This window comes from Phyllobacterium sp. RCAM01083, from assembly GCF_055685835.1.
On the sequence record NZ_JBVFZN010000005.1, the window covers coordinates 3,165,119 to 3,220,633 of the forward strand.

The following is a 55,515-nucleotide window of genomic DNA, read 5'->3' on the forward strand; positions in this document are numbered from 1 at the left end:
GAACAGGATTGTTTCAACAGGTCAGGATCACCGATGTTCACCCGCCGTCATTTCCTTGCTGCGACCACTGTTCTTTTCAGTCTCGGAGCGTTTGCTTCCGCTCAGGCGGAGGATCTGAAGATCACCATCGGTTATCAGACTGTGGTCGAACCATCCAAGGTCCCGCAGGCCGATGGTGCCTATGAAAAAGCTGCATCCGCTAAAATCGACTGGCGGAAGTTTGATTCCGGTGCGGATGTCATAGCCGCTGTTGCTTCCGGCTCAGTTGACATCGGTTATGTCGGATCCAGTCCGCTGGCGGCTGCCGCCAGCCGCGAGTTGCCGATCCAGACCATTCTCGTTGTTGGTCTCATCGGCGAATCGGAAGCGCTGGTCGCCCGCAATGGCTCCAATGTCAGCAAGATTGCCGATCTGGCCGGCAAGAAAGTGGCTGTACCCTTCGTTTCAACGACACATTACAGTCTGCTTGCCGCATTGAAGCATGAAGGCGTCGATTCAAAGTCGGTCAATGTCCTCAACCTGCGTCCGCCGGAAATCGCCGCGGCATGGGAGCGCGGTGATATTGATGCGGCCTATGTGTGGGATCCGGCGCTTGGCCAGATCAGGACCAGCGGCAAAATCATCGTGGATTCATCCAAAGTTGCCGAATGGGGTGCGCCGACATTCGATGCCTGGATCGTCCGTACAGAATTTGCCGAAAGACACCCGGATGCCGTGCGTGATTTCGTCAAGGTGACCGGGGGGGCCTATGCCGACTATCTGGCGAAGCCGGAAGCATGGTCAGTGACATCGCCGCAGGCCGAGAAGATCAGCCGTCTGACGGGGGCAAAAGCTGACGACGTGCCGCTTCTGTTGAAGGGCTATGTTTTCCCGACCCTGACGGAACAGGCATCCTCCAGGTTCCTTGGCGGCGATACGGTGAAGGCCATTGCCGCTACGTCTGAATTCCTGAAAGAGCAGGGGAAGATTGACGCTGTCCTTCCCGATTACTCCAAATATGCAACGGCAAAATTCGTGGAGGCGGCGCTCGCATCGAACTGAGTTCAAAACCTCGTAACGCGGGGGTGTTCATGTGTTCTTTCCGGTCTTCGGGGTTCCCTCTCCCCTAGAGACCGGGAAGGCCGTGAACGCCGCCGTTCAACCGGTAGACCCCATGGCACATCTCTTTCTCGATCATGTCTCCGTGCACTATGACGGTCAGGCGCAGCCTGCTGTCACGCAGGCAAGCATTTCCGTCCAATCAGGCGATTTCGTCGTCCTGGTTGGACGGTCGGGTTGCGGCAAGACCACCTTGCTCAATGTTGCGGCCGGATTGGTGCCGCCGACCAGAGGAATGGTGACCGTGGATGGGAGGACCATCACGGCGCCCGGTGCCGATCGCGCCGTTGTCTTCCAGAATGACGCGCTGTTTCCCTGGTTGAGCGTGCGGGACAATGTCAGCTTCGCCCTGAAACTGCGCGGTCTGCCTCAACAGGAGAGGGATGCCGCTGCAACGCGTCTGCTCGAACGGGTCAAGCTCGATGGTATCGGCGGCAAGGCGATCTGGGAATTGTCAGGGGGGATGCGCCAGCGGGTCGGCCTTGCCCGCGCGCTGGCGGCAGAACCGGATTTTCTGCTAATGGACGAGCCGCTGGGTGCGCTTGATGCGTTGACGCGAGAACGCATGCAGACTTTACTTCTCGATATCTGGGCCGCCAACTCGGTCGGCGTTCTGATGGTGACCCACGGTATTGACGAGGCGCTGCTGCTGGCAACGCGGATCGTGGTGCTTGCCCCTGGTCCCGGCCGGGTTGTCAGGGAGATTGAGGCTGGTTTCGGCTGCCGCTATGTCGGCGGCGAACCTGTCCGGTCTATCAAGGCAGACCGGGCATTCAATCAAGCGCGTGCCGAGCTCGAAGATTCCATTTTCGAAGGAGAGGCGGCATGACGCTCTCCATTGAAATCGGCCGGGATATTCCTGTTGAAAGCGCCACGGAGCGACCTGACGGCAAAAGGGCAAAGCCTTCGGCGAAAAGGACGGCCCGCATTGCCAGCGCGGCAACCATTGCCGGCCTGGTGCTTGTCTGGATTGTCGCGGCGTATTTCAAACTGGTTTCTCCGGTTTTTCTGCCTGCGCCCTCGGCGGTGCTGTGGAAGTTCTATTCCGTCGCAACCAATGGCTTTGTCGACGCCACGCTGTGGCAGCACCTGCTTGCAAGCCTGCTGCGGGTGTTCGCGGCCCTGCTGCTTGCACTGATAGTCGCTGTTCCCGCCGGCATCGCCATCGGTGTCAGCGCCATCGGGCGCGGTATTTTCGATCCCATTATCGAATTCATCAGACCCATTCCGCCACTGGCCTATCTGCCGCTGGTCATCATCTGGTTCGGTATAGGTGAGCCGTCAAAAATTCTGGTGATTGCCATTGCCATGCTGGCACCGATTGCCATTTCCACCGCCGCCGGTGTCAAAGGCGCTTCGCTTGACCGGGTCAATGCGGCGCGCGCCCTCGGTGCCACGCGGTCGCAGGTCGTCCGCCACGTGATCTTGCCAAGCGCACTGCCCTCCATCCTGACCGGATTGCGCATTGCGCTTGGGGCGGGATGGTCGACGCTGGTTGCAGCGGAACTGGTGGCTGCCACGCGCGGTCTCGGCTTCATGATCCAGTCTGCCGCACAATTCCTGGTAACGGATGTTGTCATCATGGGCATTTTCGTTATCGCCATCGTCGCTTTCATTCTGGAAATCGGGATCAGGCGGCTGGAACGTTTGATGGTGCCCTGGGCTGGCCGGGAATAGATAACTCCCGCCGGCGGAAAGGTGTTGCGGGAAACCGCTTGGCCTTTGCTTCGGCTTGCGCGAGGCCGAGAAAACCAATCCGCATGCGGCTGATTATACGAAATATATTTTCTCTATAGAAATAGTCGAGTTAATTAGCATTGGGGCCATTCCTGATCACGGGAGGGCCCTTGGTATAATCCTGACGACGCTCTCCCAAACCAAAGAATTGCGAGAGCCCATGCCCAACCTGACGCGCAGACTATTCGGTGCCCTTGTCCTTGCAGCAACGGCCATCGCGGCAACAGCATCCCATGCCGCCGAACCGCTGCAGGAGTACAAGATCGGCTTCCAGAAGACGAGCCTGCCGGTCATTGCCCAGCAACAGAAGGTGATTGAAAAAGTTCTGGAGCCCAAAGGTATCAAGGTCAAATGGGTCGAGTTTACCGCTGGCCCGCCCTTGGTCGAGGCGCTGAATGTTGGCAGCATCAATGTCGGATGGGTCGGCGATGCCCCGCCGATCTTCGGGCAGTCCGCGGGCTCGGCCATTGTCTATGTCGCTGCCCTGCCATCCAATGGCAAAGGCGAAGCGATCTTCGTCAAGCCGGCTTCCCCGATCCAGTCCCTGGCCGATCTGAAAGGCAAGAAGGTCGGCGTCGGCAAGGGAACCAGCGCGCACAATCTGCTGGTGGCTGCGCTTGAGAAAGCACACATCAGCTATGACGAGATTACCCCGGTTTATTTGAGCCCTGCGGATGCAGCAGCGGCCTTTGCCAGTGACAAGATCGATGCCTGGGCAGTCTGGGATCCGTTCTTTGCCATTGCCGAGACGCGCTATCAGCCGCGCATCCTCGCACGCTCCAGCGACGTGCTCGACGTTAGCACCTATTTTCTGGCCAACCGCGACTTTGCAGCGGCGCATCCCGATGTCGTGACCACAACCGTTGCCGCCCTGAAGGAAGCTGCTGCATGGGCCGAGGCGAACAAGGACAAGGTGGCAGCGGCACTGCATGAGGTCACCGGCGTTCCGCTCGAAGCCCAAACCATCGCCGCAAACCGGTCGGTGTTCGGCATCTTCCCGATCACGCCTGAGATCATCGCGCATCAGCAGGAAACAGCCGACCGCTTCTTCAAGCTGAAGCTGATCCCCAAAGCCATCAAGATTTCCGATGCCGTCTGGGCGGCCCCCGGTAACTGAACGGAACAACAGGGGATGCGGAAACCGCCCCGTACCATGGAAAGAACTGGAACCACGCCATGACGCAGCCAGCAAATACCACACCAGCCCCGCTTGATTTCTTCTGGTTCATTCCCACCCATGGGGACGGGACCTATCTCGGTTCGGAAACGCAGCAACGGCCACCCGAATTTGCCTATTTCAAGGAGATCGCCCAGGCCGTGGACCGGCTGGGTTTCCCCGGCGTGCTGCTGCCGACGGGGCAAAGTTGCGAGGATTCATGGATTACCGCGACGGGTCTTGCCGCCCATACGGAGCGGTTGAAATTCCTGGTCGCGTTGCGTCCCGGTATTGTTTCGCCTGTTTTTGCCGCCCGGCAGACCGCGGCGCTTGACCGGCTGAGCAATGGCCGGCTGTTGCTCAACGTGGTTGTCGGCGGCAATCCGACAGAACTCGCGGGTGATGGTGTCTTCCTGCCGCATGATCAGCGCTACGAACAGGCGGCAGAATTTCTGAAAATCTGGCAGGGCCTGGTGACCGGGGAGACCGTCGATTTTGAAGGCAGGCATTACCGCGTTCAGGGCGGGCGGCTCGATCTGCTGCCGGTGCAGACGCCGCCTCCGCTTTACTTCGGCGGCTCGTCCGACGCCGGTCAGGATCTCGCTGCCGAGCAGGTGGACATGTATCTCACCTGGGGTGAGCCCGTGGCGCAGGTCGCAGAAAAGATCGAGCGGGCGCGCAGGAAGGCAGCGCTCAAGGGCCGCACGCTGAGGTTCGGCATAAGGCTGCATTTCATCGTGCGCGAAACCGAGGACGAGGCCTGGGCGGCGGCGGACAGGCTGATCAGCCGCGTCACTGATGCGCAGATCGAGATCGCGCAACAGCGCTTCCTTAAGGAAATGGATTCCGTCGGCCAGCGCCGCATGGCGGAGCTGCACGGCGGACGTCGTGACAGACTGCTTGTCGGCCCCAATCTGTGGGCGGGCGTGGGATTGGTTCGCGGCGGGGCTGGCACCGCCCTTGTCGGCAGTCCCGAAAGCATTGCCGCACGCATCCGCGAATATCAGGACGTGGGTATCGATACGGTGATCGGCTCCGGTTATCCGCATCTTGAAGAAGCCTACCGCGTTGCCGAATTGCTGTTTCCGCAGTTGGGACTGGGCGGACGGAAGAATACGCTCCGCCAGGAGATCGCCAACGAGTTTGCTGTTGGTTTCCACGGCGCCAAACGGCTGCAGGCGGCCTCATGAGCAGGGCGCTTCAGTCCATTGGCCGCAGCGCCGTAGGCTGGCTTCTTCCGGCCCTTCTGCTTGTCGGGTGGGAAATTGCATCGCGTGCCGGTGTCATCTCGGCCAATGTCCTGCCGGCGCCTTCAGCCGTGGGCGCCGCCTTCTGGAAGCTGCTTCTGTCAGGTGAACTGCTGGAAAATATCCGCATATCGACGCTGCGCGCCTTGAGTGGCTTCGTTGTGGGCGGCGCCATCGGTTTCGGTCTTGGTCTTGCCAATGGCCTCTCCGCGCTCAGCCGCGGGCTCACCGATACCACCATCCAGATGATCCGCAATATTCCGCATCTGGCCGTCATTCCGCTGGTGATTTTGTGGTTCGGCATCGACGAGGAAGCAAAACTGTTTCTGGTCGCGCTTGGCGTTTTCTTTCCGATCTATATCAACACGCTCCTTGGCATTCAGGGCGTCGACCCGCAACTGGTTGAAATGGGCCGCATTTACGGCATGTCCCGTTCGCAGCTGTTCATGCGGGTTATCCTGCCGGGCGCCCTGCCGTCGATTTTCGTCGGGCTGCGCTATGCGCTGGGGATCATGTGGCTGACACTGATCGTGGCCGAGACGATATCCGCATCCTCCGGCCTCGGCTATATGGCCATGCAGGCGCGGGAATTTCTGCTGATCGATGTGGTTGTCCTGTCGATCCTGATCTATGCGCTCCTCGGAAAACTCGCCGATGCCCTGGCGCGTTCCCTCGAGCGGCTTTCCCTGCAATGGCACCCGGCCTTTCAAAACGCGTGAGGAACGACGATGACCGCAGCAACCATCACCGCCCGCCAATCCTTTGTTGAAACCACGGCCCGCGCCACCGTAACGGCACGCAAGATCGCCTTCTCGTTCCGTAACGTTACCAAACGCTTCGGTGACAAGACCGTGCTGCAGGGCATCGATCTTGACGTGCATGACGGCCAGTTCGTTGCCGTTATCGGCAAAAGCGGCTGCGGAAAGAGCACATTGCTGCGGTTGCTGGCCGGGCTCGACAAGCCGACATCCGGCGCGCTGGTTCATGCCGATGAAACGAAGGATCAGAAGCGCACGCGCATCATGTTCCAGGAGCCGCGGCTGCTGCCGTGGGCGCGGGTTGGTGCCAATGTGGATGTCGGGTTGACGGGCATTGCCCGCGGCTCGGAGGTTCGGCAGAAAAGCCTCGATATTCTTGCGGAAGTGGGACTTGCCGATCGCAGCGAAGAATGGCCCTCTGTGCTGTCGGGCGGTCAGCGCCAGCGCGTGGCCCTGGCACGTGCATTGGTTGGCCACCCCCGCATTCTGGCTCTGGACGAGCCGCTCGGTGCGCTGGATGCCCTGACCCGCATTGAAATGCAGCAATTGCTTGAACGCATCTGGCTCAGCAAGAAATTCACGGCGGTGCTGGTGACGCACGATGTGGCGGAAGCCGTTGCGCTGGCGGATCGTGTCGTCGTCATCGATAGCGGCCGGATCGCCCTTGATCTGGCCATTCCGGTGGAGCGGCCGCGGCGGCATGCCTCGCCGGAACTCGCTTTTTTCGAGCGTCAGATTCTGGACCAGCTTTACATGCAAAGAACATCTTGAAGTTGAATGCATCGGGATAGACAATCGGATTGCATGCGGAGACCGGAACGATGAGCGCCCTACCCAAAACGGACACCTTGCCAACACTCGATTTCGGGCGTTATCGCGATCCCGAGGAACGGGAAGCCTTCTTCGAGGACTTGCGCCATGCAGCACGAACCTATGGCTTTTTCTATCTGAGCGGCCATGGCGTCGCCGAACAGCTGCAAAGGGATATCGTTGCTGTTTCCAAGCGGTTCTTTGCCTTGCCGGAGAAGGACAAGATTGCCGTGGAAATGGTCAATTCCCCGCATTTTCGCGGATATACCCGTGCCGGCTGGGAACGGACCAAAGGACAGGCGGACTGGCGCGAACAGTTTGACGTGGGCGCGGAGCGGGCCGTTATCCGGCAGGATCCGACAACACCTTCGTGGTCGCGGCTGCAAGGCCCCAATCAATGGCCGGATAGCCTGCCCGGTCTTAAATCCATCGTGCTGGAATGGCAGAGCGAACTGACGCGGGTTGCTATCGAATTGCTGCAGGCCTTTGCAACGGCACTTGGGCAGGAAAAGGATGTTTTCGGGCCGATCTACGAAAAGGCGCCCAACCAGCACCTGAAAATCATCCGCTATCCCGGCCGCGATGCAACCGGCAGCGATCAAGGTGTTGGCGCGCACAAGGACAGCGGGTTTCTGACCCTGCTGCTGCAGGATGTGCAGGGCGGCCTGCAGGTGGAAAAGGATGGCGGCTGGATTGATGCCACACCGGTTCCCGGGACGTTCGTCATCAATATCGGTGAAATCCTGGAACTGGCATCGAATGGCTATCTCAAGGCGACCGTGCACCGCGTCGTCTCACCGCCGTCGGGCAAGGACAGGCTGTCGGTGGCGTTCTTCTTCGGCGCTGATCTCAACGCCAATGTGCCATTGCTGACACTGCCGGACGATCTGGCGCGGGAGGCGGGCGGTGCCGATACGGACCCGGACAATCCGCTGTTCCGGGAAGTCGGGCGCAATTATCTCAAGGGACGCCTGCGCTCGCATCCCGATGTCGCGCAGCGCCATCACGCCGATCTGCTGTAGTCCCGCAGTACAGGCGGGAAGGACAGGATTTCCCAGCCTTCGCCAAATCAAAACGCCCGCCGGTTCAGCACCGGCGGGCGTTCCGTTTTGAAAGCTATCTGCCTTGATCAGGCGATCTTCTGACCGGTCTTGGCCCAGTCGGCGAGGAAGGTCTCGAGACCCTTGTCGGTTAGCGGATGCTTGACCAGCGCCTTCAGCGTTGCCGGCGGGATGGTGGCAACGTCGGCACCGATCAGTGCGGCTTCCTTGACATGGTTGATCGTGCGGATCGAAGCCGCCAGGATTTCCGTCTTGTAGTCGTAGTTGTCATAGATCGTGCGGATTTCGGCGATCAGGTCCATGCCGTTGATGCCGATGTCATCAATGCGGCCGATGAACGGCGAGATGAATGTTGCACCGGCCTTTGCGGCAAGCAGCGCCTGGGTGGCGGAGAAGCACAGCGTGACGTTGACCATATGGCCATCGGAGGTGAGCGCCTTGCAAGCCTTCAAACCATCGAGTGTCAGCGGAACCTTGATGCAGATATTGTTGGCGATCTTGGACAGAACCGCCGCTTCCTTCATCATCTGCTCATATTCGACAGCGGCAACCTCTGCGGAAACCGGGCCATCGACGATGCTGCAGATTTCTTTGGTGACGTCGAGGATACTGCGACCGGATTTGAGGATCAGCGACGGGTTGGTGGTCACGCCGTCGAGCAATCCGAGATCATTCAGTTCGCGGATATCCTTCACATCGGCAGTATCGACAAAAAATTTCATTGGAGCAGTCCTCCTTAAATGGGGCTAAAGGGATGGTGTCCCGGAAAAGTGGCTTTTCTTTAACTGAAAGCCGCGCCAAGGTCACGAGGTTATGAAGCAAGATTCGCCTTCCGCGCAAAAAATTGTTCCGGTGCTCGTGCCTTTGCCGGCGGCGAAACCTTACAGCTATTCCGTGCCTGATGGAATGGATGTGAAAGCCGGCTCAATTGTTCGCGTTCCCCTTGGTCCGCGCGAGGTTGCAGGCATTGTAACGGAGGGCGCGACCGATTCGGTCGATGCGAAAAAGCTCCGGCCGATCTCGGAGCTTTTCGATTGTCCTCCGGTCGATGATGGCATGATGCGCTTCATGCGCTGGGCCGCCGATTATACGATCTCGCCGCCGGGCATGGTGGCCCGGATGATCCTGCGCGTGCCTGCGGCCTTCGATCCCGAGCCGCCGGTGCCGGGGTTGCGTTTTTCCGGCCAACAGCCTGAACGGATGACCGGTGCACGCTCGCGTGTGCTTGAACTGGCCGGGGATGGTCTTGCCTGGACGCGCACTGGCCTTGCCCACGCGGCCGGGGTTTCCGCAACGGTAATCGACGGGCTTTCGGCGCAGGGCGTGTTTGAGGATGTCATGATCCCGGCGCGTCCCGTCGTTGCGCCGCCCGATCCGGATTATGCGCCCGCCGAACTCTCCGGTGATCAGGCCGATGCCGCAAGGCAGCTGGTGGACGCGGTTTCGGCGCGCGGGTTCTCCGTGTCCCTGCTGGATGGCGTGACGGGTTCCGGCAAGACGGAAGTTTACTTCGAAGCGGTGGCAAAAGCGATCGAGCAGGGAAAGCAGGTGCTGATTCTTTTGCCCGAAATCGCCCTGACACAGCAGTTTCTCGAGCGTTTCCACAATCGATTCGGCTCAAAGCCGGCGGAATGGCATTCCGATCTCGCCCCGAAGACGCGTGAGCGGGTCTGGCGCCAGGTGATGGAAGGACAGGTGCGAGTTGTCGCGGGCGCGCGCTCGGCGCTGTTCCTGCCCTTCCAGGATCTGGGTCTTATTATTGTCGATGAAGAACATGATCCTGCCTACAAACAGGAGGACCGCGTTTTCTACAATGCCCGCGACATGGCGGTGGTTCGCGGCCATATCGGCAGCTTTCCCGTCATCCTGGCTTCCGCCACACCATCCGTCGAGAGCCAGGTCAATGCGCTGCAGGGGCGCTATACCCGCATCCGCCTGACCGGGCGTTACGCCGAAGCGGCAATGCCGGACCTGAAAGCCATCGACATGCGCCGCTCGCCGCCGCGTCCCGGTGGCTTCCTGTCCCCTGCGCTGGTCGAGGCAATGAACCAGACGTTGCAGCGCAAGGAACAGTCGCTGCTGTTTCTCAACCGCCGTGGCTATGCGCCCCTGACCCTGTGCCGGGTGTGCGGTCATCGTTTTCAATGCCCCTGCTGTTCCAGCTGGCTGGTCGAGCATCGGTTTCGCGGCCAGCTTGTCTGCCATCAATGCGGCCATCACGAAGCGCGGCCGGAAGCCTGTCCCTCCTGCGGCACGCTGGATCACCTCGTTGCCTGCGGGCCGGGTGTCGAACGGATTGCCGAGGAGGCGGAAACAACCTTTCCTGATGCGCGGATCATTGTCCTGTCGTCGGATCTGATGGGCGTGAAGCGGCTGCGCCTCGAACTGGATGCCATTGCACGCGGCGAGGCGGATATTGTCATCGGTACGCAGCTCGTCGCCAAAGGGCACAACTTTCCCAATATGACGCTGGTGGGTGTTGTCGATGCGGATCTGGGCCTTGCCAATGGCGACCCGCGGGCGGCGGAGCGGACATTCCAGCTTTTGAGCCAGGTGACGGGCCGTGCCGGGCGTACCGGCAAGAAAAGCCTGGGATTGCTGCAAACCTACCAGCCGGATCATCCGGTCATGCGTGCCATTGTCTCCGGCGATGCGGAGGCATTCTATGCGCGCGAAATCGAGGAGCGGGAACGGTCCGGCCTGCCGCCCTATGGCAGGCTTGGCGCGCTTATCATTTCAGCGGGAACGCGGGCGGAAGCGGAAAACCATGCACGCGCGCTACGCCGTGCGGCACCGCACTCGCCCGAGATCAGTGTTCTGGGGCCTGCCGAAGCGCCGCTTGCCCTTATCCGCGGGCGGCATCGTTTCCGGCTGCTGATTCACGGAACGCGCAAGGCTGATATCCAGAACTTCATTCGCGCCATTCTGAGTGCCGGACCAAAAGAGCGTGGATCAGTGCGCGTGCAGATTGATATCGACCCGCAAAGCTTTCTATAAGCAAACAGCGGAAATGGTTAACGCAGCGGGGACGCGGAAATGATGGAATTGTATTGGCCAGCCAGTCAGGGCGAATGGATCGCCTGGAGTTCTGCCGCCGTTACGGTTGTCTTCGGCCTGATCCTGTTCTTTGCGCCGCGCATTGCATTCAGGATTCTGCGCTTGCAACCTGTTCCGGCGCATCCCGAAGCGCTGTCCGAGGCGCGTGCGACAATGGCCGGCTTTTATCTGGGGCTTGGACTTTGCGCCCTTGTCTTTGCACAGCCTTTCCTCTGGATCGCGCTCGGTGTCTCCTGGGGATTCACGGTTTTCGGCCGGCTGATCTCGATGATGTCGGACCGCGGCAACACGCTTTACAACTGGATTTCCGTTCTGATCGAACTGGCGCTGGCAGCCGGCCCATTGCTGTTCGCCTTCGGCTTTATCGCCTAGATATAGTTGAGTAGGTCATTCATAAAATTGCTGCTGCGGCAATTCTGACGCCAGTTTTCGCGGATTCGCGTGTTGCGACTCCTGCTTCTCTATGCTAGACGGCATTCAAATCTCGTCGGGGGCAGTTTCAGGGTTGTTTCCAAGGCGATAAAAAATCAATAATGCCAAAGATTTGACCGAAAATTCCTTTTGGTTTCCCGATTTTTGGCTTCAACGCAGAGAGCTTGTCGTTCGTGGCAGAAACTTCGTCGCTCATATCCGGTGTTGCCCAGCGTTATGCGGGTTCGCTGTTCGACCTCGCGCTGGAAGCAAAATCAGTCGCTGATGTGGAAAAGAATCTGGGCCAGTTTGAGGCGCTCGTCAATGGCAGCGCCGATTTGAGGCGTCTCATTCAGAGCCCTGTTTTCTCCGCGGAAGATCAGGTCAAGGCCATCTCGGCGATTCTCGCCAAAGCCAAGATCGGCGGCCTCGTTGCCAACTTCCTGCGCGTCGTGGCGACGAACCGCCGGCTGTTTGCGGTGCCTTCCATGATCCAGGCTTTCCGCAACATCGCTGCGGAGAATCGCGGCGAGGTTTCGGCCGATGTTACTTCTGCGCATGCCCTGACGGCAGCGCAGCAAACTGAATTGAAGGCCACGCTGAAAAGCGTCGCCGGCAAGGACGTGACAATCAATGTCACTGTTGATCCGTCGATCCTTGGTGGTCTCATCGTCAAGTTGGGGTCCCGCCAGATCGACACTTCACTTCGCACAAAACTTTCTTCGCTTAAGCTTGCACTGAAAGAGGTCGGCTGATGGACATCCGCGCCGCGGAAATTTCCGCAATCCTGAAAGAGCAAATCAAGAATTTCGGCAAGGAGGCAGAAGTCTCCGAAGTCGGTCAGGTTCTGTCCGTCGGTGACGGTATTGCTCGTGTATACGGTCTGGACAATGTTCAGGCTGGTGAAATGGTCGAGTTCCCGGACGGTACCCGTGGCATGGCCCTGAACCTTGAAAGCGACAACGTTGGTGTTGTTATTTTCGGTTCGGACCGTGACATCAAGGAAGGTGACATCGTCAAGCGCACAGGCGCTATCGTTGACGTTCCCGTCGGCAAGGAATTGCTTGGCCGCGTCGTTGACGCTCTGGGTAATCCGATTGACGGCAAAGGCCCGATCAAAGCGAAGCAGCGTTCGCGCGTTGACGTCAAGGCGCCCGGCATCATCCCGCGCAAGTCGGTGCATGAGCCGATGTCGACAGGCCTCAAGGCCATCGATGCCCTGATCCCAGTCGGCCGCGGCCAGCGCGAGCTGGTCATTGGCGATCGTCAGACCGGCAAGACAGCGATCATTCTCGATACGTTCCTCAACCAGAAGCCGGCGCACGATGCCGGTAACGAGAGCGAGCGTCTGTATTGCGTTTATGTGGCTATCGGCCAGAAGCGTTCCACCGTTGCCCAGTTCGTCAAGATCCTTGAAGAACGCGGCGCGCTCGAATACTCGATCGTTGTGGCTGCAACCGCTTCCGACCCGGCGCCCATGCAGTATCTCGCACCGTTTGCCGGCTGCGCGATGGGCGAATACTTCCGCGACAATGGCATGCATGCACTGATCGGCTATGACGATCTGTCGAAGCAGGCCGTGGCTTACCGCCAGATGTCGCTGCTGCTGCGCCGCCCGCCAGGCCGTGAAGCCTATCCTGGTGACGTTTTCTACCTGCATTCCCGCCTTCTCGAGCGTTCGGCGAAGCTGAACGACGAAAACGGTGCCGGTTCGCTGACTGCTTTGCCGGTTATCGAAACGCAGGCAAACGACGTTTCCGCCTATATTCCGACCAACGTGATCTCGATCACCGACGGTCAGATCTTCCTGGAAACGAACCTGTTCTATCAGGGTATCCGTCCTGCCGTTAACGTCGGTCTGTCGGTGTCCCGCGTCGGTTCCGCCGCGCAGATCAAGGCGATGAAGCAGGTTGCCGGTTCGATCAAGGGCGAGCTGTCGCAGTATCGTGAAATGGCTGCCTTCGCGCAGTTCGGTTCCGATCTCGATGCGTCGACCCAGCGTCTCCTCAACCGTGGTGCACGCCTTACTGAACTTCTGAAGCAGCCGCAGTTCTCGCCGCTGAAGACCGAAGAGCAGGTTGCGGTGATTTTCGCCGGTGTGAACGGCTATCTCGACAAGCTGGCCGTCAATCAGGTCAGCAAGTTCGAGCAGGGCCTGCTCACATGGCTGCGCACCGAGAACAAGGATGTTCTCGATGCAATCGCCAAGGAAAAGCAGCTGAGCGACGACATCAAGGGCAAGCTGAAGGCTGCAGTTGACGCCTTCGCCAAGTCTTTCGCGTAACCACTGACGGGATGAACGGATGCCTTCGTTAAAGGATCTGAGAAACCGGATCGCCTCGGTCAAGGCGACGCAGAAAATCACCAAGGCGATGCAGATGGTCGCCGCGGCGAAGCTGCGTCGTGCGCAGGAAGCTGCGGAAGCCGCGCGTCCCTACTCACAGCGCATGGCTGCAGTGCTGGCCAATATCGCCGCCAATGTGGACGGCGATGATGCGCCCGTGCTGATGAGCGGAACCGGCAAGGACGATGTGCATCTGCTCATCGTCTGCACGTCGGAGCGCGGTCTCTGCGGTGGTTTCAATTCGCAGATCGCCCGTCTGGCCCGCGAACATGCACGCCGCCTCCTGGCGGACGGCAAGACGGTCAAGATCATCACTGTCGGCAAGAAGGGTGCGGATATCCTGCGCCGCGATCTTGGCAAGCATATCATCGATCACGTTGATCTGCGCGATGTGAAGCAGCTTGGCTTTGTCAATGCCGATGCGATCGGTCACAAGATCATTGCGCTTTACAATGAAGGCGTGTTTGACATTGCCACGCTGTTCTATTCGGAATTCAAGTCGGTGATTTCGCAGATACCGACTGCCCAGCAGCTGATCCCCGCAAGCGCTGTCGGCGATGCCGAACCGGAAACGGCAGGCGATGCGGTTTATGAATATGAGCCGGATCCGGCATCCATTCTTGGTGATCTGATCCCACGCAATATTTCCGTCCAGGTTTTCCGCGCTCTCCTTGAAAACGCGGCATCGGAACAGGGTGCGCGCATGTCCGCCATGGACAACGCAACCCGCAATGCCGGTGACATGATCAACAAGCTGACAATGTCGTACAACCGCCAGCGTCAGGCTCAGATCACCAAAGAACTGATCGAAATCATTTCGGGCGCGGAAGCGCTCTAATCGCGAAGGTAAGGATCGATGGCAAAAGCAGCGACCCCGAAAACACCCGCAGCCGCCAAAGCAGCTGCACCCAAGGCAGCGGCTGCAAAGACCGCTGCTCCGAAGGCTGAGGCAGCGGCTGCTCCTGCAGCAAAGACGGCCAAGGCATCGGCAACGCCAAAGACGACCGTGAAGGCAACCGGCACTGCCGGCCGCATCAGCCAGGTCATCGGCGCCGTTGTGGACGTTCATTTCGAAGGCGAACTGCCAAAGATCCTGAACGCGCTGGAAACCGACAACCTCGGCAATCGCCTTGTTCTGGAAGTTGCCCAGCATCTCGGTGAGAACACTGTTCGCACGATCGCCATGGACTCGACCGAAGGTCTGGTTCGCGGTCAGCCCGTGTACGATACCGGTTCGGCCATCATGGTCCCGGTCGGCGAAGCAACGCTCGGCCGTATCATGAATGTTATCGGCGAGCCGGTTGACGAAGCAGGCCCGATCAAGACGAAGCTGACCCGCGCTATCCACCAGCCAGCTCCGGAATATGTCGAGCAGTCGACGGAAGCCCAGATCCTGGTAACCGGCATCAAGGTTATCGATCTGCTGGCGCCTTATGCGCGCGGCGGCAAGATCGGCCTCTTCGGCGGTGCCGGTGTTGGCAAGACGGTTCTGATCATGGAACTGATCAACAACGTGGCCAAGGCGCACGGCGGCTATTCGGTATTTGCCGGTGTGGGTGAACGTACCCGCGAAGGCAACGACCTTTACCACGAAATGATCGAGTCCGGCGTGAACAAGGCCGGCGGCGGTGAAGGCTCCAAGGCCGCACTGGTTTACGGTCAGATGAACGAGCCGCCAGGGGCTCGTGCCCGCGTTGCGCTCTCCGGTCTGACGGTTGCGGAACATTTCCGCGATGAAGGCCAGGACGTTCTGTTCTTCGTGGACAATATTTTCCGCTTCACGCAGGCTGGTTCGGAATTGTCGGCTTTGCTCGGCCGTATCCCGTCCGCCGTGGGTTATCAGCCAACGCTGGCAACCGACATGGGCCAGATGCAGGAACGCATCACCACGACGCACAAGGGTTCGATCACATCCGTGCAGGCCATTTACGTGCCCGCCGACGATTTGACCGATCCGGCTCCAGCGACATCCTTCGCGCATCTGGATGCGACGACGAACCTCAACCGTGCGATCTCTGAAAAGGGTATTTATCCGGCTGTGGATCCGCTCGACTCGACATCGCGCATGCTCGATCCGCTGATCGTCGGTGAAGAACACTACCAGATTGCGCGTCAGGTTCAGTCAATCCTGCAGCGTTACAAGTCCCTGCAGGACATCATCGCCATTCTCGGCATGGACGAACTGTCGGAAGAAGACAAGATCACGGTCGCCCGCGCCCGCAAGATCGAACGCTTCCTGTCGCAGCCGTTCTTCGTTGCTGAAATCTTCACCGGCTCGCCGGGCAAGCTGGTTGATCTGGCTGACACCATCAAGGGCTTCAAGGGCCTTTGCAACGGTGACTACGATCACCTGCCGGAAGCAGCATTCTACATGGTCGGCTCGATTGACGAGGCGATCGAAAAGGCACAGCGTCTGGCAGCGGAAGCTGCCTGATCTGGAACATAATGGCGGGCTCCGGCCCGCCCTTTCTTGTCAAGGCCATCCCTTCTATCAGGTCAATGACCGCAGGAATTGAGTGAATATCATGGCAGAAGCCTTCCATTTCGAACTCGTATCGCCAGAACGTCTGCTGCTCTCGGAACAGGTCACCGAAGTTGTGGTTCCGGGCACGGAAGGTTACATGACCGTGATGGCCCATCACGCGCCACTGATGGCCACCGTCAAGCCGGGCGTTGTCACCGTGAAGACGCCGGATGGTAAGCCGGACAGCTATGTCGTGTTCGGCGGCTTCGTCGATGTGACGCCGGATGGCTGCACGCTCCTCGCGGAATCGGCGGTACACGTCACCGATATAAAGGCTGATGAACTTCAGAACCGTATCAAGGACGCCCGCGAAGACTTCGAAGACGCGACGACGCGCGAGCAGAAGGCCAAGGCGGAAGATCTTCTTGGCCAGCTGACCACACTGCAGGAAGCCATCAAGGCCGCCTGACCGGTTTCAAATCACTGATACTGACGAAAGCGGGCTTTTGGCCCGCTTTTTTTGTTACATAGCACTTCCCTTCTTGCGTGGTTCGACAAGCTCACCATGAGGGAATTGAGTGGATGGCAATGCCAACCTTGGACGTTGCAGAGTTGTAGCTCCCTGCAATTCTCAATCTCCCTCATGGTGAGCTTGTCGAACCACGCACAAAGAGAGTTGCAGGCAAAAACGACAGGTCAACCTGCCAGATGCTTGAACGCAGCGACAACCTGCTCATAGACGGTGCGCTTGAACGGCACGATGAGGTCCGGCAGCTCGGTCATGGGTTTCCATTCCCACGCATCGAATTCAGCGGTGTGGCCGCCGGGAGGCGGGTTGATCGCGATCTCGCTTTCATCGCCGGTAAATTCGTAGGCGAACCACTTCTGCGTCTGGCCGCGATACTTTCCCTTCAGGGCGATTCCGACAAGCGCGGGCGGCAGGTCATAGTTGATCCAGTTCGGCGCCTCGGCCAGCAGGGAAACGGTTTTCATGCCCGTTTCCTCGTAGAGTTCGCGGCGGGCCGCAATTTCCGCATCCTCGCCTTTGTCGATGCCACCCTGAGGCATCTGCCATAGCTGGGTCGACCCGTCCATTTCATCATTGGGTATGACAATGCGATGGCCCGCCCAGACGAGCTTATCGGCATTGAGCACCATAATGCCGACGCAGGGCCGGTAGGGGAGCGTCTCGGGGTCGACATGTTTCTTGCTCATGCGAATACTCCGCTGGATGATGGGATAGTGATGGGTGCCTAGCCCTTTTCAGGATCGCGGACAAGGGCGGAAACCGGTACGATCTCGATGCCGCGGGTCTTGGCTTCGTTGGTCCAGGCGGCCACGGCATCGACGGTCACGCTGAAGGCCGAACCGGTTCCGATCGCCGTGCCTTTGGCCCGGGCGATACGCTCCAGCTCATCCAGTTTCTTGAGGATGTTGCCGCGGTCCTGCGTGCCATCAATCAGCACATCGGCGGCAGCAAAGGGCGTTCCCTGCTGACTGGCGATGGTGTCGGCCTGGCTGCGCGCGGAGCTGCCGTCATCGAGATAGAGCAGCCCGCGTTTCGCGATATCCTGCATGACAGGCGTCATGGCCTTGGCATCAGCGGTAAACCGGGCCCCCATGTAGTTTATGATGCCGGTGTAATTAGTGATGCGGCCCATCGCCTTGTGCAGATTGTCCAGTGTCTCGGCTGCGGGCGCATCGACCGTCAAGGTGTTGCGTCCGGGATTGACCCGCGGGTAGTCAAAAGGCTCAAGCGGCACCTGCATCAACAATTCATGGCCATTCTGGCGGGCCGTCTGCATCCACCGGATGAGGCTGTTGCCTTCAGGCGCAAAAGCCAGCGTCACCTCTGCCGGGAGCGTCGCGATTGCCTGCTGTGTGCCGGTCTGGGACATGCCGAGCCCGCCAATGACGAGGGCGATCCGCGCGCCGCGGGCGCCCGACCATGACCGCGCATAGACATCGAGCGGCCGTCGTCCGTCCGGACCGATGACCGGCAGGGAGCCGAGCGCAGTCGTCTCCAGCAGATCCCGGTCGGGGATATGGGCGGTCAGCGGATTCTGGGTTGCTCTGGCGGGATCGCCGACAACGATGATTTTCGGGCCGCCGGGACTGGTGGTGACATTTCCCTGGGTGACGACGCCTGCCGGGGCCTTGTCGGCTGCTGGTATCGTCTTGGCCGGCGCTGGCGGAGTTACCGCTGCCTGTTCGGGCTTTTCCATTTCCGGCGGCGGATTGCGAAATCCGTGGTTGCTGGTGAACGAGATCAGCAGTGCGGCACCTCCCACCCCCAGCACGGCGATGGCCGGCAAGAGCCAGCGAGCGCCAGCCTTCGGTTTGTCCTTGGGCCGTTTGCTGTTTTGTCCCAGCGGCCTGTTGATGTCGGAATTCACGCGCTTTGGCCGATGAGGAGGATGAAACGGAAGGAATGATCGGTGGGAAATGAAGTGGGGACCAGGTGTGTAAGAGCCAGCCTGATCCCCTTGGTCATATCAGTTCGGTACGCCCTTGGACGGGTCTGCCGGGAATGCCGCATTGGCCTGTTCGCCGCGCAGCAGCTTCAGGGCTTCGATCAGCTGCAGGTCATCCTTCGGATCCGGCGGGACATAGGCAATCGAGCCCGACCCTTCCGCATCCTCCTGAACGCCCTTGATGTGGCCCTTCAGGCTGGATTCGCTCATCGGCTCGGCCCGGCCCTTCAGATCGTCCGGCAGTGGCTGTTCGACCGAGATATCCGGCACGATGCCCTTGCCCTGGATCGATTTGCCGGCCGGTGTGTAATACAGCGCCGTCGTCAGGCGCAGCGCGCCATTCTCGCCCAGCGGGATGATCGTCTGCACCGAGCCCTTGCCGAAGGACCGCGTGCCCAGCACCGTCGCCCGGCGATGATCCTGCAGCGCACCGGCGACAATCTCCGATGCGCTGGCAGAACCGCCATTGATCATGACGATCATCGGCTTGCCGTTGATCAGATCGCCCGGACGGGCATCGAAGCGGGTGATGTCCTGCGGGTCGCGGCCACGGGTCGAGACGATTTCACCCTTGTCGAGGAAGGCATCGGAGACGGCAACCGCCTGGTCGAGCAGGCCGCCCGGATTGAGGCGAAGATCCAGCACGAAGCCCTTGAGCTTGTCGGCGGGAACCTTGCTCTGGATATCCTTGATCGCCTTCTGCAGGTCTTCAAAGGTCTGTTCGGTGAAGGAAATCACCCTGACATAACCGACATCGTTCTCGACGCGGTACTTGACGGCTTTCACCTTGACCACGTCACGCACGATGGTCAGCTTGATCGGCTTGTCGGCGCCCTGACGGATCAGCGTCAGCTCGATGGGCGTGTTGACATCGCCGCGCATCTTGTCGACCGCGTCGTTCAGCGACAGGCCGCGGACATCGGTTCCGTCGATCTGCGAGATATAATCGCCAGCAAGAACACCCGCCTTGGAGGCAGGCGTGTCTTCGATGGGGGCAATGACTTTCACAAGCTCATTTTCCATGGTGACTTCAATGCCAAGGCCGCCAAACTCGCCCTTGGTCTGCACACGCATATCCTGGGCCTGGTCGGCGTTCATGTAGGACGAATGCGGATCGAGCGACGTCAGCATGCCATTGATGGCGCTTTCGATCAGCTTCTTGTCATCCGGCGGCGTGACATACTGGTTGCGCACGCGCTCAAAAATATCGCCGAAAATCGACAACTGCTTGTATGTGTCAGTGCCCGCAGCTTCTGCAACGGTTGTGGGCAGTGCACCCTGCACAACCACCATTGCCGTTGCACCCAACAGGGCTCCGGCCATGAGAAGCGTTAACCTACGTATCATTTGTGGTCCTTCCAGCGAGCCTATCCGCCCACCAGGGAGCGGGATTAACAGGTTTTGTATCTTTTCGGAACTCAATGTAAAGCATTGGCGCTCCATTTCCCAACGGAACGGTGCCGGTACTCGCAACAAGTTGCTCGTTCATCACACCAACCGGCTCTCCCGCCAAAACAAACTGATTCTGCGAAACATTGATTCTCTTCATTCCTGCCAACACGACATGATAGCCATTGCCGGCATCCAGGATCAAGAGTTGGCCATAGGAACGAAAGGCGCCGGCATACAGCACCACGGCGTCCGTGGGCGCGGTAATTGTTGCGCCTGCCGGGGTTTCCAGCGTGTCGCCCTGCACGACACCGCCCAATCCGTCCTCGTCGCCAAAATGCCGAACCAGTTTTCCGGCACCCGGCATGGGAAGATGTCCCTTCAGCGAGGCAAAATTCACCTTGGCTGACAGGCGTTCCTGGTTGGAGGCGAAATTGTCGGCCCGCTCCTTGCTGGCTGCAAGCTTCTGTTCTTCCTGCTGGTTCGCCGCGCTGGCTGCCTTGCGCGCCTCTTCCATGTCCTGTTCCATCGAGGCGATCAATTCGCGCAGGGATGTCGCCCGCCGGGCCAGTTCTTCCGCCCGCTGCTGTTCGGCCTTGCGCGTTTCCTCGGATGTCGTCTGCAGTTTCTGCTTTTCGGCCAAAAGCAGGTCGAGGCGCTTCTTTTCCTCCGCCTGTCCGGACAGGGAAGCGGTCAGACGGGTCTGCTCATCGGAAATCGATGTCCTGATCCGCGAGAGCTCCTTGAGATCGGCAATCAGCACTTCCGTCTGTTCGCGCATTTCCGGAACGACAGCGCCCAGCAGGACGGCGCTGCGGACCGACGCAAGGGCATCGTCAGGGCGAACGAGGATGGCGGGGGGCGGATTGAGCCCCATGCGCTGCAAGGCGGCAAGGACCTCAGCGAGCGCCGCGCGCCGGCCCTTGAGAGAGAGCTTTATTCCGTCTTCCCGTTCATGCAGATCGGTCAGCTTGTCGCCGATAGCGGCTATATCTTCAGTCAGTTTTTTCTCGGTCTTGGCCGACTGGATCAACGCGGCCGTCAGGGTGGTCTGATCCTTCTTCAGATCGGCAATTTCCTTGTCGAGGGAAGCCACGCGATCAGCAGACAAACTGATCTGGCCGGTGAGTTCGTCCAGTTGTTTGACGGTTTCAGCGCGCTTTGCGTCGACCTGTTCCTGCGCGTGCACCGGCGAAACGCAGGCAAACAGCAGGACAAAGAGGCCAGCGCCCATGCGGGAACTCTTCCTTGAACCAATGATTGCATCTGTAACCCGAAAATGCATATGCGGACCGAAATGAATTAAGATTAGAGCCCGACAATAGGAAGACTTCGATTAATGAACTATTAACCATAGAGCATCCACGCGGGATATTAGCGTGATGCTAGCATTTTAGTGCTGATCGGGATGGCGGAATTACGACGTCAGCTTCACTCTTGCGTGAAACCGCGGCGGGATCAGCCGGTATAAGGGGAAGCGGTTTCCGTTCGACGCGAACATTTGTTTTGCTTTCTTCTTTTGAGTGCTATGGGAACGGGCAGAGAACGTATCGAACATCCTGACGCATTGCGCCGATGCAATGATCTTTCGAAGCTGACCGGCATGGCCGGATTTTGATCGTAGTGCGGAAGGTTCACCTTGGTTTCTGGATTTTTCAAATGACCGATCTGTCAGTCGTAATTCCTGCCTATAATGAATCCGGAAACATCGGCGCCCTTGTCACCGAGATCAATCAGGCTCTTTCAGGTGTGGTCAGCTATGAGATATTGATCATCGATGACGGCTCGAATGATGGCTCAGCGGAAGAAGCGTTGAATGCGGGTCACCACGTTCGCGTGCTGCGCCATAAAAACCGTACGGGTAAATCCAGGGCTCTTGTCAGCGGTTTTCAGGCCGCAAGGGGGCAATGGATCGCGACGCTGGACGGTGACGGGCAGAACAATCCGCTGGATCTGGCGCGCCTCTGGCCGCGTATTGCGCAATCCCAGCCTGCGCTGTTTGCCGGGGTCAGAAAACGCCGCAATGACGGGGTCGTGAAGTTGCTGACATCGAAATCCGCCAATTTCATCCGCAAGCGCCTTCTCAGGGACAATTGCCGGGATGCAGGGTGCGGATTCAAAGTTCTACCGGCGTCCGTGGCAAGAGGGCTGCCCTACTTCGACAACATGCACCGTTTTCTTCCCGCCCTCTCGATCCGGGCCGGTCTGACCGTCGTCGAAGTCGATGTGGAGGACCGTCCCCGGCTGGCCGGCGTCTCCAAATACGGATTCTTTGATCGCGCTGCGGTTGCGTTTCTCGACACAGTGGGTGTCTTCTGGCTTATCCGCCGATACTCTGATCCGGCAGGGGTAAGTGAGATGAATAACGCTGAAAGCTGAACGTCCTGATCTGGCCGTTGAAGTTTCTCAATGGGCTGTCAACGCGGGTCATGGGTCCGGCCGCGGCCGCATCGGCGGGCAGGAGTTCGAGCGTTTCTTTATCCGGTGCATCGCCGCCCTCCCAAACAAGCACGATATCGTCGGCCTTGCCGCCTGCCGGCGGCCAATGGAGCTGCACGGCGATGTTGGCGGCGTCATCCTGCCGCTTCGCTGCTATCCGCGCCGGCGTAGAATTTTGCACATGTATGGCATTGGCAACCGCATCAAATGGTATCGACAGGCGATCGTCACCGAACAGCAGCACAATGGCGAAGGCAACGGGCGCCAATGCGTAGAAGCCGCCGGATATGATCAGCAGGTTTCGCGCGCCATGCTTTTGCGGAAAGTACAGCGCCAGCAAAATGGCAGTCGGTGCCAGAATGGGTGCCATATAGCGCTCTGCGACGGAATGGTAGTCGGCAAAAAAGACGATCAAGCCAAAGGCCGTCAAACCGAGCACGACGGTACGGAACAGGACTTTCCTGACGTCGGCGTCTCCGTCCGGAGCGGGTTTTGGATCGTCCTGCCAGCGGCCAATCAAAAAGATCACAAGAGCCGGGCCTGACCAGAGGAAGGTCGAGATGAAGAGACTGAGAAGCCCGTCCACCCCAAACCCAGGAAGATCAAAAGGCTGGAGCATCGGGATCAGGTGGTTGAGCTTGACCATTCGACCGGCCGTCGCAGCCAGGGGTGCATTCAAGGAGGCTAAGGCCACAGGGCTCATGGCAAGCAGGAAAATGCCAAGGGATATCAATGCGGGTCTGCAGAAAATCTGACGGCGAATGGTCCTGTTGAGCGCGCAGGCGATCAGAAAGCTGAATAGGAACATGAAGAAGTTGTATTTTGCCAGCCCGCCAATGGCGGCCCATAGACCAAGCCAGACATAGGCGCTGTATCCTCGTCCCGATCGGATCAGAGCCAGAGCATGGATCGTGCCGATGGATGCGACGATCACCAGAAGCGTATGCGCCGTTGTCTGGATCGACATCCAGACAATCTGCGGCAGAAGGGCGGATGCCGCCAGGGCCAAAACCCCGGCGCGGTCGCCGCCCAACCGGCGTGCGGTATCGAATGAAAGCCAGTGATAGAGGCCAAGCAGGCAAAGACGGACCAGAACCGTCGCAACGACCCAGTTCCAACCGGTAAGATCGAGGGCCAGTCGCACCAGCCAATTGTAAAGCGGCGGGTGCGAATTGCCGTAAATCCAGGAAAAATCAACCGATCCGACAAACTGGGCTTCATCGATGTCGAGGAATGACGACAGTGCCAGCCTGAGTGCGATCAGGCCCGCTGTGTAGCATAGTATTGCAAGGGGGATTCGCCGGGCGAGGTAGGTCCAGTTGATCATCGGGCCGTCCAGTTTCAACGCTGCATGGAATCGAGAGGTGAATGCAGCCTGACCGTCAATTTCATATGTGCCGTATCCCACTACAACCAAGTGCCGGGCGCTGCAATGCCACAAATTTCCAATGAGAAACCGTGCCAATGAATAAGGCCGCCGGCTTGATGCCGGCGGCCTTTCACTTATTCAAATTGTTGTGACTACGCCCTGCGCAGCAGGCCCGCGATCAGGGAAATGACCAGAAGCGCCAGGAAGACAAAGAAAATAATCTTGGCTATCCCGACAGAAGCCCCGGCTATTCCGCCAAAGCCAAGTGCGCCGGCCACGAGGGCAATAATAAGAAACACAACCGCATAATATAACATTATCAACTCCCTATCCTGTTGCATGCACAACGATCTCGGGGGTGCCTTTGTTCCATGCGGCAGCAGATACGAATGCTTCGCCGGCTTCTATGCCTTTGCCTTGCTGCTCTCTTTGAAGAACAGCGCCTGTGTAATCAGGGCTTTGACCATGTCAGGGTTGAAGGGCTTGGTGACAAGGAAGGTCGGTTCCGGCCGTTCGCCGGTCAGGAGCCGCTCAGGAAACGCCGTGATGAAGATCACGGGAACCGCGTCCTGGCTCAGGATGTTGTTGACTGCATCGATGCCGGAACTGCCGTCGGCGAGCTGAATGTCGGCAAGAATCATGCTCGGATGTGTTTCCGCGTAGAGTTTCACGGCCTCGTCGCGGGTACGGGCGATACCGACAACTCGATGACCCAGACTTTCCACCATATGTTCGATGTCCATGGCGATCAGCGGTTCGTCCTCGATGATCATGATATCGGTGGCGATCTGCCTGGAGATGCCGACGGAAGCCTCGTCGAGGAGAGCATAAAGCTCCTGCTCGTCTATATCGAGAATATCGAGGGTTTCAGCCTGGCTGAAGCCTTCAAGGCTGATGAGAAGGAAAGCCTGACGCGCGCGCGGGGCGATGGCCGTCAGGTTTGCCGCCGCGTGCTTTTCCCAGCCGAATTCCGACTGCAGTTCGAGAGGGCGGACATTGACGGAATTGAAGTGCTTGATCAGCAGCTTGTAGAGGCTGACCCGGTCAGAGGTGGCTTCAGGAAAAAGGGAGACATCGCTGATAAGGATTTCGAGCGTCGCCGCTACATAAGCATCGCCTGATGATTGCGACCCGGTAATGGCGCGGGCGAAGCGGCGAAGATAGGGCAGATGTGGAGCGATCCGAGTGGACAATGACATTATGGTGATTTCCCGTTCCCGTTTGGGCATTGAAGACTAGTACGAACCAAAACACATTGGCGAAAAAAAAGTTCCCTGGCATGGAACTTTTCCTTCTCCAGGGGATTATCGACATTAATGTGCCTGCCAAAAGCTTTTGCGACGAACGACCAGCAAAGATAGTAGAATGAACGCCAACAAAAGTATCTCAGACGGCTCCGAAAAGGGTCGTGTCCGCCGCCGCGACGTCAGAAACGCGGAATCAGAAATCGGTTTGAAGCTGCGTGCGCTTTATGCCTCCGTACAGGAGGAGGAAATACCGGCACGTTTCCTCGACCTTCTGGAAAAGCTCGACGAAGCTGAACGCAACCATGCTCAGTCGTCAAAATAACAGGCGGTCGAATGGTACATGAATCCCCTGATTTCAAGAGAAATCTGATTGCGTCCCTGCCCAAGCTGCGCGCATTCGCAGTATCGCTGATCGGTAATCCCGACCGCGCGGATGATCTTGTCCAGGACACGATCATGAAAGCGTGGGCCAAGCAGGATTCATTCGAAGCCGGCACCAATATAAAGGCCTGGCTGTTTACGATCCTGCGCAATGAATTTTATAGCCAGATGCGCAAGCGCGGGCGCGAAGTGCAGGACTCGGATGGCGTTTTCACCGAACAGCTTTCGGTGCATCCCTCGCAATACGGCGCGCTTGATCTGCAGGATTTCCGAAAGGCTCTGGAAAAGCTGCCCGACGATCAACGCGAGGCCATCATCCTTGTCGGCGCGTCCGGCTTTTCCTACGAAGAGGCGGCGGATATCTGTGGATGCGCGGTTGGGACAATCAAGAGCCGCGTCAGCCGTGCAAGAACACGGTTGCAGGAACTTCTCGATGTTCAGGGAGAGGTTGATTACGGTCCTGACTCCATTGCCACGCAGGTAACGTCAAACAAGTTCGCCTGACGCGCCGTCTTCTTTCGCCGGCAGTGTTCCCGCAACCATTCTGGCAAAAGCGGTGGCGGCGGCTTGCAGGATCTGGGTCTTGCCATAGGGCTTCAAAACCACGGGAACATCGGCAAAACCGGCAATGCCGCTCCTTTGCTGATCATAGGCGGTGGCAAAGACAACGGGAACGCCCCGTTGCAGCATGAGGCTTGCGGCGTCCAGAGAGGAGGTGCCCCGTGCCTTGACTTCGAGAATGGCGATGTCGCATGGCGGCTGGCTTTCAATCCAGAATAGAAGCTCGGCAACGGTCGAGACGACATGAACGGATTTCGCGCCACATTCCTCCGCAATGCGCTCCAACTCGAGTGCGATCAGATATTCGTCCTCCAGAACCAGAAGTCGCTTGCCGGTCAATTCCATATCAACTGCTCCTAAAAGCAGTGCTTATGCGCTGAACGGAATAGGGTGTCATTTAACTATGACATGTCGAACGCGAAGAATTATCGGTCATTTCAACGGCAGCATGTTAGCGTGCTCAACAACTCTCGATTGAGAAATCAAATGAAAACAGCAACAGCTTCAGCGGTACGGCAATTCCCCTGCGAAAAATGCCCCTTGCAGGATTTCCCGCATTTCCAACCGCACGACAAGGACGAACTGGAGTTCCTGTCGGGCTTCAAGACGGGCGAGCTTGTTGCCGATGCCGGGACGACATTTCTGGTCGAAGGTGCCAACAGCGCACACCTTTTCACGGTTCTGTCCGGCTGGGCGTTTCGCTACAAAACCCTGGAAGACGGCCGCCGGCAAATCCTCAACTACGTGCTGCCCGGCGATCTCATCGGGTTGCAGGGATCCCTGATGAAGGAGATGCAGCACTCCATCGAAGCCATGTCACCGGTGATTCTGTGCGTTTTCCAGCGTGACAAACTCCCCAACCTTTTCCGCACCTTTCCAAGCCTTGCCTACGATATTACCTGGCTGGCGTCCCGCGAAGAGCAGATGCTGGATGAAATCCTGCTCAGTGTCGGGCGTCGCACCGCATTGGAGCGCGCGGCCTATCTGTTTGCCTTCATTTTTCAGCGTGCCAAGTCGGTCGGCATGGTCAAGAACAACAAGCTGTTTGTGCCGCTGAGACAACAGCACGTTGCCGATACGCTCGGATTGTCCATCGTGCACACGAACAAGACGCTCAAGAAACTTGCGGCGCGAGGTGCATTGCGCTGGGTTGACCGGGGCTGTGAAGTCCTCGATGAAGCGATCCTTCTGGATATATCGGGATGGCAAGGTTTGCCGAAGGTGCCAAGACCCTTTATCTAGTTCGTGTATATGTCGGGCCGAGCATACGAGGCCTGTTTTGGCAGGAGCAGTGCAGTTGGTGCAGTGGCGCAGAGTTTTGGCAGGTTTTTCGGAAAGACCCCGGCGCGGGTTGGCCATCATCATCTCGCTTGCCCTGATCATCACCGCTGCGACCTCGACCATCATCCTGACCCGCGGCTTCAACAACCAGATGGACGACGTCATTGCCACCTACCGGGTCCGGGAGCAGGCGGATGGCGCACTCGCCCTCCTGAACGAAGCGCATACCAGTCAACGCGGTTATCTCCTGACCCAAAACCCCGCCTTCCTCGATCTCTACCGTGCGGCTGCATCCCACCTTGCCGAATCGCTGAATACGCTGAACGAGATGACAAGAGGCAATCCCCGGCAACAGGCCATTGTCAGCCAGATTCAGGATCTGGCGAAGCAGAAGCAGCAAAAAGTCGAAGCGGCCATATCGATGTCTCTTGCGGGGAACAACAGCGAAGCTCTGGCTTCACTCGGTTCCGATTTCGGCATCGGCCAAATGGATGACGTCAGGAAAACCATCAACAGTTTCCTGGGTGAAGAAGATCGTCGGCTAATTGCCCGCAACATAGCCATGGACAAATTGCGCTTCTGGCTGACCATTGCCTCGATCCTCGCCCTCGCAGGTGCACTGATACTCGCCTATATCCTTGCCAGCCGCACCAAGCGCTATGTGCGCAAGCTGACCGAAGGTCAATCGACGCTGCTTTCTGAAAAATCGCAACTGGAAGAAATGGTTCAATTGCGCACCGCCGAGCTCGAAAAGGCCATGCTGATTGCCAAGCGGGAGCGCGCGCGTGTGGAAACGCTCCTGCAGGATTCCGACCATCGCATCGGTAATTCGCTGGCGACCGTGTCATCGCTTCTTGGCATCCAGATGCATGGCGTTTCGTCAGACGAAATCCGGGTGGCCCTCGGCGCGGCGCGTGATCGAATCCAGACGATTTCTTCGGCACACCGCCGGCTCCGGCTGGGAAAGGATCATGAGACCGTTCGGGCCGATGAATATTTGCCGGAGATTATGGCCGACATCAAGGACGCGCATTTTCACGACAGGGATATCCGGATCGAAGCCCATTTCGAACCGATTGATCTGAGCTCCCGGGATGCCACAACCCTCGGCATCATTATCGGTGAGCTGACGATGAACGCGATCAAACACGCATTTCCGCATAATCGCGCGGGGTTGATCGAAATCGGCCTGCGGCGCGATGCCCAAGGCATTATAGCCCTCACCATTGCTGACGATGGTATCGGCATCCAGAAAAAACTCCACAAGCGGGCGTCAGGTTTGGGCTCCGTGATCGTCGCACAGCTCTGCCAGCAATTTGGCGGTGCTGTGACCTATGGCGCCAAAGATGGTGGCGGCACGATCGTGACGGTCACGTTCCCCACCCTTCGCAGTGCATCTGCGCCGGAAAACGCGAAGGCGGAAGACGAATGAGTGGCAGTCAGAGCGTTGCCGCCCCGGTTTCCGGCATGTCGGCTTTCAGCTGTTCCAGCGCAAGTTCGATGTCGCGCAAGGTCCGGGTGGAGCCGTCCTCATTGTCCATTCCGCCTTCCGTCGCTGCCCGCTGCAATCCCCTGGCTTCGCTGAGCAGTTCCCGCAGCTTTTCGATTTTCACGGTCCGGTCCAGACTATTGTCCGATAGAATGTCCTTCGCTTCGCGCATAGATTTCTCCTTTGCATTCTTCACGCAACAGAAACGACGGGCGCTATTAAATGTTCCGGGCGGGGAACAAAGGAGTATGCGTTGCGTTGATAATCGAAGCTGTTTCAACGTTAAGAGTAAGGACGGCTCGATGAGGGGCGTCATGTGACTATGAAGTCAGACCAAATTTCAGAAAACATGTCAGGATTTCTGTCAGAACCCGCTCGTCTGGACGCTGTTTCCGTGCTGAGCAGCCTTGAATTTCAACCTGAAAGCGAGCTGCACGGACTGGCCTCTCTGGCTTTGTCATTCTCGAATGCGGATGTTGCGCTGATCGTGGCAGTCGGTGAGACGCAAACCCGGATACTGGCGCAGGCTGGAAACGCGCCGGCGGGACGCACCGATTTCTGGGTGTTCGGCGCAAATGCGCTGGTCCTGCCAGAGGGAGAATCGCTGGTCGTTCCCGATGTGACGGCAGACAAGCGATTTTCCGGAGGCGTGGCGGGCTTGGCCGGCAACGATGTGCGGTTTGTTGCAGCGACGCCGGTCGAGGTCGGTGGCGCGCGGGCAGCTGCGCTTATCATCGCCTCGGCGCAACCCGGACAAACGGCAAGCACGCTGGTGCAATCCCAGTTGAAGCAGGTGGCCAGGCTTGCCGGTTCCTTTCTCAAAATGAAATGCGATGCACAAAGCAATGTTCGGTCCATCGAAACCCTGAACAGGGATGAACTGCGCCATGATATGGCACTGGAAGTCGGGAATGTCGGCAGCTGGGTTTGGGACCTGAAGACCGGAAAATTCACCGGCAACAAGATGGCTTATTCCATGCTCGGCCTCAGCGATGACAAGCCGATAAGCGGCGAGGATGTTTTCCGCGCCATGCATCCGGATGATTTTCCGTTGATGAAATCGGCGTTCACCCGCGCAATGGCACATAACCAGGATTATGTCGGCGAATTTCGCGCCGCATCCTCCGGTCAGTGGCTGCTCGGACGCGGCCGTGTTTTTGAACGGGATACCGCCGGCAGGCCGCTTGTAGCCGTTGGTGTCAATATCGATATCACCAGCACGCGGAATGCCGCCGAGAAAACCCGGCTGCTGTTGCGGGAATTGAATCACCGGGTCAAGAATACACTGGCCATGCTGCAATCGCTGGCGCGGCAGACATTGAACCGGACCTCGGATCCGGCGGAATTCATGGAGGCTTTCTCCGGCCGGCTGCGGGCAATCTCCGAGGCACACACGCTTTTGTCCGATCGTGAATGGAGCGGCATCAGTCTCGTTGACCTCATCACCAAGCAGGTCGAGCCCTATGCGATCTATGATCCGGCCCAGGTTGTGCTGGAGGGCGAGGACATGATTCTCCCGCCCGATCACGCGTTGGGACTTGGCATCGCGTTGCACGAACTTGCCACCAATGCGGCCAAGCATGGTGCGCTGTCCTCCGCGCGGGGGAGGGTGCGTGTGTCATGGCAGACGGAAACCGGGCTCGATGAATCCAGGGTTGTCATTCACTGGGTGGAATCCGACGGCCCCCGCGTCATACCTCCCGCCGCCCGAGGACTTGGCGAGCGGCTGATCGAACGCAGCCTGGACAAGGTTCTGTCGAGCAGCGTCCGGTTGAGTTATCCCGAAACCGGTATGGAAGTTCTGATTTCGATGCCGATAAAGGAAGGGTCAGCTGCTGTCGTTGGATGATGGTTTCTTCTTGGTGAGAAGCGAAAGTCCGGCAAAGGCGATGACCGGTACGGCCAGCATCAGCAACCCCCGCGATTTCAAGACGGTTGGTGCGGCGGCAAGTGCAGCGACGGTCAGCAGGGTTGACGTATCGACCTTTGACCGCTCACGCTGCCGCCTGCGGGCAACCGTTTCAGCAACTTTCATGATGATGTAGGACAGAAGCGCAAGGACGATCGCGCCGCCGGCCAGGATCAGGGCGGCGTACACATCGCCGAAATGCCGAGAAAGCGCGATATAGCCCGCGACGAGCAGGAAGACGCCGGCAATCGCCAGCAGAATGCCGATCAGCGCAAGGAAGACCGCACGGCGCTTTGCCCGGCTCACAGCGGAACCGAGCTCTCCAGAAACCGCACTGGACAGAAGGGGGGCCAGCAGTTTCAGCATGTCAGCGGCGGGCGATCAGAGCCAGAAGAAATCCCACGCCCGCAGCGACGGCAACGGTTGTCAGCGGGTTCTCGCGCACAGTCTCTGTCAGTTGATCCTCGAGCGCCTTGGCCTGAGACCGTATTTCATCCAGAGCGTCTTCGCCGCGTGCCCTGGCGTTCTCGAAGGTCGAGGATGCATTGCTGCTCGCCTCTTTTGCCGAGGTCTTGCCGATTTTGGCGAGTGTTGCCGCAATGTTCGCGATGTCCTCTTTCAAAGCGGCAACCTGAGCTTGCAGATCCGGGTTGGACTCCGTTGCATCGTCCACGGCTTTGCGAACTTTCGAAGAAACTGACGCCATTAAAGGAACTCCTTGAGAAATATAAGTTTCGTAGGGATTGAAACGCACCGCATGCGGTTTGGTTCCATGCGGAAGCGCAGACAGCTGCTCACGCAGCGGTCTGCCTGTATTGGGCTGCAAACACTGTTATTCGGCACTGCCGCGCAGCAGGATTTTCTCGCTGTCGGCCTTGTAGGCTTCCTCGCTATAGGCGGGATGAGCCTGCAGCTGCTGCTTCGTGAAAGGCGTGTAGACGGCGACCTTGCCGTCCTTGTCCGACAGGAGATCGAGATTCTCGATGGAAATGGCGATGGGTTTCTTGCCCAGGCCAAGGAAACCGCCGACGTCCACGACAAAGGCTTCCACCTGACCGTCGGGGGTCATCAACGCGTCGCCCACGGAACCAAGGGTCTCGTCATCCGAGCCATAGACGGTCGTGCCGATCAATTTTTCCGCGCTGACGGCGGTTGCCGGTACAGCTTTCAGCCCGTCACGCGTCGCCATCGTGGCTTGCGGTGCCGGCTTGGCAGGCGCAAGAGACGGCTTCAGAACATCCGCCGCGGGGCGCCCGTCGAGCAAGGCCGCCTTGTCAAAGGCAGGCGCCTTTTCCAGCTCTTCCTTGCTGGTGGCGATGACGAGCCAACGTGTGCCGTCCGCCCGGTCAGCCCAGGCCAGACCATCCAATCCAACGGCCACATCCTTCTCGCCGATGCCGACAAATCCACCAACGCCGATGATTGCCGCCTCAGCTGTGCCATTGGCGTCAAGCACCAGATCTTTGACCGCGCCGATCGAGACGGAATCGTCCTTGGCTCCGTTATAGACTTTCTGCCCGATCAAGCCGGAAGCCAGGATTTGCCCGGCTGCAGATTTGACATAGCGCCCGGCATTTTGTGCCGGCTTGCTTTGGTCGTGGAAAATGCCGTGCGTTGCCGCTGAACCCGGTTCCTGGGCCTGGGCGAAACCGGATGTCGCAAGGACAGTGATCAAGGCAGTGGTCATCAAGAGACATTTGGTCATGCGAATATGGTTCCTGTATAATATCGTGATGTGAAGAAGCGCCGGGACAACGGCCGGCACGAAGGCAGCGCCGCGCAATGTTCCTACGAGAGATAGCCGAGGAACCAGAGAATCAGGATGATCGGTAGTGGCAGGCCGATGAGCCAAAGTAAAACTCCACGCAGCATAGTGTGTCGATCCTTTCGTCAGGTCTGATCCGGGCAATCAGAGTGCAAACAGTTCCGTTAGATGCGGCCCAAAAGCAGCAAGATGAGCAGAATCACCAGGACAATCCCAAGCAAACCGGAAGGGCCGTAACCCCATGCCCGCGCGTGGGGCCAGCTTGGAAACACGCCGATCAGCGCCAGTATCAGAATGATGATCAGGATCGTTGTCACCGGCATTCTCTGCTTCTCTCCTTTGAGCGGCCCGATGCATTGAAAACTTCCGATATCGATTTTTGTTCCGGCCGCTGCAGCGTTTCGATGCTGCTCCATGCAGTGCGAAGGAACGAGTTGGCGTCGTTTTCGCAGGTCTTGGCTGGGGGCATGCAACCAAATTCAGCCGGCTTCGTTTCAGAGTGTCATTGAACGGAGAGGGATTTTCATGAATTCGGAGAAGCGGGCTGGCTATGCCGTCTGAGAATGTAAGGGAGGCGTCGCCGCGCGCCGTTGAGCGCGTCAGTCAAAGGTCAATTTATGCGCCTGCTCCTCCCGATACCGACGGGCGAATGCAGTTCCCGCCCATCATTGTGGCCATTGCGGTGGTCGCTGCGCTGTATTTTGCCCGGGATATTTTTGTCCCGCTGGCGCTGGCACTGCTCTTGACCTTTGCCTTGTCGCCGCTGGTCACGCAGCTTCACCGCTTCGGCGTGCCGAAGATTCTTTCGGTTATCGCCGTGGTGCTGACCGCGTTTATCGCCATATTCCTGTTTGCCACGATTGTGGTTGGGCAGCTGACGGTTCTGGCGCAAAACCTGCCAAGCTACCAATACAACATCGAGGCAAAGATCAGGACCATCAAGGACGCGCAGTCCGGTAACGGTATTTTTGACCGCGGCGCGCGCATGTTCAAACGGCTCAATGAAGAAATAGGCCGCTCCGATGAAGTGGAGCGGTTTCCCGCACAAAACGGCGCGGGCACACAGGCACAACAACCTCCTGAGAATGTGACGCCGAACAATCAGGCGGAAAACAAGTCTCCCCTGGCGAAAGGTGATCAGGATAAACCCGTTCCGGTTGAAATCCGTTATCCGGCCCCGGATCCCCTGCAATTGCTGCAAACCGTCGCCGTGCCCTTGATTCAACCGCTGGCAACGGTCGGCATTGTCGTTGTCTTTGTCATCTTCATGCTGCTGCGGCGGGAAGATCTGCGTGACCGCTTCATCCGGCTTGTAGGAGCCAGCGACATTCACCGCACGACCACGGCATTGCATGATGCGGGCAAGCGGGTCGGGCAATATCTCCTGATGCAGCTTGTGATCAATATCTGCTTTGGTGTCCCGATCGGCATCGGCCTTTGGCTGATTGGTATCCCCAATCCGATGCTGTGGGGCCTTCTCGCCATCGCCTTGCGTTTCGTGCCCTATATCGGACCATTCATTGCCGCATCTTTCCCGCTCATGCTTGCGCTGGCGGTCGATCCCGGCTGGATGCTCCTGTTATGGACCGCCGCCTTGTTCATCGTTCTCGAGTTGATCAGCAACAATGTCATGGAGCCGGTGCTGTATGGCTCAAGGACCGGGCTCTCGCCGGTTGCCATCCTGCTTGCGGCGATTGTCTGGACCTGGATATGGGGCCCGATCGGGCTCCTGCTTTCCACGCCGCTGACGGTCTGTCTCGTGGTGCTCGGGCGTCACGTGCCGCGCTTCGAGTTCCTGGATGTGCTGCTTGGCAACGAACCGGTGCTGTCGCCGCCGCAACAGCTCTATCAGCGGTTGTTGTCGGGCGATCCCGACGAGGCGACGGAAAAAGCGGAAGACTATCTGCAGTCTTCGGCGATTGCGGATTACTACGCGTCCGTTGCTGTCCCTGCGCTGTTTCTCGCCGAACATGACCGGGGACGGGGCGTGCTGGATGCTGCGCGCCGCAGCCGGGTGGCACAAAGCATGATACGCCTTGTGGAAAATCTCTCGGAACATCAGGACGTGCAAGGCGAGGACGATGAAGATCACGTCGAACCGGCCAAGAGCGGGCGCAGCAAAAGCGAAGAGCCAAGGACGATCATTTCAGCGGGTGGGCGAGGCGATCTCGACGACGCGGCCGCGGTGATCATTGGCGATATTCTGGAGCGGGGTGAGTTCGAGGTTCGCGACATCACGCATGACGAGCTTGAAGCCGTGAATATCGGCAAGCTCGACCTTGCCGATGCGAGTGCGATCTATATCAGCTATCTCAACATGTCTTCAGTGGCCCATGCCCGTTATCTCGTTCGTCGTATTCGCAGGCGGAATGCGCGCATCAAAATCATTGTCGGCTTCTGGGCCGAGGGTGCGGGCACTGTTGACGGTGACAAGATCGTTGGATCTAGCCGAAACTGCTATTTTGCCTCGAACATCGAGGCGGCAATCAAACAGGTTGCCGGGTGATATCCGGGATATTCGGGAAAGCCTTCCCGCGGATGGGAACCAAGATGACTCTGTGACGTTTCGCAGAAGCTGGTCACGCGTTGACCGGCACGTTCAGAACCCGGTGCCTGTTCCCCCGTGGGCACCGGGTTTTTGCTTTGATCTGGAGAATTATCCTTTTAATTCAATATTTTAAGTATTCTCGATTTCACGGGAACCGGAAGCGTCACCGCCCGTTTACCTCTGGTGAGTGAACATTCAAGGAGTGTACCGATGGGTAGCACAGGTGACAAGATTTCCGGGCTTGCCAACAAAGCCGCTGGCAACATCAAACAGGCAGCGGGCAAGGTAACAGGCTCCAAGAAGCTGCAGGCCGAAGGCAAGGCTCAGGAACTGAAGGGCGATGCCCAAGAGATGAAGGGCAAGGCCAAGGATGCCGTGAAGAAGGTCGTTGACCGCGCTTGACTGTTCCAATGGCTGAAGTTTGAACCGGCTCGCAATCGAGCCGGTTGCTTTTTGCACAATAGTCTGTCGTGCTGATCTGCGATTTTCAAACAGCGATATTCAAATAGGTTGATGGGGATGTGTTCATGAGACTGAATGTCGGGTGTGAATTGCGTTTTGATTTTGTTCAGGAAACACCCTTGATTGCCATCTTGAACGTGCACCATTCGCGCGTCGAGGACATTGAAGGCGTCGAGACATTCCAGTCGACATTCGGTTCGAGCGTCGACGGTTACCACGACCAGTTCGGCAACTGGTGCAATCGCATCCTGGCTGCGCCCGGCCCGTTCATCTGCTCGACCAATGCGATTGTCCGCGATAGCGGTATGCCGGATCCAGTTGTGCTGGAGGCCGTTCAGCACCGCGTGCAGGACTTGCCTGCGGAGACACTGGTCTATCTCCTGGGCAGCCGCTATTGCGAGACGGATGTCTTGAGCGAAGAAGCATGGCGGCTGTTCGGCAATACGCCAGAGGGTTGGCAACGGGTGCAAGCCGTTTGCGACTACGTCCATAATCACATCACATTCGGCTATGCGTTTTCCAATCCGACACGGACCGCCGCATCGGGCTATGCGGAAGGCCGAGGCGTTTGCCGGGATTTTACCCATCTGGCCGTGGCTTTTTGCCGGTGTCTCAATATTCCGACACGCTACAGCACGGGCTATATCACCGATATCGGCGTACCGCCGCCCCATTCGGCGATGGATTTCTGCGCCTGGATGGAAGTCTATCTGGGTGGACAGTGGCATGCGTTCGATCCGCGCAACAACAAGCCCCGTATCGGACGGATCAAGGTGGCGCACGGAAGAGATGCGGCCGATGTTCCATTGACCAATATTTTTGGTCCCAATGTGCTGACAAAATTCACGGTTTGGGCTGAAGAGGCGGTGTGATATCCTGCTTTTTTCGCAACCTTCTCCGCTGCCAGCAGTTTTGACTGGTGATATACAGGAGGAAAGCATGAGCCAACGTGCGATCGATTTCGTCAATAGCTGGATAGAAGCCAATGTTCATGCCACGCGTCCGGCGGATATGGCGCATCATGATCCAAGGCCCAGACAACTGGTCGCCAAATGCACCGCCGCAGCGGAAGCCGCCGGTATTTCAAGGGAAGAGATTCTGGACGGATTGGGTGATCTGGAAATTTGCATGATCGCCGCCATTGACCGGGCTGCATTGGCCAAGGATATCAAGCGGGCCTAGGCTGCGACTCAATGAAAATCCCGGGATTTTGGCAGAATCCGGACCTTGCGCGGATGACGGGCTCTCGGTTGATCGGGAACCGGATGGACCACTTCATCGGCATGCGATACCGGCAAGGGCGGCAGTTGTTCCGAAAGCCGATACAGATCCGCCGTGCGGTCAATCAGTCTGCGGGCAACGATATGCGTGACATTATCGCTGCTCTGGACCGTTCCCTCGATCAGGATGAGGCGGGAACTCATCACTTCCTTGCGGTACGCCGCCATTGTCTTCGCCCAGACGATGATGTTGGCAATGCCGGTTTCATCCTCGATCGTCATGAAGACAACACCTTTGGCGCTGCCCGGCCTCTGGCGGACCGTGACCACGCCGGCAAGCTTGACGCGCCTGTTGCTGGCCAGAGCAGTGGCCCGTCTGCAGGTCACGACGCCTTCACGGCCAAGCATGTCCCGCAGAAACTGCATGGGGTGCCCCTTGAGCGATAGCCGGAAGGATTCATAGTCGGCAATGACATGCTCAGCCATCTGCATAGTCGGCAACCGTGTCTGCGCTTCGACTGCAAGTTCGTTGGTTTCGGCAATCTGGAAGAGTGGCAGGGTTGTATTGTCGGGAAATCTGCGCACGGCCCAGAGTGCTTCGCGCCGGTCAATGGCTAACGAGCGAAACGCATCCGCATCGGCGAGCAGGACAAAGGCGCGGCGCTCCAGTCGCGTCAGACGGCGAACCTCTTCAATGTCCGCATAGGGTTTTTTCCGCTTTGCGCAAATTTCATCGGCCCAGGCTTTCGAGAAACCGTCGACCTGCCGAAAGCCCATGCGCATGGCAGGATTTCCACGGCTTTTCTTTTCCAGCGTGTTGTCCCATTCGCTGAAATTGGCATCGACGGGACGCACTTCGACATCGTGTTCCCGGGCATCACGGATGATCTGGGCCGGGGCATAAAAACCCATGGGCTGCGAATTCAGGAGAGCGGCGGCAAACACTTCCGGATGGTGGTATTTGATCCAGGAGGAAATGTAGACAAGAATGGCAAAACTTGCCGCATGGCTTTCCGGAAAACCATATTCACCGAAACCCTTGATCTGGTTGAAGCAGTTTTCGGCAAAGCTGCGCTCATAGCCGCGGCGCACCATGCCCTCGACCATCTGCTCCTGCATCTTGTGAATGGTGCCGCGGTTGCGGAATGTTGCCATGGCGCTGCGGAGCTTGTTGGCCTCATCGGGGGTGAAACCCGCCGCTTCAATGGCAATGCGCATGGCCTGTTCCTGAAACAGGGGAACGCCGAGGGTTTTTTCAAGAACCTTTTTCAGTTCGTCCTTGTCGCCATGCTCGGGTGAAGGTGATGGAAAATGAACCTTTTCTATGCCTTTGCGGCGCCGCAGGTAGGGATGAACCATGTCGCCTTGAATCGGACCCGGGCGCACAATGGCGACCTCGATGACCAGATCATAAAATTTCCTCGGGCGCAGGCGCGGCAGCATGTTCATCTGAGCGCGGCTTTCCACCTGAAACACCCCAAGGGAGTCCGCCTTGCAGAGCATGTCGTAGACCTTCAGATCGCCTTGCGGGACAGTCGCAAGTTCTAAGCGCTCGCCCCCCTTATGCAGATGAATGAGATCGAAAGCCTTGCGGATACATGTCAGCATGCCGAGCGACAGCACATCGACCTTCATGATCCGCAGCGTATCGATATCGTCCTTGTCCCACTCGATGAAGGAACGCTTCTCCATGGCCGCAGGGCCGATGGGAACGGTTTCATCAAGCCGCTCCCGTGTCAGGACGAAGCCGCCGACGTGTTGCGAGAGATGGCGCGGAAAACCGAGCAGCTCCGTTGCCAGTTTGACGGCACGGCGGATCATGATGTTGTCGGGGTCAAGACCCGCCTGCCGCACATGCTGCCGGTCCACGGTGGAGCCCCAACTGCCCCAGACCGTATTGGCAAGCGCCGCCGTCACATCTTCGGTCAGCCCCAGGGCCTTGCCGACATCGCGGATGGCGCTGCGCGGGCGGTAGCTGATAACCGTCGCGACGATGGCTGCGCGGTCCCGGCCGTAGCGCTTGTAAACCCATTGCATGATTTCCTCGCGCCGTTCGTGTTCGAAGTCGACATCGATATCGGGTGGTTCCTTGCGCTCGGCCGAGAGAAAGCGTTCGAACAGCGCATTGCCGTTTGTCGGATCGACAGCGGTGATGTGCAGGCAATAGCAGACGGCTGAATTGGCGGACGAACCCCGGCCCTGGCACAGGATATTCTGCGACTGCGCATAGGTGACGATATCATGCACCGTCAGGAAATACGGCGCATATCCCAATGTTGCGATCAGCGTCAGTTCCTTGTTCAGGAGGTCGCGGACCATTTCAGGAATGCCGTCGGGATACCGTTTCGCCGCGCCCTTCCATGTCTCGTCAGCCAGATGCTGCTGCGGGGTTTTGCCCGGTGGCACGGGTTCATCGGGATAATGGTATTGCAGTTCACCAAGGGAGAAGGTGACCGGCGCGGTGAAACGGCGGATTTCCTCTAAGGCCAAGGGAAAATGCCGGAAGAGATGCTGCATTTCTTCCGCTGATTTCAGATGCCTTTCCGCGTTCTTCTCCAGCCTTCGCCCGGCCGTATCGATGGTGACATGGTCCCGGATGCAGGTCAGCACATCCTGCAGGGGGCGGCGGGAAGCTGTGTGGTAGAGCACATTGTTGACCGCCAGCAGCGGAACACCGGCAGCAGTGGCGATACGCTCCAGCTTTTCGCCATGACGCCGGTCAGCGCCTTCGTAAGACATGGCAAGACCAAGCCAGACACATCCCGGCGCAACGACGCTTAGTTTTTTCAGTACAGGTCCGAGATTTTCATCCGGCTGTCCTGATGGCATGACCACCGTCTGGAAATCCTTGGCGCGGAAAAGGAAATCCTCCAGCACCAGATGGCACTCGCCCTTGATCTCAGCCCGCTTTTTCCCCTCGCTCAAAAGGCGGCACAGCTGCCCATAAGCCGGGCGGTCGCGCGGATAGACGACCAGATCGGGCGTGCCATCGATGAACGTCAGCCGGCAGCCGATAAAGAGGTTGAGCTTTATTCCCTGCTCCTCCGTCAGTTCCTGATGCGCCTTGTAGGCCCGGACAACCCCGGCAAGCGTGTTGCGGTCGGCGATGCCAATGCCTTCAAGGCCGAGCAATGCTGCTGTCTGCACCAATTCCTCCGGCTGCGAGGCGCCTTCGAGAAAGGAGAAATTGCTGGTGACGGCAAGTTCCGTGTAGCCGGGCATCAGGCAAAAAGCCCATGCAGATACCAGCGCGGGGTGGTCTGCCCGCGCTCATACAGGCCTTCGCGGAAGACCCAGAAACGATGCCCCTGATTGTCTTCGAGGCGATAATAATCCCGTGTCAGCGCGCCGGCATGTTCCCGCCACCATTCCGGCGCGATGCGCTCCGGCCCTTCGGCCAGGACGATATTGTGCCGGACCCGCCGCCAGACGAATTGTGCCGGGGCGCCGTCGGGAATTCCTGCCGTGGTTTCAATCTGTTCCGGCGGCTGGAACAGCCGGACCGGGCGCTCGGGCGGCTCGCCCGGGTGCTGAACGGGCGCCCATTCGACCTGCAGATTTGCGGTGGTCTGAACAGCCGGTTCCAGTGAAACGGCGCGCTCGGGAATATGTGTATCGACGGGGTGCGGACGCAGAACCCGGCTGGTGCCGAGACGAATGGACAGGCGGTCGATCAGCCCGCCGATCTCTTCGGTTTCCTGAACAGTGCTGTCGAGGCTTTTCTGCATGGTTTGGGTTCGCTCGGCCCGCACCGCCGCAAGACGGATGATGTCAAAGCCGTAACCGGCATCGAGCGGTTCTGCGAGGGTGGTGAGCCGCTCCTTCAGCAGCCTGAACAGGGTTTTGGTATCGGTCAGCGGCCGGCCGGCCTGAATGCCGATCCGCCTGACCTCACCATCGACGCGGAAAAACGAAGCCTCGACTTCCCGCGCGCCCTCGACACGCTGCTGCAACTGCCGGAAAAGTTCATCGCCCAGCGCATGCAGCACCAGCTCAACACTGTCCATGACAATCAAGGGTTCGGCCATGCGCCGCTCGACCATGCAGGCGGGAACAATACGCCGGGGGGAGATCGGGTGGTGCGCATATCCGAAAAGAGCGTCGAGGCGATCGACCAGCCCGGCGCCGAAACGCGCGGCAAGGGCAGCGCGGGGAAGCACTTCGACATCGCCGACCGTGCGCAGTCCGGCCCTCTTCAGACCGGCCAGATGAACATCCTCGATCTCGAGGCAAACGAGGCGCAACCGCCGCAATTTTTCCTTGAGCGCGGAATCCCCGATCACATCTCCCGGTGAATGACGGGCAAATGCGTGGGCTGCCGCTGCATTGCCTGTAATGGCCGAGCGGACCACCACGCCATGCTGGCTCAGGCGCTGGTGGATATCCCGGCGCAAATGATGCTCGTCACCGAAGAGATGCGCGCAGCCGGTGATATCGAGCATAAGCCCATCGGGGCCGTCGAGTGCGACGAGTGGCGTGTAGCGGTCGCACCAGTCAGCGAGTTTCTCCAAGAGGGCGGCGTCCTTGCGCGGTGAAGCGAAGGCAATATCGAGATTTTCAAACTGCGCCCGGGCGTCGGTCAAAGCCATGGTCTTGAACAGGCCTGCCTTGGCGGCGCGTTCGTCAAGGGCTGTCAGGCGCAAGGCGTTGGCGACTTTGTCGACGACAATCAGGAACTGTCCGGACTCAGCCCGTTGCGGATTTTCGCGTTTGAGGCGGTCGGTGGGCAGGTGTGGAAACCACAGCGCCAGAAACCGGTTCGATCTGTCTGAAAACATGATTGTCACTCTCCCATTGCAGGATCCAATGGCCTGTCATGCCCTGCCTGTTGCGTATAAGGGTGGCGTCAAACACCGGGTGACCCGGCGCATTGGCGCCGCTCGACCGCGACGCGTTCGAGCGGATCATCCAGCGGGTCACGGCGGAATTGTCGATTGGAACGGCACCGAGCCGCAGCAGGAAGGCGGGCACGCCCGTCTGCTGGGCGGTCAGCAGCAATTTGCGCGTGGCTGTCAGGTCGAGGCATTTCGGATTGCTCCACGGCGCTATGATGACCGCGCCCGTTCCGCGGATGCCAAGGCTGTCCGATGCGGCTTTCAGCACATCCTGCGGCGACGAACAGCGCACGATGACGAGCCGCTGGGGATCAAGCCCGAGATGTTTCAACCCCGGCGCATAGGGAAAACCGTGTTCCTGCGCGGCAAAATCCTCTTCCAGCCAGATAAGAGGGCTCCGGGCGCTGGATGAGCGCAGGGCAAGGGCGATGACGAAGCCCGTTGCTGCGCCCGCATCGTGCGTTTCCGCCGAAAAGACCTCATGCAGCGCGCCGCGTTGCAATCCCTTGCCAAGCACCCTGTCGATGCTTCTGTCGCCAAAACCAAAGGCACTGCGCGGCGCCTGCGCTTCCAGCGCATTCCGCTCGCTTAAAGACGCGATGTCGCGCCGCAACGCCGTAAGGTCGACGGTTGTCACCACGGTTTCCCCTGAATGTTCATGATATGTTCTATTATGGAATCCATTCGACCAAAGAGTCAAGCGGAGTCCATGGAGGAACGGATTATATGACTCAGCGGTCGATACGCGTGGAAAGGATGATGGACGAAATGGTGCGTTCCACGCCTTCCAATGCGCCGATCCGATCCAGCAATGTATCGAGTTCGCTGATGGAGGGCGCTTCCAGGATGACGATCATATCGTACTGTCCGCTGACCGAATGCAGGGTCCGCACCCAGGCAATCTCACGCAATGCCGCTTCAACCCGCTTGGCAAATTTCGGCAGGGCCGTGACCAGCACATGTGCCTTGACCAGATCCCGCTCATATTCGGGGGAAAGCAGCACGCTGTAGCCGCGAATCATGCCGCGCTTTTCCAGCCGTTCGATGCGGCTTTGTACGGTGGTGCGCGACACGCCGAGCTTGCGGGCAAGGTCGGCGGTCGAGGCGCGGGCGTTCTCGCGCAGCAGGGAAAGCAGGGCGTGGTCGGCATCTGTCAGCATAATGTCAAACTCATACGGCGTATTGCCAAAAAATAGGGTGTTATATCGTCAGTTTACACACTTCATTTCGACGAACAAGGGTGAGAGAATAATGAAAGTTCTGAAATCCTGAGGGGAATCACATGAAAGAGATCGTCATCGTCGGTGCAGGCAAAATCGGCGGAACAATCGCCAACCTGCTCGCAAACACCGGAGACTACCGTGTAACGGTCGTCGACCGGGCCCAGGCACAGCTTGATGCCCTGGACGTTTCCCCGCTTGTCGTTACCCGTTGCATCGAGATTGCTGAAGAGGGCGCGCTTGAAAAGGTTCTCGCCGGCAAATTCGCCGTGCTCAGCGCCGCTCCCTTCCACCTGACCACGCGGATTGCGCAAGCCGCTGCGTCGTCGGACGTGCATTATCTCGACCTGACCGAGGATGTTGCCAGCACCCGCATCGTCAAGCAGCTTTCGGCGACGGCAAAGACAGCCTTCATTCCCCAGTGCGGTCTGGCCCCGGGCTTCATCTCGATTGTCGCCAATGATCTGGCCAAGCGCTTCGATACGCTGGAAAGCGTGCGCATGCGCGTCGGTGCACTGCCGCAGTACCCGTCGAATGCGCTCAACTACAACCTGACCTGGAGCACGGACGGCGTCATCAACGAATATTGCGAGCCATGCGAAGCCATCGTCGACGGTGAGCTGACCGAAGTGCCGCCGCTGGAAGAGCGCGAGGAATTCTCGCTCGACGGCGTAACCTACGAGGCTTTCAACACGTCGGGCGGTCTTGGCACCCTGTGCGAAACGCTGCTCGGCAAGGTCCGTACGCTGAACTACCGCACGATCCGTTATCCCGGCCATGCCGCCATCATGAAGGCCCTGCTCAACGATCTTGGCCTGCGGGACCGCCGCGACGTGTTCAAGGACATCCTGGAAAACGCCCTGCCTTCGACCATGCAGGACGTCGTGGTGATTTTCGTCACGGTCAGCGGCCGCAAGAAGGGCCGTCTCTTGCAGGAAACCTATGCCAACAAGGTCTATAGCGGCCATATCGGCAACGTGCTCTACAGCGGTATCCAGATCACCACGGCATCGGCCATCTGCGCCGTTCTCGACATGCTGGCCAATGGCGACCTGCCGCAGCAGGGCTTCCTCAAGCAGGAGGATATCGCGCTTGATGCCTTCCTCGCCAACCGTTTCGGCAAGGCCTATGCCCAGACCGAAACGGCAGGGCGCCTCGTCGCCTGATCGTTCCGCTTGTCGGCTAACCTTTGAAACAACGCGCCGGATCCCGTATCCGGCGCGTTTTTTGTTGCGGTGTTTCGTCCATTTCCTTGCCTTGCGCTTCCGGAATCCGGGTGGTAGCGTTTTGAAAACATGTGAAAACAGTAAACATCACGCGGCTCACCAGGGCGTTTCTATGTCTTGCTGAACGGGAGGTGATGCCGGGAGGAAGACAATGGAACGGCGTGAATTTCTTGTGGGCGCAGCGGCCCTGTCCATGCTGGCTGCATCGAACACGGGACTGATGGCACAGACAGGCGGGGCGCTGGAAAAAACCAGCCTGACGCTGGGTGTCGGCGGAAAGCCGCTCCTCTATTATCTCCCGCTGACCATTGCCGAGCGCCGCGGCTTTTTCAAGGATGCCGGTCTTGATGTGACGATCAACGATTTCGGCGGCGGGGCAAAATCCCTGCAGGCGCTGGTGGGCGGCTCCGTCGATGTGGTGACCGGTGCTTACGAGCACACGATCCGCATGCAGGCGAAGGGACAGGATGTTCGTGCACTGTGCGAGCTCGGGCGTTTCCCGGCCATCGTGATTGCCGTGCGCAAGGAACTGGCCGACAAGGTCAAATCTCCCGCCGACTTTGCCGGCCTGAAGCTTGGTGTCACCGCCCCCGGTTCGTCGACGGCCCTGACCATCCAGTATGCCATGGTAAAGGCGGGCTTGAAGGCCAACGATGCGCCGCTGATCGGCATTGGTGGTGGTGCCAGCGCTGTCGCTGCGATCAAGCAGGGCCAGGTGGATGTGATTGCGCATCTGGATCCCGTAATTGCCAAGCTTGAAGCGGACGGCGATATCAAAATTCTCATCGATACGCGTACCGAAGAAGGCACGCGCGCCCTGTTCGGCGGCTCCAATCCGGCGGCGGTTCTCTATGTGAAAAAGGACTTCGCCGATGCGAACCCCAACACCTCGAAGGCGCTGGTGGGTGTTTTCGTCAAGACGCTGAAATGGCTGCATAGCGCTACGCCGGAAGAGATCGCCGACAGCGTTCCCGCCGAATACCAGCTGGGTGACAAGCCGCTTTACCTCAAAGCCATTGCCAATTCGCTGCCGACCTACTCGCTGGACGGGGTTCTCCCCATGGAGGGCATGCAGTCGGTTCTCAATACGCTGAAAATCCTCGACCCCGAATTCGCCAATGCGACGATTGACCTTGCCGCGACCTATGATGACCGTTTCATCAAGGGGTGAGGCATAAGGGCCAATGATCATTGCACGGAAGACCATGCGGGACCTGAACGAGGCCCAGGATGTCAATGCCGTTGAGCTCAACGGCATCCATATTGCGTTTCCCTTGCAGGGGGGCGGCACCTACGAGGCTGTCGGTGAAACGAACCTCGTGGTCAGCGACCGGGAGTTTGTGGCGATTGTCGGTCCCACCGGCTGCGGAAAATCGACACTGCTCAATGCCACGGCGGGCCTTCTCAAGCCGGCGCAGGGGCAGGTCCGCACCTTTGCCAAGCCGCTGTCGGGCTTGAACAAACATGCAGGCTATCTTTTCCAGCAGGATTCACTGATGCCCTGGAAGACCGCGATCGACAACGTGGCCATTGGGCTGGAGGTGGCGGGCACGCCGCGCCGCGACGCCCTGGAGCAGGCACGGGTCTGGCTCGGCAAGGTTGGTCTGGGATCTTTCGCCGACCGCTATCCGCACATGCTGTCGGGCGGTCAGCGCAAGCGCGTGGGGCTGGCGCAGGTGCTGATCCGTCATCCCAAGATATTGCTCATGGATGAGCCGTTCGGACCGCTCGATGCCCAGACACGGCTGATCATGGGTGACCTCCTGCTTGATCTGTGGTCGGCGGACCGCAAGGCGGTGATGTTCGTTACCCACGACCTTGATGAGGCGATCGGTCTTGCCGATCGGGTGATCATCATGTCGGCGGGACCCTCATCCCGTATCATCGGCAATTACACGATCCCGCTGGCGCGGCCGCGCAACATGGCCGACATCAAGTCCGAGCCGCAATTCCACGAGGTGCATCGGGAAATCTGGAATGCCTTGAAAGAGGAAGTTCTGAAGGGGTATCGGCAGACGGAAGAGGTCCGGCCATGAACAGGCTTACACTGATCAGCCTGCAGGTGCTTGTGGCGGTTGTCACCTTGGTGTTCTGGCACATCGCCTCGACGACAACCCTTATCGGCAACCCGAAAACCATCAGCTTTTTCTTTGCCGAACCGCTCGCGGTCGGCAAGCGCATGATCCAGTGGTTCATGGAAGGATCGATCTGGTACCACCTCGGCATCACGCTGACCGAGGCGGCGCTTGCCTTCATCATCGGTTCGCTCGGCGGGGTCATCATCGGGTTCTGGTTTGCCCGCAAGCCCTTGCTCGCTGCGGTGTTCGATCCCTATGTCAAGGCGGCCAATGCCCTGCCGCGCGTCGTGCTCGCGCCGATCTTTGCGTTGTGGCTGGGGCTCGGCATCTGGTCCAAGGTGGCGCTGGGCGTGACGCTGGTGTTCTTTATCGTCTTCTTCAATGTCTATCAGGGCGTCAAGGAAGTCAGCCCCGCGGTTCTTTCCAACGCCCGCATGCTTGGAATGAACGAGCGCCAACTGCTGCGGCATGTCTACATGCCGTCGGCCCTCTCATGGATGTTCTCGTCGTTGCACACATCCGTGGGTTTTGCCGTGGTCGGTGCGGTGGTGGGCGAATATCTGGGGTCCGCTGCCGGGCTCGGCTACCTCATTCACGAGGCCGAAAGCGTGTTCGATGTCACCGGCGTTTTCGCGGGGATGTTCGTGCTGATGGGCTTTGTCATACTGGTGGACTGGCTGGTGACGCTGGTCGAAAACAGGCTGCTCGTCTGGCGGCCCAGGACCTCGGTCATTAACAGCAGATAGGCGACCGCCACCGGCACTCCGGTGACGGTCTTTGCTCAGATGGCCGTCAGATCCGCTCCGCGCGTTTCCTTCGACAGGAGCACGCAGACAATGCCCGGTATGACCATGACCGCCGCGTAGATGATGACCGCATGCGGCGTGCCGGTTGCGTTGAGGAGCAGCGTTGCAATCAGCGGTGCAACAGAGCCGCCGACCACCGAAGCGACCTGATAGCTGATCGACATGGCGGAATAGCGCACATGGGTCGGAAACAGCTCCGTGAAGAACGGGGCCATGCTGCCGACGATAATGCCGTGGAATGTCAGGGTGAGCAGGGTTGCCTGCAGGACCAGACGCGGATCGGCCCCGTGCGGCAGGCTGAAGAGATAGGCACCCGCAGCAAGGCCGCCAACCAGTCCCAGCAGCATCAATGGCTTGCGGCCAAAACGATCCGAGGTATAGGCTGCGGCCATGATGACGATGACTTCAAGGATCGAGCCCCAGAACAGGGCGCCCACGCCGACGGACCGCGCCAATCCAAGGAACTGGACGGTGAGAACGAGAAAGAAGGTCGTGAACAGATAGAACAGGGTGTTTTCGGCTGTTTTGACCAGAAACACCTGGCCCATGGGCTTGCTGAAATGCTTGAAGGCTTCCGACAAGGGGGCGGCCGGTACGGATTTGCGCTTTTCGACCAGCTCGATGAAGGCAGGGGATTCCTCCACCTTGCGGCGCATCCAGAAACCAAGGACAACCAGAACGATCGAGAACAGGAACGGCAGGCGCCATGCCCAGTCGACAAAGGCCTGCTCGCCGAAGCGCAGGGTCAGGAAGCTGATCGTGGCTGCGGCCAGCACGTTTGCGGCGGGGCCGCCGATCATCGGGAAACTGGTCCAGAAGCCGCGCTGCTTGCCCGGCATGGATTCGGCGACGATGAGCAGCGCTCCGGTGGCTTCACCGCCCACGGCAATCCCCTGGAAAATGCGCAGCAGCACCAGCAGGGCGGGTGCCAGAACGCCAACCGAGGCATAGGTCGGCAACAGACCCATGGCAAAGGTTGAACCGCCCATCATGGCAAGGCTGACCACAAGTGCATTCTTGCGGCCGATGCGGTCGCCCAGCACGCCGAAAATGATGCCGCCGAGCGGGCGGGCAACAAAACCAATGGCAAAGGTGCTCAGGCCGAGCAGAATGCCGATTGCCGGGTCGGCGGTCGGAAAAAACGCCTTGTCGAAAACCAGCACCGCGCAGGTGGCGAAGACAAAGAAGTCATACCATTCGATGATGGTGCCCACCGCGCTGGCAAAAAGCAGCCGCGCGCGTTTTCCGAATCCGTCCTGAGCCATGAATTTTCCTCCCAATGGCATGGTTGACCCCGGGAGGCGTTCTACTGGCTCATTTTGTAACCATCAACGCATGCGTTTCAGGTGTTTTTCAGGCCCATTCTCCCCGGCGCATGACGGGGACTGTGCTGCCGTCCGCATTGACGCCATCCACATCGATCTCGCCCGATCCGATCATCCAGTCGATGTGAATGAGGCTCTTGTTGCCGCCGCGTGCTGCAACCTCTTCGGGTGAAAGCGTGTCGCCGTTGACGAAGCACTTGGAATAGCACTGGCCGAGCGCGATATGGCTCGCGGCATTTTCATCAAACAGGGTGTTGAAGAACAGAAGGCCGGAAGCAGAGATCGGCGAGGAATGCGGCACCAGCGCCACTTCGCCCAGACGCCGCGCCCCGTCATCGGTGTTCAGCACCTTGTTGAACACCTCTTCGCCGCGCGAAGCCTTGGCCTCGACGATCCTGCCGCCTTCAAAACGCACCGAGATATCCTCGATCAGCGTGCCCTGATGGGACAGAGGCTTTGTACTGGAGACATGTCCATCCACACGCAGGGCATGCGGCGTGGTAAAAACCTCTTCCGTCGGGATGTTCGGGTTGCAGGTGATGCCATTCTTGGCGGTCGAGGCGCCGCCCTGCCACCGGTGCTCGTCGGCAAGACCGACAACCAGATCGGTGCCCGGGCCCTTGAAGTGCAGGGAGGCGAAGTTGAGGCCATTCAGCCATTCGCGGCGTTTGGCAAGCACGGCATTGTGCTCCCGCCATGCGGTGACGGGATCATCAATGTCAACGCGCGACGCGGCAAAGATGGCGTCGGCCAATTTGGCAACCGCTGCGTCCTCGGAAAGATCCGGGAAAACCTGCTTTGCCCAGGATGGATTCGGATACGAAACGATGTTCCAATTGACGTCGAAACCGGCAATTTTCTCCAGCGCCGGCTGATAGGCCTTGGAGGTTGCCCGGTTGGCGCGGGCGACCTTTTCCGGGTCTTCCGCCGAAAGCAGCATTGGATTGTCACCGGCTACGGCAAGCCGCGCTGTGTTCGCTGAAAAGGCCTTGGCCATTCCTTCGAAGAGCCATGTGGCGGCGTGGTCGAAACTCTCCGCGGGCGCGTGGCGATAGCGCATCAGCGTCGCTTCTTCGTCCGCATAGAAGGAGGTGACTAGACCGGCGCCCGCCTTGTAGGCGTGCTCGGTGATGCGGCGCACCAGCGGCAGCGCGGCCAGCGGCGCGGTGATCAAGAGGTCCTGCCCCGCTTGCAGTTGCAGGCCGATTTTGACGGCAACTTCGGCCAGACGGTCGAGCTTTGCGGAATCGATGGAGGTGGTCTTTGCGGATGTGGTCATGGCGGTTCCAGAGTGACGGCGGAATGGAAAACGGGAGATAAGGCGGGGTCGCGGGATAGTCTGCTTCCCCGCCTGTCTGATCAATCCTCGTGGATCAGGCTGTGGTCGCGGCTGTCGCGCATCTTGATATAGACAATCAGGGACAGGCCGATCATGATGGTGACATACCAGAAGAACCAGGTTTCGTGACCCTTCTCCTTGAATTTCAACGCCACCCATTCAGCTGTGCCGCCGAAGAGCGTGTTGGCAAGCGCATAGGGCAGCGCAACGCCAAGCGCCCGGATATGCGCGGGGAAAAGCTCAGCCTTCACCACGGCGTTGATGGATGTATAGCCCGTCACGATCAACAGACCGACCAGCGACAGGGCAAAAGCGGTATAGGGGTTGGTTGTGACCGCCAAAGTCGAAAAGATCGGATAGGTGAAGAGAACGCCGAGAATGCCGAAGCCGACCATCAGCGGCTTGCGGCCGATCTTGTCAGAAAGAGCCCCGGCAATCGGCTGGCACAGCATGAAGATCAGCAGGGCAAGCGCGGTGATCTCGGTGGAGGATTCCTTGCTGAACCCTGACGTGTTGACGAGGAATTTCTGCAGGTACGTGGTGTAGGCATAGAAGGCGAGCGTACCGCCCGATGTCAGCGCCAGAACGGTGAAGGCTTCTTTCGGATAGTGCCGGAACAGGGCAAAGCCGCTGGATTTCGGCTTGTCATCGTTCTTGGCATTGTGAAAGGACTGGGTTTCGGCAAGGCCGCGGCGAATGTAGAAAACCGCGATGGCCAGGAAGCCGCCAATGGCGAAAGGAATGCGCCAGCCCCACGCTCCAAGCTGTTCCGGTGTCAGGATACGCTGCAGGATAAGCAGGACCACAAGGGCAACGAGCTGTCCGGAAATCAGCGTCACGTACTGGAAGCTTGAATAGAAACCGCGGCGGTTCTTGCCGGCCATTTCGCTGAGATAGGTTGCGCTGGCGCCATATTCGCCGCCGACGCTCAGGCCCTGCAGCAGGCGTGCCAGGACCAGAAGGGTCGGAGCCAGAAGACCGATCGATTCGTAACCCGGCGTGATGGCAATCAGCAGCGAGCCCAGGCACATCAGCGTCACGGACAGGGTGAGGCCAGCCTTGCGGCCCTTGCGGTCGGCATAGATGCCCATGACCCAGGCACCGATCGGACGCATCAGGAAGCCGACGGCGAAGACCGCTGCGGCGCTCAGAAGCTCGGCGGTCTGGTTGCCGGAAGGGAAAAAGACGGGGGCGAAATAAAGCGTGAAAGCGGCATAGACATACCAATCATACCATTCGACAAGATTACCCGCGGAACCGCCGATGATGGATTTCAGTCGGGTTTTAACGTCGGGTGCAACGGCAATGGGTGCGGTTTCGGCAATATCGCTCATGAAAATTCCTACCTTTGATTGTGGCTGACCGTCTGCGCGGCGCTGATTTCCAGCATGGCGTTTCTTCGGTGTGAAACAGGGACTCCCTGCCTCCAAGTCTTAGGGCAGCCCCCGCCAGAATTCAAATCCTTATCTGCCCGGCCGATTTTGACGCGATCCGCTGACGTGCAACTGCACCAAAGCGTGATCGCAAAGATCAGAAAATTGCCATGATCCGGGAACTCCCTCTGGCCGGTGCCGTTTTTCGCATTGGGAAGGACGCGAGACAAGACACGTTGCACTCGAACACCCCTGTCATTTTGCCGGCAACAATCCTCAGGAGAAGAAGATGGATCTCAACAGACGCGATATGCTCGTCCTCTCGGGCGCCGTGGCAGCCACAACGCTCTTTGCTCCAAACATCCAGGCGCATGCGGCCGCCCCTTTCAAGCAGCCGGAACTGCCCTATGCTGAAGACGCCCTGGCGCCCGTCATCTCCGCGCGCACGGTCGGCCTGCATTATGGCAAGCACCATGCGGGCTATTTCAAGAAGCTGAACACCCTGGTGGAAAAGACGCCCTATGCCGATCTTTCGCTCGAAGAGGTGGTAGTGCGGGCGAAGAAGGAAGGCAATGCGCCAGTCTTCAACAATGCGGCGCAGGCCTGGAACCATAACCTGTACTGGCAGCAATTCCAGGGCGGGTCCGCGCCCGCCAGGGGTGCCTTTGCAACGGCGGCAGAAAGCGGCTTCGGCGGGCTTGATGGCCTGAAGAAGAAGATCGTTGCCGAATCAGACAATGTCTTCGGGACAGGCTGGGTCTGGCTGGTCAGGGATGGCGACAAGCTTGCCGTGGCGGGCATGAAAGACGCTGGCGATCCGTTGGCTGAAGGCGGGAAGGCCGTGCTTGGCATCGACGTCTGGGAGCACGCCTATTATCTCGACTATGAAAACCGCCGTGCCGAGCATGTGGCAGCGGTTCTCGACAAGCTGGTTAACTGGCAGTTCGTTTCCGACCGGTTTGACGCCTGATCCGGTTCTTTGCCGCGATAGCTCGGAAAATAGCCTAGCCGAAATTCGGGACGCGGATGTAGTGTTCGAGCGGGCTGATCTGTCCCTGCGGTTCATCATCCTGCTCGTCATCGGCCGCTTCCTGCGCCAGCGCCGCATCCTTCTCCAGGCGCGCCTCGCGGATTTCCTTTTCCGAACTTTCGCCCATGCACAGGGCGCCAAGCAGGATCATGCGCGCCTTGCCGGCAAGGCCGGAATGGTCTTCGTCCAGGGCGATATCGAGAATGACCCGGCTGAAATCGGTTGGCTCCGGCGCAGCTCCAGCGGCGCGGCGGCGCCGATTCTCGGCATTGATCAGGCTGTAGAGCTTTTCGCGCAGGTCCGCGCCGACGTTCTCGTATTGAGCTGCCAGGCCCGGTGCAGTCGCGGCGAGCTTCTGCTTTTGCCGCTCCCGGTGCCGTTTCTGTCTCTCTGCGTTGGATAGTGCCATGGGTATGTCTGTGCCGTAACGAACGCGAATCACTTGCATGAACTTGATAGGGGTGCGTGCCCTAACGGGCAACATTATGGTCACGTAACACACAGACTGTGGATAACAATCGTTACGATTGCATGCGTTACGTAACGTGAGCCGTTATGGCATTGGGCCTCGCCGTAACGCCTGTGACGGAACCATAAGAACGTGGTGGCGTTCTTTGACGCGCAGGGTTAGGGATATTGCACGATAAGGTTGCAAATCTGTCGGCCTGAATGAATGGAATTGTAAATGGAAACCAAGGCCAATTATCTTGTGGTCAGTATTTTCACCCTGCTGGTGAGCGCGCTGGCCCTTGGTTTCGTCTACTGGATCGAGCGTTTGGGCGATACGCGGCCCACGGCAATGCTTGAGATCCGCATTCCGGGCTCTGTTACGGGACTGGCCGTGAAAAGCCAGGTTCTGTTCAACGGTCTGAAGGTCGGCGACGTGACCCGGCTTTTCGTCGATGCCAGCAATCCCGATGTGGTGATCGCCCAGACGCAGATCGATGCAACCACGCCAATCACGCGGTCGACCCAGGCGCAGCTGGCTTTCGTCCTGTTGACCGGGCAAGCCTATATCGAGCTGAAGGGCGGCAAGAGCTATGAGCCGAAGCTCCTTGAAGAAGCGGAAAAGGAAGATACGGTCGCGCGTATCGATATCGACCCGTCATCCCTGAAAACCCTTGTCCAGACGGTGCAGGATGTGCTGCAGCGCGTGGATCGTGCCATGGATGCCACCGAAAACTATCTGGACGAGATGAAAGGGCCGGCGCTCGATCGGGCGCACGAAGCCAAGGCGTTTACCCAGCAGCTTGCCGACAGCACGGATATGATCAACCGTTACGGACAGCGGGCGCAGGATGTGCAGGCAGTGATACAGGATGCGCGTGAAACCATGTCGCGGATCAACCAGGCGTCTGTCAAAGTCGACGATGCGCTGACGAAACTGGACAAGGAACTCTCCGAAGACAAGGGCAGCACGGTCGCCAATATCCGCGAACAGCTGCAATCCTATCGCGATACGGCTGACAGCCTGCAGGCCCGGCTGGCGCCAATCCTGAAAACACTGGGAACCCATACCGGTGAAAAACTGCGCAACGCGCAAAAGTTCATTTCCGACAGCCGGCGCTCGGTCGAGTCTATCGAACGGGCGATTTCGAACTTTGACAGCAATCCGCGGGACGTTCTGTTCGGTGGAGACAGCAAGGTTCCGGAGTATAACGGGCGGCGCTGAATCCGGGATCGCCGCCGCATAGGCGTTCAAGGTAGTGCTCGACACACCGGCATTCGATGGATAGCGTTGCAACCCTGTATGGGGGATATGATGCGGTTCAATGTGATCGGAACGGGACTTTTGATTGCGGCACTTGCGGGCTGCACGACGCCATCCGGCGGCAGGAGCGGCGAAGCCGCGCTTGTGGCGGATGTCAAACAACTGGTGACCACATCCTATCAATGCCAGAATGCGCTTGGCCGCGAGCCGCACTACTCCGCCATTGAAAGCAGCGAGACGATCCTCAAGGCGCTTGGCCGCTCACCTGAGGAGGCTGACCGGACCGTTCGCGGCTGGCTGAAAGGCCTGATCGCGTCACCGAGGCAGCCAACGGATATGGACCGCAAGTCGTGCAAGGATACGCTGCTGAAACTGGCGGAGAAAGTCAGGGTCGAATTCGAGGCGCGCAAAACCAGGGGATGATGCATGGCTGAGCCGGAACCCCCGCAATCTGCCTCCCTGTCACCGGTATTGTTTGTTCTGGTGCTTGTGTTTGCTGCCGGTGTGAGTTCGGTTTTGTTCTATCCGGCGATGTCTCTGCTGGGCGGCATTGTCGGGCTGTTCCGGGCGACGGGTTAGCCCCCACATTTCAAACGGTCTTGACGCGTTGCGGACATGTTGCCGTAATCCGTGCGATGTATATTGCCGCGCCTATGGAGGCTTCGTAATGGCTCGCATGTCTGGCATGTTTCTGATTGTTTTGTTTTTCATTGCTCTGGTTTCCTTCGAGATTCTCAAGAAAGAGCAGATCGCCGGTTCGGGACATGTCATTGCCAAGACGATCGATATCGAGACATTCGATGGGATTACGCTGGAAGGTATCGGCAATATCCAGATGAAGCAGGGCGACGGCGAGAGTCTCGTCGTCACCACGGACGACAATATCCTCCCGCTGCTGGATATCGGTGTTCGCGGCGGCGATCTCGTGCTTGGCACCCGGGGCAGGATCGAAATCGTGCCGTCGAAAACGGTAGCATATGATATTACGGTCAAGGACCTCAGCCGGGTCACATTGTCCGGTTCCGGCAGCATCCGCGCCGGCGCGTTCAAAGGCAGCACGGTGAAGATCGATTTGTCCGGCTCCGGCGATATCCAATTCGACGCGCTGAGCGCTGAGCAGATTCTGCCCCGGGTGACCGGCTCGGGCAGCGTAAAGCTGGACAATGTAGCGGCCGGCGATGTCGCTGCCGCGATCACCGGATCGGGGCAGATCAGCCTTGGCGGCAAGGCGCAGACGCAGGAACTCGATCTGGACGGCTCGGGCGCCTATAACAATGGCGACCTGGCCACCGATGCCACGAAGGTGGATATTTCGGGAAGCGGCAGCGCCTTGGTCCAGGCAAAGAACACGCTGGATATTTCGGTGAACGGCAGCGGCAGGGTGGAATATTATGGCCAGCCGGCGGTCGAACAGCGCGGCCATGGTTCGATGCGCGTCACGCCGCTCGGGGAGAGGTAGCTGTTTTCCCCTTTATGCAAGGGAGACTAGAATATTTGGAGCGACACACTGCGATCGCAGGTATCAAATGGTGCCTTCTATTCTGGATATGGGGCTAACATAAGTATTCAAGACTGTTTGGATTGCAGAAATCCATAGAACTAGAGCGCCTTCAGAGTGGTTCAAGCTACGCTATGCCCAAGCCGCTTTCAAAACTCGCTGGTTTGATGTTGAATTGCTAATCGAATGCGCTTCCACTTTTTTTGTGTGAACGAGTCACAGCGCCGCCATGCTTCGGCTTCCCTGTTGAATGCTATTTCCCCAGCTCGTTGGCCGTGTCGCGCAATCTGCTCAGCAGCGAGTGCTCTGATTTCTGCTTTGGGGATCAGTCGAGGTCTGATCTCGCCTTCCCATGTCTCCCAAATGAACGCGCCCCATATCGGTGATGTGGCCAGCA

The 55,515-nt window shown here is 58.7% G+C and carries 56 protein-coding genes; 34 read left to right on the forward strand and 22 right to left on the reverse strand.

Annotation, left to right across the window (positions count from 1 at the left end):
• Positions 1–33: 33 nt before the first annotated feature.
• From tauA to ACZ25R_RS22395, 8 genes are all read left to right on the forward strand, one after another.
• A complete protein-coding gene (gene tauA / locus ACZ25R_RS22360) occupies positions 34–1,041 on the forward strand; it encodes a taurine ABC transporter substrate-binding protein (RefSeq protein ID WP_472462261.1) in 1,008 nt (335 codons plus the stop codon).
• A gap of 112 nt (positions 1,042–1,153) precedes the next feature.
• Positions 1,154–1,927 (forward strand): taurine ABC transporter ATP-binding protein, encoded by a 774-nt coding sequence (locus ACZ25R_RS22365; protein ID WP_472462262.1) that lies wholly within the window; start codon positions 1,154–1,156, stop codon positions 1,925–1,927.
• Positions 1,924–2,775, forward strand: coding sequence for an ABC transporter permease subunit (locus ACZ25R_RS22370; protein WP_472462263.1), 852 nt, complete (start codon positions 1,924–1,926; stop codon positions 2,773–2,775). Before ACZ25R_RS22365 ends, ACZ25R_RS22370 begins: the two co-directional genes overlap by 4 nt.
• A gap of 220 nt (positions 2,776–2,995) precedes the next feature.
• On the forward strand, positions 2,996–3,952 hold the full coding sequence (locus tag ACZ25R_RS22375; protein ID WP_472462264.1) for an aliphatic sulfonate ABC transporter substrate-binding protein: 957 nt from the start codon (positions 2,996–2,998) through the stop codon (positions 3,950–3,952).
• 59 nt (positions 3,953–4,011) lie between these two features.
• Entirely contained in the window at positions 4,012–5,181 is a 1,170-nt protein-coding gene (gene ssuD, locus ACZ25R_RS22380) for an FMNH2-dependent alkanesulfonate monooxygenase (RefSeq protein WP_472462265.1), read from the forward strand.
• Positions 5,178–5,957 (forward strand): ABC transporter permease subunit, encoded by a 780-nt coding sequence (locus ACZ25R_RS22385; RefSeq protein WP_472462266.1) that lies wholly within the window; start codon positions 5,178–5,180, stop codon positions 5,955–5,957. Before ssuD ends, ACZ25R_RS22385 begins: the two co-directional genes overlap by 4 nt.
• Before the next feature lie 9 nt (positions 5,958–5,966).
• Positions 5,967–6,767, forward strand: a complete 801-nt coding sequence (locus ACZ25R_RS22390; RefSeq protein WP_472462267.1) for an ATP-binding cassette domain-containing protein — start codon at positions 5,967–5,969, stop codon at positions 6,765–6,767.
• Positions 6,768–6,817: 50 nt separating this feature from the next.
• Positions 6,818–7,828, forward strand: coding sequence for an isopenicillin N synthase family dioxygenase (locus ACZ25R_RS22395; protein ID WP_472462268.1), 1,011 nt, complete (start codon positions 6,818–6,820; stop codon positions 7,826–7,828).
• Positions 7,829–7,935: 107 nt separating this feature from the next.
• On the opposite strand, the gene fsa is transcribed toward ACZ25R_RS22395, so the two are convergent.
• On the reverse strand, positions 7,936–8,589 hold the full coding sequence (fsa, locus tag ACZ25R_RS22400; RefSeq protein WP_346306647.1) for a fructose-6-phosphate aldolase: 654 nt from the start codon (positions 8,587–8,589) through the stop codon (positions 7,936–7,938).
• Positions 8,590–8,680: 91 nt separating this feature from the next.
• Between fsa and ACZ25R_RS22405 the strand changes: the two genes are divergently transcribed.
• The 7 genes from ACZ25R_RS22405 (at position 8,681) to ACZ25R_RS22435 (ending at position 16,612) form a co-directional block, all read left to right on the forward strand.
• Entirely contained in the window at positions 8,681–10,864 is a 2,184-nt protein-coding gene (locus ACZ25R_RS22405) for a primosomal protein N' (protein WP_472462269.1), read from the forward strand.
• A gap of 42 nt (positions 10,865–10,906) precedes the next feature.
• Positions 10,907–11,296 carry an AGROH133_08824 family phage infection protein gene (locus tag ACZ25R_RS22410; protein WP_223614129.1) on the forward strand — a complete coding sequence of 130 codons (390 nt, stop codon included), beginning with the start codon at positions 10,907–10,909 and terminating at the stop codon, positions 11,294–11,296.
• Positions 11,297–11,529: 233 nt separating this feature from the next.
• Positions 11,530–12,090, forward strand: a complete 561-nt coding sequence (locus tag ACZ25R_RS22415) for a F0F1 ATP synthase subunit delta (RefSeq protein WP_223613798.1) — start codon at positions 11,530–11,532, stop codon at positions 12,088–12,090.
• Complete coding sequence (atpA, locus tag ACZ25R_RS22420; RefSeq protein WP_182548638.1) at positions 12,090–13,619, forward strand: F0F1 ATP synthase subunit alpha; 1,530 nt, start codon at positions 12,090–12,092, stop codon at positions 13,617–13,619. Before ACZ25R_RS22415 ends, atpA begins: the two co-directional genes overlap by 1 nt.
• A gap of 19 nt (positions 13,620–13,638) precedes the next feature.
• Positions 13,639–14,517: a F0F1 ATP synthase subunit gamma gene (locus tag ACZ25R_RS22425; RefSeq protein WP_346308057.1), complete on the forward strand. Its 879-nt coding sequence runs from the start codon at positions 13,639–13,641 to the stop codon at positions 14,515–14,517.
• A gap of 18 nt (positions 14,518–14,535) precedes the next feature.
• On the forward strand, positions 14,536–16,113 hold the full coding sequence (gene atpD / locus ACZ25R_RS22430; protein ID WP_472462270.1) for a F0F1 ATP synthase subunit beta: 1,578 nt from the start codon (positions 14,536–14,538) through the stop codon (positions 16,111–16,113).
• Between the two features lie 91 nt (positions 16,114–16,204).
• Positions 16,205–16,612, forward strand: coding sequence for a F0F1 ATP synthase subunit epsilon (locus tag ACZ25R_RS22435; protein ID WP_346308055.1), 408 nt, complete (start codon positions 16,205–16,207; stop codon positions 16,610–16,612).
• Positions 16,613–16,839: 227 nt separating this feature from the next.
• On the opposite strand, the gene ACZ25R_RS22440 is transcribed toward ACZ25R_RS22435, so the two are convergent.
• From ACZ25R_RS22440 to ACZ25R_RS22455, 4 genes are all read right to left on the reverse strand, one after another.
• Positions 16,840–17,358, reverse strand: coding sequence for an RNA pyrophosphohydrolase (locus ACZ25R_RS22440; protein ID WP_472462271.1), 519 nt, complete (start codon positions 17,356–17,358; stop codon positions 16,840–16,842).
• Between the two features lie 38 nt (positions 17,359–17,396).
• The gene (locus ACZ25R_RS22445) at positions 17,397–18,539 is read right to left on the reverse strand and encodes a divergent polysaccharide deacetylase family protein (protein ID WP_472462272.1); all 1,143 of its coding nucleotides are present in this window, start codon (positions 18,537–18,539) and stop codon (positions 17,397–17,399) included.
• A gap of 99 nt (positions 18,540–18,638) precedes the next feature.
• On the reverse strand, positions 18,639–19,964 hold the full coding sequence (locus ACZ25R_RS22450) for a S41 family peptidase (protein WP_472462273.1): 1,326 nt from the start codon (positions 19,962–19,964) through the stop codon (positions 18,639–18,641).
• Complete coding sequence (locus ACZ25R_RS22455) at positions 19,954–21,291, reverse strand: murein hydrolase activator EnvC family protein (protein ID WP_472462274.1); 1,338 nt, start codon at positions 21,289–21,291, stop codon at positions 19,954–19,956. Before ACZ25R_RS22455 ends, ACZ25R_RS22450 begins: the two co-directional genes overlap by 11 nt.
• A 374-nt stretch (positions 21,292–21,665) precedes the next feature.
• On the opposite strand from ACZ25R_RS22455, the gene ACZ25R_RS22460 reads away from it, so the two are divergent.
• Positions 21,666–22,385, forward strand: a complete 720-nt coding sequence (locus tag ACZ25R_RS22460; RefSeq protein ID WP_464661726.1) for a glycosyltransferase family 2 protein — start codon at positions 21,666–21,668, stop codon at positions 22,383–22,385.
• Here ACZ25R_RS22460 and ACZ25R_RS22465 read toward each other — a convergent pair.
• From ACZ25R_RS22465 to ACZ25R_RS22475, 3 genes are all read right to left on the reverse strand, one after another.
• Positions 22,327–23,772 (reverse strand): ArnT family glycosyltransferase, encoded by a 1,446-nt coding sequence (locus tag ACZ25R_RS22465; RefSeq protein ID WP_472462275.1) that lies wholly within the window; start codon positions 23,770–23,772, stop codon positions 22,327–22,329. The genes ACZ25R_RS22460 and ACZ25R_RS22465 overlap by 59 nt on opposite strands.
• Before the next feature lie 194 nt (positions 23,773–23,966).
• On the reverse strand, positions 23,967–24,131 hold the full coding sequence (locus tag ACZ25R_RS22470) for a DUF1328 domain-containing protein (protein ID WP_105734311.1): 165 nt from the start codon (positions 24,129–24,131) through the stop codon (positions 23,967–23,969).
• An 87-nt stretch (positions 24,132–24,218) separates the two neighbouring features.
• A complete protein-coding gene (locus ACZ25R_RS22475; protein ID WP_346306298.1) occupies positions 24,219–25,013 on the reverse strand; it encodes a response regulator in 795 nt (264 codons plus the stop codon).
• A gap of 166 nt (positions 25,014–25,179) precedes the next feature.
• On the opposite strand from ACZ25R_RS22475, the gene ACZ25R_RS22480 reads away from it, so the two are divergent.
• Together ACZ25R_RS22480 and ACZ25R_RS22485 are read left to right on the forward strand one after the other, a co-directional pair.
• The gene (locus ACZ25R_RS22480) at positions 25,180–25,383 is read left to right on the forward strand and encodes a NepR family anti-sigma factor (protein ID WP_223613786.1); all 204 of its coding nucleotides are present in this window, start codon (positions 25,180–25,182) and stop codon (positions 25,381–25,383) included.
• 11 nt (positions 25,384–25,394) lie between these two features.
• Positions 25,395–25,946, forward strand: a complete 552-nt coding sequence (locus ACZ25R_RS22485) for an RNA polymerase sigma factor (RefSeq protein WP_464661721.1) — start codon at positions 25,395–25,397, stop codon at positions 25,944–25,946.
• Here the strand turns inward: ACZ25R_RS22485 and ACZ25R_RS22490 are convergent.
• Complete coding sequence (locus tag ACZ25R_RS22490; RefSeq protein WP_472462276.1) at positions 25,929–26,348, reverse strand: response regulator; 420 nt, start codon at positions 26,346–26,348, stop codon at positions 25,929–25,931. The two genes, ACZ25R_RS22485 and ACZ25R_RS22490, sit on opposite strands and share 18 nt — an antisense overlap.
• 141 nt (positions 26,349–26,489) lie before the next feature.
• Between ACZ25R_RS22490 and ACZ25R_RS22495 the strand changes: the two genes are divergently transcribed.
• Both ACZ25R_RS22495 and ACZ25R_RS22500 read left to right on the forward strand, forming a co-directional pair.
• Positions 26,490–27,245 (forward strand): Crp/Fnr family transcriptional regulator, encoded by a 756-nt coding sequence (locus ACZ25R_RS22495; protein WP_472462277.1) that lies wholly within the window; start codon positions 26,490–26,492, stop codon positions 27,243–27,245.
• On the forward strand, positions 27,178–28,716 hold the full coding sequence (locus ACZ25R_RS22500) for a sensor histidine kinase (protein WP_472462278.1): 1,539 nt from the start codon (positions 27,178–27,180) through the stop codon (positions 28,714–28,716). Before ACZ25R_RS22495 ends, ACZ25R_RS22500 begins: the two co-directional genes overlap by 68 nt.
• Positions 28,717–28,723: 7 nt before the next feature.
• Here the strand turns inward: ACZ25R_RS22500 and ACZ25R_RS22505 are convergent, their stop codons facing one another.
• Complete coding sequence (locus ACZ25R_RS22505) at positions 28,724–28,945, reverse strand: hypothetical protein (RefSeq protein ID WP_472462279.1); 222 nt, start codon at positions 28,943–28,945, stop codon at positions 28,724–28,726.
• Between the two features lie 222 nt (positions 28,946–29,167).
• On the opposite strand from ACZ25R_RS22505, the gene ACZ25R_RS22510 reads away from it, so the two are divergent.
• Positions 29,168–30,622, forward strand: a complete 1,455-nt coding sequence (locus tag ACZ25R_RS22510; RefSeq protein WP_472462280.1) for a sensor histidine kinase — start codon at positions 29,168–29,170, stop codon at positions 30,620–30,622.
• On the opposite strand, the gene ACZ25R_RS22515 is transcribed toward ACZ25R_RS22510, so the two are convergent.
• The 4 genes from ACZ25R_RS22515 to ACZ25R_RS22530 all read right to left on the reverse strand — a co-directional run bounded on the left by ACZ25R_RS22515 (position 30,602) and on the right by ACZ25R_RS22530 (position 32,770).
• Positions 30,602–31,048, reverse strand: coding sequence for a hypothetical protein (locus ACZ25R_RS22515; protein ID WP_472462281.1), 447 nt, complete (start codon positions 31,046–31,048; stop codon positions 30,602–30,604). The genes ACZ25R_RS22510 and ACZ25R_RS22515 overlap by 21 nt on opposite strands.
• A gap of 1 nt (position 31,049) precedes the next feature.
• Positions 31,050–31,388 carry an ElaB/YgaM/YqjD family protein gene (locus ACZ25R_RS22520; RefSeq protein ID WP_223613778.1) on the reverse strand — a complete coding sequence of 113 codons (339 nt, stop codon included), beginning with the start codon at positions 31,386–31,388 and terminating at the stop codon, positions 31,050–31,052.
• A 126-nt stretch (positions 31,389–31,514) separates the two neighbouring features.
• The gene (locus ACZ25R_RS22525) at positions 31,515–32,387 is read right to left on the reverse strand and encodes a PRC-barrel domain-containing protein (protein ID WP_472462282.1); all 873 of its coding nucleotides are present in this window, start codon (positions 32,385–32,387) and stop codon (positions 31,515–31,517) included.
• Between the two features lie 224 nt (positions 32,388–32,611).
• Positions 32,612–32,770, reverse strand: coding sequence for a DUF3309 family protein (locus ACZ25R_RS22530; protein WP_346306306.1), 159 nt, complete (start codon positions 32,768–32,770; stop codon positions 32,612–32,614).
• A gap of 326 nt (positions 32,771–33,096) precedes the next feature.
• Here ACZ25R_RS22530 and ACZ25R_RS22535 point away from each other — a divergent pair, with 326 nt between their 5' ends.
• The 4 genes from ACZ25R_RS22535 (at position 33,097) to ACZ25R_RS22550 (ending at position 36,639) form a co-directional block, all read left to right on the forward strand.
• Positions 33,097–34,953 carry an AI-2E family transporter gene (locus ACZ25R_RS22535; protein ID WP_472462283.1) on the forward strand — a complete coding sequence of 619 codons (1,857 nt, stop codon included), beginning with the start codon at positions 33,097–33,099 and terminating at the stop codon, positions 34,951–34,953.
• A 252-nt stretch (positions 34,954–35,205) separates the two neighbouring features.
• Complete coding sequence (locus ACZ25R_RS22540) at positions 35,206–35,397, forward strand: CsbD family protein (protein WP_223613774.1); 192 nt, start codon at positions 35,206–35,208, stop codon at positions 35,395–35,397.
• 125 nt (positions 35,398–35,522) lie between these two features.
• Positions 35,523–36,329: a transglutaminase-like domain-containing protein gene (locus ACZ25R_RS22545; RefSeq protein WP_346306308.1), complete on the forward strand. Its 807-nt coding sequence runs from the start codon at positions 35,523–35,525 to the stop codon at positions 36,327–36,329.
• A 67-nt stretch (positions 36,330–36,396) separates the two neighbouring features.
• The gene (locus ACZ25R_RS22550; protein WP_472462284.1) at positions 36,397–36,639 is read left to right on the forward strand and encodes a hypothetical protein; all 243 of its coding nucleotides are present in this window, start codon (positions 36,397–36,399) and stop codon (positions 36,637–36,639) included.
• An 8-nt stretch (positions 36,640–36,647) separates the two neighbouring features.
• Here ACZ25R_RS22550 and ACZ25R_RS22555 read toward each other — a convergent pair whose 3' ends face one another.
• The 4 genes from ACZ25R_RS22555 to ACZ25R_RS22570 form a co-directional block, all read right to left on the reverse strand.
• Positions 36,648–39,899: an error-prone DNA polymerase gene (locus ACZ25R_RS22555; RefSeq protein ID WP_472462285.1), complete on the reverse strand. Its 3,252-nt coding sequence runs from the start codon at positions 39,897–39,899 to the stop codon at positions 36,648–36,650.
• Complete coding sequence (locus ACZ25R_RS22560) at positions 39,899–41,455, reverse strand: Y-family DNA polymerase (protein WP_472462286.1); 1,557 nt, start codon at positions 41,453–41,455, stop codon at positions 39,899–39,901. Before ACZ25R_RS22560 ends, ACZ25R_RS22555 begins: the two co-directional genes overlap by 1 nt.
• Complete coding sequence (locus ACZ25R_RS22565) at positions 41,364–42,149, reverse strand: ImuA family protein (protein ID WP_472462287.1); 786 nt, start codon at positions 42,147–42,149, stop codon at positions 41,364–41,366. Before ACZ25R_RS22565 ends, ACZ25R_RS22560 begins: the two co-directional genes overlap by 92 nt.
• A 94-nt stretch (positions 42,150–42,243) precedes the next feature.
• A complete protein-coding gene (locus ACZ25R_RS22570; RefSeq protein WP_223613768.1) occupies positions 42,244–42,672 on the reverse strand; it encodes an Lrp/AsnC family transcriptional regulator in 429 nt (142 codons plus the stop codon).
• Between the two features lie 122 nt (positions 42,673–42,794).
• Between ACZ25R_RS22570 and ACZ25R_RS22575 the strand changes: the two genes are divergently transcribed.
• From ACZ25R_RS22575 to ACZ25R_RS22590, 4 genes are all read left to right on the forward strand, one after another.
• A complete protein-coding gene (locus ACZ25R_RS22575) occupies positions 42,795–43,898 on the forward strand; it encodes a saccharopine dehydrogenase family protein (protein WP_223613767.1) in 1,104 nt (367 codons plus the stop codon).
• A gap of 211 nt (positions 43,899–44,109) precedes the next feature.
• Complete coding sequence (locus tag ACZ25R_RS22580) at positions 44,110–45,129, forward strand: ABC transporter substrate-binding protein (RefSeq protein ID WP_223613766.1); 1,020 nt, start codon at positions 44,110–44,112, stop codon at positions 45,127–45,129.
• Between the two features lie 34 nt (positions 45,130–45,163).
• On the forward strand, positions 45,164–45,994 hold the full coding sequence (locus ACZ25R_RS22585) for an ABC transporter ATP-binding protein (RefSeq protein WP_472462541.1): 831 nt from the start codon (positions 45,164–45,166) through the stop codon (positions 45,992–45,994).
• Positions 45,991–46,782, forward strand: a complete 792-nt coding sequence (locus ACZ25R_RS22590; protein ID WP_472462288.1) for an ABC transporter permease — start codon at positions 45,991–45,993, stop codon at positions 46,780–46,782. The genes ACZ25R_RS22585 and ACZ25R_RS22590 overlap by 4 nt, the downstream gene beginning before the upstream one ends.
• Positions 46,783–46,817: 35 nt before the next feature.
• On the opposite strand, the gene ACZ25R_RS22595 is transcribed toward ACZ25R_RS22590, so the two are convergent.
• The 3 genes from ACZ25R_RS22595 to ACZ25R_RS22605 form a co-directional block, all read right to left on the reverse strand.
• On the reverse strand, positions 46,818–48,107 hold the full coding sequence (locus ACZ25R_RS22595) for an MFS transporter (protein ID WP_472462289.1): 1,290 nt from the start codon (positions 48,105–48,107) through the stop codon (positions 46,818–46,820).
• 88 nt (positions 48,108–48,195) lie between these two features.
• The gene (locus tag ACZ25R_RS22600) at positions 48,196–49,446 is read right to left on the reverse strand and encodes an aminopeptidase (protein ID WP_472462290.1); all 1,251 of its coding nucleotides are present in this window, start codon (positions 49,444–49,446) and stop codon (positions 48,196–48,198) included.
• 80 nt (positions 49,447–49,526) lie between these two features.
• Positions 49,527–50,840, reverse strand: coding sequence for an MFS transporter (locus ACZ25R_RS22605; protein WP_223613761.1), 1,314 nt, complete (start codon positions 50,838–50,840; stop codon positions 49,527–49,529).
• Positions 50,841–51,168: 328 nt separating this feature from the next.
• Here ACZ25R_RS22605 and ACZ25R_RS22610 point away from each other — a divergent pair, with 328 nt between their 5' ends.
• On the forward strand, positions 51,169–51,849 hold the full coding sequence (locus ACZ25R_RS22610) for a superoxide dismutase (RefSeq protein WP_472462291.1): 681 nt from the start codon (positions 51,169–51,171) through the stop codon (positions 51,847–51,849).
• 34 nt (positions 51,850–51,883) lie between these two features.
• Here ACZ25R_RS22610 and ACZ25R_RS22615 read toward each other — a convergent pair whose 3' ends face one another.
• Positions 51,884–52,318, reverse strand: coding sequence for a hypothetical protein (locus ACZ25R_RS22615; RefSeq protein WP_472462292.1), 435 nt, complete (start codon positions 52,316–52,318; stop codon positions 51,884–51,886).
• Between the two features lie 276 nt (positions 52,319–52,594).
• Here ACZ25R_RS22615 and ACZ25R_RS22620 point away from each other — a divergent pair, with 276 nt between their 5' ends.
• From ACZ25R_RS22620 to ACZ25R_RS22635, 4 genes are all read left to right on the forward strand, one after another.
• A complete protein-coding gene (locus ACZ25R_RS22620; RefSeq protein ID WP_472462293.1) occupies positions 52,595–53,581 on the forward strand; it encodes an MlaD family protein in 987 nt (328 codons plus the stop codon).
• A gap of 90 nt (positions 53,582–53,671) precedes the next feature.
• Entirely contained in the window at positions 53,672–54,043 is a 372-nt protein-coding gene (locus tag ACZ25R_RS22625) for a hypothetical protein (RefSeq protein ID WP_472462294.1), read from the forward strand.
• 3 nt (positions 54,044–54,046) lie between these two features.
• Positions 54,047–54,199 (forward strand): hypothetical protein, encoded by a 153-nt coding sequence (locus ACZ25R_RS22630; RefSeq protein ID WP_346307708.1) that lies wholly within the window; start codon positions 54,047–54,049, stop codon positions 54,197–54,199.
• An 88-nt stretch (positions 54,200–54,287) separates the two neighbouring features.
• Entirely contained in the window at positions 54,288–55,079 is a 792-nt protein-coding gene (locus ACZ25R_RS22635) for a head GIN domain-containing protein (RefSeq protein WP_472462295.1), read from the forward strand.
• Positions 55,080–55,515: the final 436 nt, after the last annotated feature.

Coding starts and splice junctions, on each gene's coding strand:
- tauA (WP_472462261.1), top strand. CDS start 34: ATGTTCACCCGCCGTCATTTCCTTGCTGCGACCACTGTTCTTTTCAGT.
- ACZ25R_RS22365 (WP_472462262.1), top strand. CDS start 1,154: ATGGCACATCTCTTTCTCGATCATGTCTCCGTGCACTATGACGGTCAG.
- ACZ25R_RS22370 (WP_472462263.1), top strand. CDS start 1,924: ATGACGCTCTCCATTGAAATCGGCCGGGATATTCCTGTTGAAAGCGCC.
- ACZ25R_RS22375 (WP_472462264.1), top strand. CDS start 2,996: ATGCCCAACCTGACGCGCAGACTATTCGGTGCCCTTGTCCTTGCAGCA.
- ssuD (WP_472462265.1), top strand. CDS start 4,012: ATGACGCAGCCAGCAAATACCACACCAGCCCCGCTTGATTTCTTCTGG.
- ACZ25R_RS22385 (WP_472462266.1), top strand. CDS start 5,178: ATGAGCAGGGCGCTTCAGTCCATTGGCCGCAGCGCCGTAGGCTGGCTT.
- ACZ25R_RS22390 (WP_472462267.1), top strand. CDS start 5,967: ATGACCGCAGCAACCATCACCGCCCGCCAATCCTTTGTTGAAACCACG.
- ACZ25R_RS22395 (WP_472462268.1), top strand. CDS start 6,818: ATGAGCGCCCTACCCAAAACGGACACCTTGCCAACACTCGATTTCGGG.
- fsa (WP_346306647.1), bottom strand. CDS start 8,589: ATGAAATTTTTTGTCGATACTGCCGATGTGAAGGATATCCGCGAACTG.
- ACZ25R_RS22405 (WP_472462269.1), top strand. CDS start 8,681: ATGAAGCAAGATTCGCCTTCCGCGCAAAAAATTGTTCCGGTGCTCGTG.
- ACZ25R_RS22410 (WP_223614129.1), top strand. CDS start 10,907: ATGGAATTGTATTGGCCAGCCAGTCAGGGCGAATGGATCGCCTGGAGT.
- atpA (WP_182548638.1), top strand. CDS start 12,090: ATGGACATCCGCGCCGCGGAAATTTCCGCAATCCTGAAAGAGCAAATC.
- ACZ25R_RS22425 (WP_346308057.1), top strand. CDS start 13,639: ATGCCTTCGTTAAAGGATCTGAGAAACCGGATCGCCTCGGTCAAGGCG.
- atpD (WP_472462270.1), top strand. CDS start 14,536: ATGGCAAAAGCAGCGACCCCGAAAACACCCGCAGCCGCCAAAGCAGCT.
- ACZ25R_RS22435 (WP_346308055.1), top strand. CDS start 16,205: ATGGCAGAAGCCTTCCATTTCGAACTCGTATCGCCAGAACGTCTGCTG.
- ACZ25R_RS22440 (WP_472462271.1), bottom strand. CDS start 17,358: ATGAGCAAGAAACATGTCGACCCCGAGACGCTCCCCTACCGGCCCTGC.
- ACZ25R_RS22450 (WP_472462273.1), bottom strand. CDS start 19,964: ATGATACGTAGGTTAACGCTTCTCATGGCCGGAGCCCTGTTGGGTGCA.
- ACZ25R_RS22455 (WP_472462274.1), bottom strand. CDS start 21,291: ATGCATTTTCGGGTTACAGATGCAATCATTGGTTCAAGGAAGAGTTCC.
- ACZ25R_RS22460 (WP_464661726.1), top strand. CDS start 21,666: ATGACCGATCTGTCAGTCGTAATTCCTGCCTATAATGAATCCGGAAAC.
- ACZ25R_RS22465 (WP_472462275.1), bottom strand. CDS start 23,772: ATGATCAACTGGACCTACCTCGCCCGGCGAATCCCCCTTGCAATACTA.
- ACZ25R_RS22470 (WP_105734311.1), bottom strand. CDS start 24,131: ATGTTATATTATGCGGTTGTGTTTCTTATTATTGCCCTCGTGGCCGGC.
- ACZ25R_RS22475 (WP_346306298.1), bottom strand. CDS start 25,013: ATGTCATTGTCCACTCGGATCGCTCCACATCTGCCCTATCTTCGCCGC.
- ACZ25R_RS22480 (WP_223613786.1), top strand. CDS start 25,180: ATGAACGCCAACAAAAGTATCTCAGACGGCTCCGAAAAGGGTCGTGTC.
- ACZ25R_RS22485 (WP_464661721.1), top strand. CDS start 25,395: ATGGTACATGAATCCCCTGATTTCAAGAGAAATCTGATTGCGTCCCTG.
- ACZ25R_RS22490 (WP_472462276.1), bottom strand. CDS start 26,348: ATGGAATTGACCGGCAAGCGACTTCTGGTTCTGGAGGACGAATATCTG.
- ACZ25R_RS22495 (WP_472462277.1), top strand. CDS start 26,490: ATGAAAACAGCAACAGCTTCAGCGGTACGGCAATTCCCCTGCGAAAAA.
- ACZ25R_RS22500 (WP_472462278.1), top strand. CDS start 27,178: ATGAAGCGATCCTTCTGGATATATCGGGATGGCAAGGTTTGCCGAAGG.
- ACZ25R_RS22505 (WP_472462279.1), bottom strand. CDS start 28,945: ATGCGCGAAGCGAAGGACATTCTATCGGACAATAGTCTGGACCGGACC.
- ACZ25R_RS22515 (WP_472462281.1), bottom strand. CDS start 31,048: ATGCTGAAACTGCTGGCCCCCCTTCTGTCCAGTGCGGTTTCTGGAGAG.
- ACZ25R_RS22520 (WP_223613778.1), bottom strand. CDS start 31,388: ATGGCGTCAGTTTCTTCGAAAGTTCGCAAAGCCGTGGACGATGCAACG.
- ACZ25R_RS22525 (WP_472462282.1), bottom strand. CDS start 32,387: ATGACCAAATGTCTCTTGATGACCACTGCCTTGATCACTGTCCTTGCG.
- ACZ25R_RS22530 (WP_346306306.1), bottom strand. CDS start 32,770: ATGCCGGTGACAACGATCCTGATCATCATTCTGATACTGGCGCTGATC.
- ACZ25R_RS22535 (WP_472462283.1), top strand. CDS start 33,097: ATGCAGTTCCCGCCCATCATTGTGGCCATTGCGGTGGTCGCTGCGCTG.
- ACZ25R_RS22540 (WP_223613774.1), top strand. CDS start 35,206: ATGGGTAGCACAGGTGACAAGATTTCCGGGCTTGCCAACAAAGCCGCT.
- ACZ25R_RS22545 (WP_346306308.1), top strand. CDS start 35,523: ATGAGACTGAATGTCGGGTGTGAATTGCGTTTTGATTTTGTTCAGGAA.
- ACZ25R_RS22550 (WP_472462284.1), top strand. CDS start 36,397: ATGAGCCAACGTGCGATCGATTTCGTCAATAGCTGGATAGAAGCCAAT.
- ACZ25R_RS22555 (WP_472462285.1), bottom strand. CDS start 39,899: ATGCCCGGCTACACGGAACTTGCCGTCACCAGCAATTTCTCCTTTCTC.
- ACZ25R_RS22560 (WP_472462286.1), bottom strand. CDS start 41,455: ATGTTTTCAGACAGATCGAACCGGTTTCTGGCGCTGTGGTTTCCACAC.
- ACZ25R_RS22570 (WP_223613768.1), bottom strand. CDS start 42,672: ATGCTGACAGATGCCGACCACGCCCTGCTTTCCCTGCTGCGCGAGAAC.
- ACZ25R_RS22575 (WP_223613767.1), top strand. CDS start 42,795: ATGAAAGAGATCGTCATCGTCGGTGCAGGCAAAATCGGCGGAACAATC.
- ACZ25R_RS22580 (WP_223613766.1), top strand. CDS start 44,110: ATGGAACGGCGTGAATTTCTTGTGGGCGCAGCGGCCCTGTCCATGCTG.
- ACZ25R_RS22585 (WP_472462541.1), top strand. CDS start 45,164: ATGCGGGACCTGAACGAGGCCCAGGATGTCAATGCCGTTGAGCTCAAC.
- ACZ25R_RS22590 (WP_472462288.1), top strand. CDS start 45,991: ATGAACAGGCTTACACTGATCAGCCTGCAGGTGCTTGTGGCGGTTGTC.
- ACZ25R_RS22595 (WP_472462289.1), bottom strand. CDS start 48,107: ATGGCTCAGGACGGATTCGGAAAACGCGCGCGGCTGCTTTTTGCCAGC.
- ACZ25R_RS22600 (WP_472462290.1), bottom strand. CDS start 49,446: ATGACCACATCCGCAAAGACCACCTCCATCGATTCCGCAAAGCTCGAC.
- ACZ25R_RS22605 (WP_223613761.1), bottom strand. CDS start 50,840: ATGAGCGATATTGCCGAAACCGCACCCATTGCCGTTGCACCCGACGTT.
- ACZ25R_RS22610 (WP_472462291.1), top strand. CDS start 51,169: ATGGATCTCAACAGACGCGATATGCTCGTCCTCTCGGGCGCCGTGGCA.
- ACZ25R_RS22615 (WP_472462292.1), bottom strand. CDS start 52,318: ATGGCACTATCCAACGCAGAGAGACAGAAACGGCACCGGGAGCGGCAA.
- ACZ25R_RS22620 (WP_472462293.1), top strand. CDS start 52,595: ATGGAAACCAAGGCCAATTATCTTGTGGTCAGTATTTTCACCCTGCTG.
- ACZ25R_RS22625 (WP_472462294.1), top strand. CDS start 53,672: ATGCGGTTCAATGTGATCGGAACGGGACTTTTGATTGCGGCACTTGCG.
- ACZ25R_RS22630 (WP_346307708.1), top strand. CDS start 54,047: ATGGCTGAGCCGGAACCCCCGCAATCTGCCTCCCTGTCACCGGTATTG.
- ACZ25R_RS22635 (WP_472462295.1), top strand. CDS start 54,288: ATGGCTCGCATGTCTGGCATGTTTCTGATTGTTTTGTTTTTCATTGCT.